The 43326-nt window shown below is 40.9% G+C and carries 48 protein-coding genes (1 of these 48 running past the window's edge); 29 read left to right on the top strand and 19 right to left on the bottom strand.

Annotated features, from left to right (window positions below; all coding sequences use genetic code 11):
* Window positions 1-938 (top strand): cellulose-binding domain-containing protein (locus HR060_RS19340; protein ID WP_281362586.1); only part of this gene is annotated, 938 nt, incomplete at its 5' end.
* A gap of 57 nt (window positions 939-995) precedes the next feature.
* Here the strand turns inward: HR060_RS19340 and HR060_RS06485 are convergent.
* Window positions 996-1289, bottom strand: coding sequence for a DUF6419 family natural product biosynthesis protein (locus HR060_RS06485; RefSeq protein WP_246283096.1), 294 nt, complete (start codon window positions 1287-1289; stop codon window positions 996-998).
* A 146-nt stretch (window positions 1290-1435) separates the two neighbouring features.
* On the opposite strand from HR060_RS06485, the gene HR060_RS06480 reads away from it, so the two are divergent.
* Window positions 1436-1990, top strand: coding sequence for a hypothetical protein (locus tag HR060_RS06480; RefSeq protein ID WP_174199471.1), 555 nt, complete (start codon window positions 1436-1438; stop codon window positions 1988-1990).
* A gap of 97 nt (window positions 1991-2087) precedes the next feature.
* Here the strand turns inward: HR060_RS06480 and dbpA are convergent, their stop codons facing one another.
* Both dbpA and HR060_RS06470 read right to left on the bottom strand, forming a co-directional pair.
* Complete coding sequence (gene dbpA, locus HR060_RS06475) at window positions 2088-3473, bottom strand: ATP-dependent RNA helicase DbpA (RefSeq protein WP_174199470.1); 1386 nt, start codon at window positions 3471-3473, stop codon at window positions 2088-2090.
* 147 nt (window positions 3474-3620) lie between these two features.
* Complete coding sequence (locus HR060_RS06470; RefSeq protein WP_343044182.1) at window positions 3621-4043, bottom strand: substrate binding domain-containing protein; 423 nt, start codon at window positions 4041-4043, stop codon at window positions 3621-3623.
* A gap of 182 nt (window positions 4044-4225) precedes the next feature.
* Between HR060_RS06470 and HR060_RS06465 the strand changes: the two genes are divergently transcribed.
* From HR060_RS06465 to HR060_RS06450, 4 genes are all read left to right on the top strand, one after another.
* Window positions 4226-5017 (top strand): SDR family NAD(P)-dependent oxidoreductase, encoded by a 792-nt coding sequence (locus tag HR060_RS06465; protein WP_174199469.1) that lies wholly within the window; start codon window positions 4226-4228, stop codon window positions 5015-5017.
* A gap of 488 nt (window positions 5018-5505) precedes the next feature.
* Window positions 5506-5856 (top strand): hypothetical protein, encoded by a 351-nt coding sequence (locus HR060_RS06460; RefSeq protein ID WP_174199468.1) that lies wholly within the window; start codon window positions 5506-5508, stop codon window positions 5854-5856.
* A gap of 10 nt (window positions 5857-5866) precedes the next feature.
* Window positions 5867-7174 (top strand): AAA family ATPase, encoded by a 1308-nt coding sequence (locus HR060_RS06455; RefSeq protein WP_174199467.1) that lies wholly within the window; start codon window positions 5867-5869, stop codon window positions 7172-7174.
* Between the two features lies 1 nt (window position 7175).
* The gene (locus tag HR060_RS06450; protein WP_174199466.1) at window positions 7176-8039 is read left to right on the top strand and encodes a tetratricopeptide repeat protein; all 864 of its coding nucleotides are present in this window, start codon (window positions 7176-7178) and stop codon (window positions 8037-8039) included.
* Between the two features lie 109 nt (window positions 8040-8148).
* Here the strand turns inward: HR060_RS06450 and HR060_RS06445 are convergent, their stop codons facing one another.
* Window positions 8149-8571 (bottom strand): hypothetical protein, encoded by a 423-nt coding sequence (locus tag HR060_RS06445; RefSeq protein WP_174199465.1) that lies wholly within the window; start codon window positions 8569-8571, stop codon window positions 8149-8151.
* Window positions 8572-8760: 189 nt separating this feature from the next.
* On the opposite strand from HR060_RS06445, the gene HR060_RS06440 reads away from it, so the two are divergent.
* Complete coding sequence (locus HR060_RS06440; RefSeq protein ID WP_174199464.1) at window positions 8761-9144, top strand: hypothetical protein; 384 nt, start codon at window positions 8761-8763, stop codon at window positions 9142-9144.
* On the opposite strand, the gene HR060_RS06435 is transcribed toward HR060_RS06440, so the two are convergent.
* Window positions 9141-10562, bottom strand: a complete 1422-nt coding sequence (locus tag HR060_RS06435) for an aminotransferase-like domain-containing protein (protein ID WP_343044181.1) — start codon at window positions 10560-10562, stop codon at window positions 9141-9143. The two genes, HR060_RS06440 and HR060_RS06435, sit on opposite strands and share 4 nt — an antisense overlap.
* A 142-nt stretch (window positions 10563-10704) precedes the next feature.
* On the opposite strand from HR060_RS06435, the gene ccoG reads away from it, so the two are divergent.
* Window positions 10705-12105, top strand: a complete 1401-nt coding sequence (ccoG, locus tag HR060_RS06430) for a cytochrome c oxidase accessory protein CcoG (protein WP_174199463.1) — start codon at window positions 10705-10707, stop codon at window positions 12103-12105.
* Window positions 12106-12172: 67 nt separating this feature from the next.
* Here ccoG and HR060_RS06425 read toward each other — a convergent pair whose 3' ends face one another.
* Window positions 12173-12661 carry a phosphatase domain-containing putative toxin gene (locus HR060_RS06425; RefSeq protein ID WP_174199462.1) on the bottom strand — a complete coding sequence of 163 codons (489 nt, stop codon included), beginning with the start codon at window positions 12659-12661 and terminating at the stop codon, window positions 12173-12175.
* Window positions 12662-12679: 18 nt separating this feature from the next.
* Window positions 12680-13705: an ACR3 family arsenite efflux transporter gene (arsB, locus tag HR060_RS06420; RefSeq protein WP_174199461.1), complete on the bottom strand. Its 1026-nt coding sequence runs from the start codon at window positions 13703-13705 to the stop codon at window positions 12680-12682.
* 157 nt (window positions 13706-13862) lie between these two features.
* On the opposite strand from arsB, the gene HR060_RS06415 reads away from it, so the two are divergent.
* On the top strand, window positions 13863-14159 hold the full coding sequence (locus HR060_RS06415) for a hypothetical protein (RefSeq protein ID WP_174199460.1): 297 nt from the start codon (window positions 13863-13865) through the stop codon (window positions 14157-14159).
* A 57-nt stretch (window positions 14160-14216) separates the two neighbouring features.
* On the opposite strand, the gene prmA is transcribed toward HR060_RS06415, so the two are convergent.
* Both prmA and tcdA read right to left on the bottom strand, forming a co-directional pair.
* Window positions 14217-15095, bottom strand: coding sequence for a 50S ribosomal protein L11 methyltransferase (gene prmA / locus HR060_RS06410; RefSeq protein ID WP_174199459.1), 879 nt, complete (start codon window positions 15093-15095; stop codon window positions 14217-14219).
* A 22-nt stretch (window positions 15096-15117) separates the two neighbouring features.
* Window positions 15118-15906, bottom strand: a complete 789-nt coding sequence (gene tcdA, locus HR060_RS06405; protein ID WP_174199479.1) for a tRNA cyclic N6-threonylcarbamoyladenosine(37) synthase TcdA — start codon at window positions 15904-15906, stop codon at window positions 15118-15120.
* A 173-nt stretch (window positions 15907-16079) separates the two neighbouring features.
* Here tcdA and HR060_RS06400 point away from each other — a divergent pair, with 173 nt between their 5' ends.
* The 3 genes from HR060_RS06400 (at window position 16080) to HR060_RS06390 (ending at window position 19401) form a co-directional block, all read left to right on the top strand.
* Window positions 16080-17834: an Lcl C-terminal domain-containing protein gene (locus tag HR060_RS06400; RefSeq protein WP_174199458.1), complete on the top strand. Its 1755-nt coding sequence runs from the start codon at window positions 16080-16082 to the stop codon at window positions 17832-17834.
* 1 nt (window position 17835) lies between these two features.
* Window positions 17836-18378, top strand: coding sequence for an Lcl C-terminal domain-containing protein (locus tag HR060_RS06395; RefSeq protein WP_174199457.1), 543 nt, complete (start codon window positions 17836-17838; stop codon window positions 18376-18378).
* A gap of 234 nt (window positions 18379-18612) precedes the next feature.
* Window positions 18613-19401, top strand: a complete 789-nt coding sequence (locus tag HR060_RS06390) for a DUF2884 family protein (RefSeq protein ID WP_174199456.1) — start codon at window positions 18613-18615, stop codon at window positions 19399-19401.
* A 47-nt stretch (window positions 19402-19448) separates the two neighbouring features.
* Here HR060_RS06390 and HR060_RS06385 read toward each other — a convergent pair whose 3' ends face one another.
* From HR060_RS06385 to HR060_RS06370, 4 genes are read right to left on the bottom strand one after another with little or no spacing between them, the layout of a single operon-like run.
* A complete protein-coding gene (locus tag HR060_RS06385) occupies window positions 19449-19997 on the bottom strand; it encodes a protein tyrosine phosphatase family protein (protein WP_174199455.1) in 549 nt (182 codons plus the stop codon).
* The gene (locus HR060_RS06380; RefSeq protein ID WP_174199454.1) at window positions 19984-20415 is read right to left on the bottom strand and encodes a YeeE/YedE family protein; all 432 of its coding nucleotides are present in this window, start codon (window positions 20413-20415) and stop codon (window positions 19984-19986) included. Before HR060_RS06380 ends, HR060_RS06385 begins: the two co-directional genes overlap by 14 nt.
* 11 nt (window positions 20416-20426) lie before the next feature.
* Window positions 20427-20846: a YeeE/YedE family protein gene (locus HR060_RS06375; RefSeq protein ID WP_174199453.1), complete on the bottom strand. Its 420-nt coding sequence runs from the start codon at window positions 20844-20846 to the stop codon at window positions 20427-20429.
* Window positions 20847-20868: 22 nt separating this feature from the next.
* Window positions 20869-21180, bottom strand: coding sequence for an ArsR/SmtB family transcription factor (locus HR060_RS06370; protein WP_174199452.1), 312 nt, complete (start codon window positions 21178-21180; stop codon window positions 20869-20871).
* Between the two features lie 157 nt (window positions 21181-21337).
* Between HR060_RS06370 and bluB the strand changes: the two genes are divergently transcribed.
* Window positions 21338-22021, top strand: a complete 684-nt coding sequence (gene bluB, locus HR060_RS06365) for a 5,6-dimethylbenzimidazole synthase (RefSeq protein ID WP_174199451.1) — start codon at window positions 21338-21340, stop codon at window positions 22019-22021.
* Window positions 22022-22027: 6 nt separating this feature from the next.
* Window positions 22028-22684 carry a hypothetical protein gene (locus HR060_RS06360; RefSeq protein ID WP_174199450.1) on the top strand — a complete coding sequence of 219 codons (657 nt, stop codon included), beginning with the start codon at window positions 22028-22030 and terminating at the stop codon, window positions 22682-22684.
* Window positions 22685-22705: 21 nt separating this feature from the next.
* On the opposite strand, the gene HR060_RS06355 is transcribed toward HR060_RS06360, so the two are convergent.
* Complete coding sequence (locus HR060_RS06355) at window positions 22706-23959, bottom strand: GGDEF domain-containing protein (RefSeq protein ID WP_174199449.1); 1254 nt, start codon at window positions 23957-23959, stop codon at window positions 22706-22708.
* Window positions 23960-24147: 188 nt separating this feature from the next.
* Complete coding sequence (locus HR060_RS06350; protein WP_174199448.1) at window positions 24148-25323, bottom strand: MFS transporter; 1176 nt, start codon at window positions 25321-25323, stop codon at window positions 24148-24150.
* A 77-nt stretch (window positions 25324-25400) separates the two neighbouring features.
* Here HR060_RS06350 and HR060_RS06345 point away from each other — a divergent pair, with 77 nt between their 5' ends.
* Complete coding sequence (locus HR060_RS06345; RefSeq protein WP_174199447.1) at window positions 25401-26069, top strand: flavin reductase family protein; 669 nt, start codon at window positions 25401-25403, stop codon at window positions 26067-26069.
* A gap of 34 nt (window positions 26070-26103) precedes the next feature.
* On the opposite strand, the gene HR060_RS06340 is transcribed toward HR060_RS06345, so the two are convergent.
* Window positions 26104-26340, bottom strand: a complete 237-nt coding sequence (locus HR060_RS06340) for a hypothetical protein (RefSeq protein WP_174199446.1) — start codon at window positions 26338-26340, stop codon at window positions 26104-26106.
* The gene (locus HR060_RS06335; protein ID WP_174199445.1) at window positions 26333-26794 is read right to left on the bottom strand and encodes a Fur family transcriptional regulator; all 462 of its coding nucleotides are present in this window, start codon (window positions 26792-26794) and stop codon (window positions 26333-26335) included. Before HR060_RS06335 ends, HR060_RS06340 begins: the two co-directional genes overlap by 8 nt.
* A gap of 111 nt (window positions 26795-26905) precedes the next feature.
* On the opposite strand from HR060_RS06335, the gene HR060_RS06330 reads away from it, so the two are divergent.
* The 6 genes from HR060_RS06330 to HR060_RS06305 all read left to right on the top strand — a co-directional run bounded on the left by HR060_RS06330 (window position 26906) and on the right by HR060_RS06305 (window position 35031).
* A complete protein-coding gene (locus tag HR060_RS06330) occupies window positions 26906-28294 on the top strand; it encodes a DUF4397 domain-containing protein (protein WP_174199444.1) in 1389 nt (462 codons plus the stop codon).
* A 204-nt stretch (window positions 28295-28498) separates the two neighbouring features.
* Entirely contained in the window at window positions 28499-29056 is a 558-nt protein-coding gene (locus tag HR060_RS06325; protein WP_174199443.1) for an LON peptidase substrate-binding domain-containing protein, read from the top strand.
* 82 nt (window positions 29057-29138) lie between these two features.
* The gene (locus tag HR060_RS06320) at window positions 29139-29777 is read left to right on the top strand and encodes a sigma-70 family RNA polymerase sigma factor (protein WP_246283095.1); all 639 of its coding nucleotides are present in this window, start codon (window positions 29139-29141) and stop codon (window positions 29775-29777) included.
* Between the two features lie 10 nt (window positions 29778-29787).
* A complete protein-coding gene (locus HR060_RS06315; protein WP_174199442.1) occupies window positions 29788-30474 on the top strand; it encodes a ChrR family anti-sigma-E factor in 687 nt (228 codons plus the stop codon).
* A gap of 251 nt (window positions 30475-30725) precedes the next feature.
* On the top strand, window positions 30726-31889 hold the full coding sequence (locus HR060_RS06310) for an efflux RND transporter periplasmic adaptor subunit (protein WP_174199441.1): 1164 nt from the start codon (window positions 30726-30728) through the stop codon (window positions 31887-31889).
* Between the two features lie 10 nt (window positions 31890-31899).
* Window positions 31900-35031 (top strand): efflux RND transporter permease subunit, encoded by a 3132-nt coding sequence (locus HR060_RS06305; protein WP_174199440.1) that lies wholly within the window; start codon window positions 31900-31902, stop codon window positions 35029-35031.
* 233 nt (window positions 35032-35264) lie between these two features.
* Here HR060_RS06305 and HR060_RS06300 read toward each other — a convergent pair whose 3' ends face one another.
* On the bottom strand, window positions 35265-35525 hold the full coding sequence (locus tag HR060_RS06300; protein WP_174199439.1) for a DUF5062 family protein: 261 nt from the start codon (window positions 35523-35525) through the stop codon (window positions 35265-35267).
* A 120-nt stretch (window positions 35526-35645) separates the two neighbouring features.
* On the opposite strand from HR060_RS06300, the gene HR060_RS06295 reads away from it, so the two are divergent.
* The 8 genes from HR060_RS06295 to HR060_RS06260 all read left to right on the top strand — a co-directional run bounded on the left by HR060_RS06295 (window position 35646) and on the right by HR060_RS06260 (window position 42942).
* A complete protein-coding gene (locus HR060_RS06295) occupies window positions 35646-35873 on the top strand; it encodes a hypothetical protein (RefSeq protein WP_174199438.1) in 228 nt (75 codons plus the stop codon).
* 231 nt (window positions 35874-36104) lie between these two features.
* A complete protein-coding gene (locus HR060_RS06290) occupies window positions 36105-37049 on the top strand; it encodes a YbgA family protein (protein ID WP_174199437.1) in 945 nt (314 codons plus the stop codon).
* A gap of 23 nt (window positions 37050-37072) precedes the next feature.
* Window positions 37073-38458: a deoxyribodipyrimidine photo-lyase gene (gene phrB / locus HR060_RS06285; protein WP_174199436.1), complete on the top strand. Its 1386-nt coding sequence runs from the start codon at window positions 37073-37075 to the stop codon at window positions 38456-38458.
* A gap of 14 nt (window positions 38459-38472) precedes the next feature.
* On the top strand, window positions 38473-38904 hold the full coding sequence (locus HR060_RS06280; protein WP_174199435.1) for a nuclear transport factor 2 family protein: 432 nt from the start codon (window positions 38473-38475) through the stop codon (window positions 38902-38904).
* Between the two features lie 5 nt (window positions 38905-38909).
* Window positions 38910-39653, top strand: coding sequence for an SDR family NAD(P)-dependent oxidoreductase (locus HR060_RS06275; protein ID WP_174199434.1), 744 nt, complete (start codon window positions 38910-38912; stop codon window positions 39651-39653).
* On the top strand, window positions 39650-40903 hold the full coding sequence (locus HR060_RS06270) for an NAD(P)/FAD-dependent oxidoreductase (RefSeq protein WP_174199433.1): 1254 nt from the start codon (window positions 39650-39652) through the stop codon (window positions 40901-40903). The genes HR060_RS06275 and HR060_RS06270 overlap by 4 nt, the downstream gene beginning before the upstream one ends.
* Window positions 40900-41679 carry a DUF1365 domain-containing protein gene (locus HR060_RS06265; RefSeq protein WP_174199432.1) on the top strand — a complete coding sequence of 260 codons (780 nt, stop codon included), beginning with the start codon at window positions 40900-40902 and terminating at the stop codon, window positions 41677-41679. The genes HR060_RS06270 and HR060_RS06265 overlap by 4 nt, the downstream gene beginning before the upstream one ends.
* Before the next feature lie 15 nt (window positions 41680-41694).
* On the top strand, window positions 41695-42942 hold the full coding sequence (locus tag HR060_RS06260; protein WP_174199431.1) for an SAM-dependent methyltransferase: 1248 nt from the start codon (window positions 41695-41697) through the stop codon (window positions 42940-42942).
* A gap of 5 nt (window positions 42943-42947) precedes the next feature.
* On the opposite strand, the gene HR060_RS06255 is transcribed toward HR060_RS06260, so the two are convergent.
* Window positions 42948-43326, bottom strand: partial view of a substrate-binding periplasmic protein gene (locus tag HR060_RS06255; protein ID WP_174199430.1) — the end only. Its footprint extends 392 nt past the window's final position; only the last 379 of its 771 coding nucleotides appear in the window; its start codon lies off the right edge, out of view; the stop codon is at window positions 42948-42950.

The raw sequence follows: 43326 nt of genomic DNA, 5'->3' as shown, positions 1-43326 counted from the left end.
CTGAGACTGAGACTGAGACTGAGACTGAGACTGAGACTGAGACTGAGACTGAGACTGAGACTGAGACTGAGACTGAGGCTGAGACTGAAACAGAGACCGAGACCGAGACAGAAACAGAGACAGTAACCGAAACAGTAACCGAAACAACTACTGAAACAGAAACAACCACAGATACTGATATGAGTTGTATGCCATATCAAGTTGGTGCAACTTATTTCACGGGGGATGTGGTTAGCCATAACGGTAATAGCTACACCTGTAAAATTTCAGGCTGGTGTTCATCAAATAGTGCGTGGGCGTATGCACCTGGCACGGGCAATTATTGGCAGCAAGCATGGCAATTAGGTGGTCAGTGTGATGTCGATTTAATAGAGACAGAAACCAGCACTGAAACGATTACAGAAACTGACTCTGATGCTGATTCACAGTGCGCTGAATATGTCGCAGGTTCTGATTACCAGCAAGGTTCTGTTGTTGTGCAACAAGGGCAAACCTATACCTGTAATGTTGCTGGTTGGTGTTCATCAGACAGTGCTTGGGCGTATGCACCTGCCACGGGTTTATATTGGGCAGACGCTTGGTCTGTTGGTGGTCAATGTGATTCTGGCTTAACAGAAACAGAAACAGAAACAGAAACAGAAACAGAAACAGAGACAGAAACAAGCACGGAGACTAACACTGAAACAGAGACCGAAACTAATACCGAGACTGATACTGGTACGGAAACTGACATCAATGCTTGTTCAGAGCAGGGCATTAACCCAGCACTTTATCCCAGCTACCCAGATTTCCCGCGTACTGACTGGCAAGGTAACCCAAGTCATGCTTCTGGCGGTGATTACTTAAGCCATGAAAATCGACTGTATAAAGCAAGGTGGTGGACGCAACAAATGCCAACGGATAATGCCTCTGAATGGCAATTTGTTTGTGCATTTTAAGACAAGCTAATCTCATAAAGCTAAGCTAGGGAGCAACTTTACCTTGCTTAGCTTTAACTAGATTATCTTCCTCAGCCCCAAAATTATACCGGTAAAAGGAATAACCATAATTGATACGACAAACAAAAGGGTATCGGTTTTGCCGATGTTAATACCTGGGCTTATTATCAATGAGAGTGAGTTGATTAACGTCAATACTAAAGCTGCTTGAATAGCACCGCAGTAGCCGACAATACCTGCCACTGGTAACATGATAAAGGCACACAATACCGCAGGCGTAAAAGGCGCTGCTGCTAATATTAGGCTGATAGCAGATATCATTATTGCCAAGGCTAATGCAAAACGTTTCAATACTTTTCTCCTTTTCTCCTTTTCAAATCCATTTTAATCATCTAACAGCGCTGCTTTTAGGTTTTTTCTATTTCTGCATATTTGTTGCACATTTCCCTTTTATATTGAAACCATCGTCATTTGAAAGGACTTTTAGGGAAACAACAATGATAAAGAGATACTTAACTTCGAGTTTATTTGTTTTAGCGATGGTTTTAACTTCTAGCGCTCAGGCCAGTTTCATTAATGACAGTATAAGTGTCCGTTATGATGATGTTTCTCGCACCTTGATTAACGATACGGCGACAGTCGGAAACGGTGTTGATTTTGTGGGTACAGATATGTTTTTTAGAACGTTTGAACTCGATTTTACCGATAATGCGTTTACATTAACTATTTCAAAGCGAGAGACCTCGGGCAATTTTACCGCTATTTTCAGCGCATTAGAAATTACCGGTATTGACAATAAAGTACTAGATGTCAGTTTTGATGCTGCCAATAGTAGTGAATTTACCAACAACAAACAGCCAGACATTGAGTTTTCAGACGATGGGCGTATTGAGTTATCAACTTTCTTATTTTTAAGTGCTAATGAGCCCGCTTCTGCGCTTTCACATTCATTTACTTGGAATGTGGAATTTGAGCCGATTAAGGTTTCTGAGCCATCTGCTTTGTTTATTTTGTTATTGGGTTATTTAGGTTTAGCGATTAGAAAAGACTAAATAACCACGTTTTAACGTGAACCTCAAGCAATGATCTGCTTGCTCACCCTTGGCCGACTTAATATAAGTCGGCTTTTTTTGTACTGCTTAAAATGTTTTAGCGGTTCAATTTACGAACGCGGAAGTTGCGCCCTTTCATTTTTCCTTCACTGATGGTTTTTAAAGCTTGCTTTGCAATTGATTTTTCAACTGCAACAAATGACGAAATTGCTTGAACTTTGATTTTACCAATTTGATCGCCTTTGATAGCTGGGTTTGCGGTTAAACCACCTAAAATATCGCCAGGGCGAAGTTTGTTCTTTTTGCCGCCATCAATTTGCAACGTGACCATCGCCGCTTGTACTAATGGATTGTTGAAAACATCGTTGTTAGGCAGTGCAATTGGCTCTATATCTTTTTTAAGATATTCCTCAAGGCGAATGACTTTATGCGCTTCTTTATGACTAATAAGCGAACACGCTACCCCCGTTTTACCGGCTCGCCCCGTGCGACCAATGCGGTGAACGTGAACTTCTGGGTCATGCGCAATATGGTAGTTAATCACCATATCGACATCGTTTACGTCGATACCACGAGCGGCTACATCTGTGGCAATTAAAATGGTTAAGCTATTGTTAGCAAAGCGAATCAGAGTTCTGTCTCTGTCTCTTTGTTCTAAATCGCCGTGCAGCGCTCCACAATCAAAACCTTGTTGGTTCAAATCATCGGCTAATTGCTGACACTCCACTTTGGTATTACAGAAAATAACCGCCGATTTAGGCTGAAATTTATAAAGTAGTCGCTCGATGGCATCGATTCGCGCATCGTTATTATCGACCTCGTAAAAATACTGGTTAATAGACGTTTGATCGTGCGTGCTTTTAACCTCGACTTTTACTGGGTTGGTCATGATATGACTAACCAATTGTTCAATTTTGCTTGGGTAGGTTGCACTGAAAAGTAAGTTTTGTCTGTCGCTAGGGCAATCAGCCACTATGTATTCAAGTGGCTCTTCAAAGCCCATATCTAACATACGATCTGCTTCATCGAGGACTAATGTATTGAGCTCTGCCAGTGATAATCGACCTTTGCGTATATGCTCTTCAACCCGTCCAGGTGTACCGACAATGATATGTGCCCCGTGTTCAAGTGAACCTATTTGCGGTCCCATTGGAGAACCACCACACAAAGTTAATACTTTAATATTGTGAATGGCACGTGCTAGTTTTCTAATTTCTACGGCAACTTGGTCGGCTAACTCTCTTGTCGGGCAAAGTACCAAGGCTTGAACGCGGAAGCGTTTTACATTGAGGTTATGTAATAAACCTAAGCCAAAAGCCGCTGTTTTACCTGAACCCGTTTTACCTTGACCGATGACATCTTTTCCTTGCAGCATCAGTGGTAATGACTGAGCTTGTATCTCAGTCATACTGTGATAACCCAAGCTAGAAAGGTTATCAATTAAAGGTTTAGATAGTTGCGTTGTCGAAAATGCGTCAGACATGAAAAGGTCTCTTGGTCAGATAAAGTGCTTGGGCGAACTGGCTTAGTACAATATAGCTTGCCACCGTAAAGCTGCAGTATAACAAAATCGAACGGAGCAAGCGTTAGTTATAGTTATCCCAGTAAGGCTGCTCGGTAAAATACTGTTTTAAATAATCGATAAAGTGGGGGCGAGCAATCGAGAGCTTGGATAAACGGCCCAAATGGCTGTATTGGATATCAGCGGATAATCATCTAGTAAGCTGACTAACTCGCCTGACTTTAATTGTTGATAGCAACACCAAGTTGAGCTGACGGTGATCCCCAAACCATCGATGGCAGCATCTCTGATCACTTCGCTATTGCCTGCACGGAATTGACCTTGCTGCTTTATATTGATTTGCCCATCTGGTGTTTGAAAACTCCAGTTATCTAAACCAATTAAACTGATGCATTGGTGTTGATGCAATTCTTGCGGTGTTTTAGGTATGCCGTGTACTTTTAGGTAGTCCGGCGAGGCGACAATATGGCGTTTATCTTCAGCGAGCTTTCTTGCATTAAAGCTTGAATCTTTTAGTTCGGTGTTGCGAATTGCGATTTCAAGCTATCATTAACCATATGAGTTGTCTAGGTTTAACTCTAGTTGGTCGAGCTCATACTCAATTAAATAGTAGTCAAGTTATGGGTAAAGTCGTTTTGATGTTGTATAACTAATTGATGCTATGGCACTCGTGATGCTTTGTGGTCACTAGTGCTAATGAATAAGGATAGATTATGGCTAAAACAATTTTTTTAACGGGTGCTACCGACGGTATCGGCTTAGCAACGGCGCACATGTTGGCTGATTTAGGTCATAACCTCATTATTCATGGTCGAAATGCACAAAAATTAGCTGACTTAAAAGCGGATTTAGCGGACAAGTACAATATTGAGGTAGAGAGTTATCAAGCAGACTTATCTGACCTGCAAGATGTCAAAGATATGGTTAATATGATCAAGACAGCACAAAATCAGCTTGATGTCATTATTAACAATGCCGGTGTCTTTAAAACTGATTCGCCTGTTAATGAAGCTGGTCTAGATGTGCGTTTTGTCGTTAATACCATAGCGCCTTATATGCTTAGCCAAGGATTATTGAGCGTGCTAAAGCCGGGTAGTCGCATTATTAATTTATCCTCAGCTGCTCAAGCGAGTGTCGATTATCAAGCTTTTAACGGTAATAAAAAATTATCCGCTGGTGAAGCTTATGCGCAAAGCAAACTCGCGATAACGCAGTGGTCGATATTCATGGCCGATGAATTTCGAAGTAAAAACATTATTGTAATACCAGTTAATCCCGGCTCATTACTCGCCTCTAAAATGGTAAAAGAAGGTTATGGTATTGCTGGCGGCGATATTCAAATTGGTGCGAAAATACTGACTCATTTATCACTTGATGCCGAGTATGAAGCGCATTCTGGTCAATATTTTGATAACGATGCAGGTCAATTTGCTAACCCGCATCCAGATGCCCTAGATGCGAATAAAAACTTAGCACTGATTAATGCGATAGAGTCACTTATTTAAATTTATTTTATTAGCACAACAAAATGAGAGTGTAGATGGGTGGGGAGCAAAAACGCTACTCCAACTCAATGCGCTTGACCATCCACATCCATTTACTGAATGCGGTGGGGTCTTGTTGGTAGTTCATTTCATTGGCTGGGTAAACTGTTCTCAGTGGGCCTTTAGTTGCGTTCCCTGAGGCTTTGCACATTACCCCAAGTTTTCTACCGTTGAAAACGTACTTACCGGAATCGTTTTACGCAATGTGCTTAACTATAGCGTTTGCACTTATTCGCTATCGGCTGTGATGACTTGGATTTGATTGAGTGCTTAACCATACACAGATGTTGCGAAGCAAAATAGCCCCCTTATGATTGCGCAAAGTAACTTAGACGTAACTTATTTAAAAAGATTTCAACCACTAAATAGCAAGTATAAGCTGACACTGCTCGATTATTTATGGTTTACTTAGCCCTCAATCTGAATAATAACATCAAATAAGGATTGCCATGAGCTCTCAAGCCAAGTGCCAACGATGTGGTGCCCCTGTTTCTGTGTCAGCTATTTTTGCTGCGGGTTTACCGACAATGATTAAGTGTAATTCGTGCAAAGCCACACACACTTTTAATTATAATTCTTACATTTTATACCCAATTGCAATTATGGTTTTAATTGCAATTGTGGTTGCTGCCATTGCCACTGGTAATACAGTTTTTGGCCATGAAGCTTTTTCGTTTGAGCGTAAGGTCAGACATTTTTACCTTGGTTTTGGTATTGCTTATGCTGTTATTGCTGAACTGCTTTTTGCACTTTACTTAATTAAGTGTACCCAAGTGACTAAATCTGAATTTAAGGTTTAGGAGGAGCATTATGAGCAATCCACTAATCGAAGCGCTGCAGCAAGGTTTAAAGTCTTCACCTGATAACGACCAATTACAACAAGCTTTAGTTGAAGCATACATTAACGATAATCAATTTGAGCCAGCGCTTGAATTATTACAACAGATGTTAGCTAAAGCCCCGACTAATATTGAACTACTAGAGCGTACTATTGCACTTGGTAAGCAATTAGAAAGAGCTGATTTGCTGTTGGCTTATCAAGCATTACTTGATATTGCTCAGCCCAAGCAAACCGATAATGAAATTACTCCAGAAGAGCAGGCAACTGAAGTTAAAGCTGTTGAGCAGAGCGCTGCTACCATTTTTGATACTGAATCAGATAAGGTGACGCCGATTAACACTAAACGAGTAAGAGGCTCTGAGCTCAAATTAGTTTCAAGTGATCAGCAAGACTATTCAGTCGATGATTTATGTGAGGATACGCACGTCTATCTTGATGATGTCGGTGGTATGGAAGATGTTAAAAAGCGCTTACGCATTTCTTTTTTAGCGCCGTTACAAAATCCTGAATTGGTTAAGCAATATGGCAAGTCGGTTGGTGGAGGTTTGATTCTATATGGCCCACCAGGTTGTGGAAAAACGTTTATTGCTCGGGCTCTCGCTGGGGAACTTGGGGCTAAATTTGTTTCGGTTGGGTTGTCGGATATTCTCGATATGTATGTAGGTGAGAGTGAGCGCAAATTACACGAAATATTTGAATCGGCAAGGCGCAACAGTCCATGCGTTTTATTTATTGATGAGTTAGATGCATTGGGGCAAAAACGTAGCAACTTGAAAAATTCAGGTATGCGCACCTTGGTCAATCAATTACTTAATGAAATGGACAGCGTTAATAACAACAATGAAAATCTATTTGTTTTAGGTGCGACCAATCACCCATGGGAAATAGATGAAGCATTGAAAAGACCCGGTCGCTTTGATCGAATGATCCCCGTTTTTCCGCCTGATGAAGCAGCCAGACAAGCTATTTTGAACTACCACTTAAAAAATGCCCCCACAGATACGATTGATATTGAGTCTTTGGTTAGACAAACGCGACTATTCTCAGGTGCAGATTTAGCACACTTATGTCAGTCGGCTATCGATCAAGTATTTGAACGCTCATTAGCATCACAGCAAACAGAAAAAATTACCGAGCGTGATTTTTCTATCCCGCTCAAAGAAGTCAACCCGAGTGCGTTATCTTGGTTTGAGACTGCAAAAAATTACGCCATGTTTTCCAACAAAAATGGTCAATATGATGACATCATGCAATTTATAAAAGTGAATAAGCTTTAGTATGAATAATGACGTTGAAAAACAGCAGGCAGGAGCAGAACACGCCCGCGCTGATCATTTATTGGAACTTGCTCGATACGAAGAGGCTATTCCTGTCATTGGAATACAACTTGCCAAAGCGCCTGATAATGCGATGTTGCACTATCAGATGGCAAGAGCCTTTCTTGGTTTAAATGACTTTAATGCAGCTGACAAACACGCTGATACTATGATAAGCGTTGACCCAAACAATCCAATGGGTTTTTATTTAAAAAGCTTAACGAGTCATGCATTAAAGAATTTTGTCGGTGAACTAAGCTATGCCGAGCAAGCCGTAATTTTGTGCCCCGATGATGCTGATTTTCTCAAACGCTTATCACAAGCGCGATTGCAAAATGGTTTAATTGCCAAAGCGAGAGAATCGGCAGAGCAAATGATGTTGCTGGCGCCTGATGAGCCTGAAAGTCATGAGGTGATGGCGGATATTTGTTTAGCTTTGAAAGACTATTATCAAGCTAAAGTGCACGTTGTTAAAGCATTGGAGTATTCACCCAATAGTTATGTTTTACTGAACGATTTAGCACGTTGCCATATTGGTTTAAAAGACAGAAAGTTGGCCATTGATACTATGTTTAATGCATTGCAACAGCTACCAGACTCAGAAACTTTGCGCTCAAACATGTTTAGAACGATTCAATCTTTTCTGGATTTGGAGCGTTTAAAAGGTCGAGCTGCACTTAAATCACTGCCTGAAGAATTACAGTTTTTCTATCGTGATTACCAACAACGCACCAATGCGTTTGAGAAACATGGCACCTTGATGTGGGGCGTGTTTTGGCTGATCTTAATGGGAGGATTAATCGCCTTTTTCTCAACTGTGACCTAAAAGTTGATGCTGGTTAATTTGTTAACCAGCATTTGAATACCACGGATAAAACTAAAATCGATACACTCGTTGGGGCAATTTAAGCGATTATCGGTCGCTAATTGCGAACTTAATTTAGCTCAATGCGTTTGACCACCCACATCCATTTACTAAATGCGGTGGGGTCTTGTTGGTAGTTCATTTCATTGGCAGGGTAAACTGTTCTCAGTTGGCCTTTAGTACCAATTGGAATGGCTTTACCTTCTTCTTTACTGGCCAGTAAGATGATTTCTTGTTGCCACTCACTAGCACGATACGTTACTTGGTAGTTGTCGATGGCCGTTAATGTGATTTGACTGACTTTATTCGTGCCAAGTTCTGCGGCAATGTCTGATAGTAAAAAACCACTAAAACGACTGACCTGGTTATTCCAGGGCTCGAGCACATCATAATGCTGTATTGGCAGTTTTTGCTCGAGCATTTTGATTGTCATCGATTTAGGTAGGTCCGCTTTGATTGCTTTACCTGCAAGTGCAATGGTGCGATTTGCCATTTTATCGGCAGTAGCGCTACAAGAGAAAAAACAAAACACAAAACGAGAATGAAATAAGTCGTACTTTTTTGCAAGATAATGCTCCGAAAGTGAGAAATGAAATAGTAGTACTCGCTGTTAAAGACTTGCTAATTATAGACTTTATCAAGTAATCTCAATTGAAAATAACCATTTTATACCGTCTTTGTTATGAAAAAATTTGCCCGAGAAATGTTATTTGGAAAATGGTACCGCACCGACACGGATGAACAATCACAACAGCAGACTGAATATGCTGAATTGAGCGAAGATGGTAGTTTTGAGTTTAGTTTTACTACCCACACTGCAGATGGAGAAGTGGCCAGTCAGGTTATTGAGTTTGGTGACTGGGGATTAGTCGGCGATATTCACTTTACCATTACTAAAAGTGAGTTGGTGGGGGATGAGCATTACGTTGCCGATCTAACCCACGAAGACAACTATCAAGCTTATCAAGTGTTACAACTTACCCCGCTTATTTTCGAATACCAGCACATTATCAGCAAAGAAGTATTCACGCTTCGTCGTATCAACAATGTTGTTGGTAATGCTTAAATAGCTCGCTTTTTCATCTCAAATACTAACCGATTGACCATAGTTAAAGCCTGCTTTCTTGCCCCTTCTATAGGATGTACAAAGCTGAGCCTTAAACAGTTTTGATAAGATTGGCTCGTACTGAATAACGCTCCTGGTGTGAGTACTATGTCTTGTTTTAAGGCGCGCTTGTATAGTTCAACAGTGTCGATAGGCTCATCCAATTTTATCCAAATAGCTAAGCCTCCATCCGGTACGGTATAACTAAATGAAAACTGCCAATATTGGTTAATGGCTGCTATTAGGGCATCTCTTTGTTTTTTTAATTGTTGCCTGTATTGCAATAAATGCCGCCTAAAATCGCCGTTAGCAATAAAGCTGGCTAACCCTTGCTGTAAAGCTTGGTTACTGGATAAATGATGTACCAACTTGTGGTGTATGATTTGCTGGTGATACTTGGCCCCAATCACCCAACCAATGCGCAAGTCTCTGGACAGAGATTTAGAAAAAGAGCTGCACAATATCGTGTGTTCATCTCGGTCAATTGCTTTAACGGGCTCGGGTAATACATGAAAACCTAAATCGCCGTAGATATCGTCTTCAATAATGGTGAAGTCATGTTCTTTTGCTAAATCAACCAAGCTTTGTTTTGCCTTTGCAGGCATACATGCACCCGTTGGTGTGGCAAAGTTACTCGTCACAATACAGGCTTTGATAGGCCAAATTTCTAATGCCGATTGAAGGATATCTGTATCCATACCTTGAGTGGCAGAAGCACTTATCTCAATAACCCTTAATCCCAAACTTTGGGCTAATTGTAAAACGCCATAAAATGCAGGGCTTTCAATTGCAATGGTATCGCCTGTTTGGCAAACGCTCGATAAAGCTAAAAACAAACTGTTTTGACAGCCTGCTGTGATGCATATATCCTCCGGCTCGATAATGACATTCCTTGCTCGATAGTGCTGAGCTATTTGCTTTTTTAATGCCGGGTCACCCGTTGGATCGCCATAATACAGAGCATTTTTACTGGCATGCTGGCGCATCGCACGGTTGATATGTCGGTGTAACAATTGAATGGATTGATTGTCGATTTCAATACCCGCTTTAGGGTAAATATCAAAAGCAGCACTTAAGCGCATAATATCTAAGAAAATATCCGGTACTTGGATAAGACTAGGTGCTGCTATTTGCGGTTGGGTAAATTCGCTGACTTTTGCAGTGGCTTGCTTTGCTACGTAATAGCCTGATCTTGGCTTAGCATGAATGAGCCCCATCGCTTCTAACTCTTGCAGTGCTTTTTGCACTGAGATTTTAGAAATCTTATGCCTGTCACTTAAAACACGAATGGATGGCAGTTTTTCATCCGCTTGCCAGATGTGATCCTGAATTTGACTCTTCAGCTGATTGGCTAATTGTTGATAGAGAAATTGTTTGATAGCTAACCCCAGATACGAATGAACTGTACCTATAATAATTTATATTTTTGTATATATAAATGACAGATTCTTGGTTTTACACTTCATGCCATCGGAGAATTGTTAGCCTGACAAGCTAACCAAAATTAGGTAGTGGTAACTGATGAGTAAAACCAAAGATAGCAATCAAGCGGTTATTTTCCAAACGTCCCATATCGATAAACCTCGTGAAGGTAAGATCTACTTTCGCGAACAAAAAGGTTTGTTTCAACGAATTAGGCGGTACTTATCAAGCTTATTAATGTTGGTGTTCATCTTACTACCATGGATCGAGTTTAATGGTCAGCAAGCCATTTTATTTGACGTGGGCCAGCAGCAATTTCGATTTTTCTCACTGGTGTTATTCCCACAAGATTTCACGCTGTTTATGTGGTTATTTATTTTCTCTGCGTTCTTGTTGTTTTATATCACGCGTTTATACGGTCGTATTTGGTGTGGTTATACTTGCCCGCAAACGATTTGGATGTTGATGTTCAATTGGATAGAAAGACGGGTAGAAGGGACACACAATCAAAGTAAAGCGTTAGATAAAGCGCCGGATTCAATCAATAAATGGGCAAAAAAAAGCATCAAACATGTGTTGTGGCTTAACTTATCACTGTTAACTGCACTGGTTTTTATGTCTTATTTTATACCGGCAAAAAGCCTGTATATCGATTTTATCAACATGCAGTCTAGCTTTTTAGTACAGGCCTGGGTCTATTTTTTTGCAGTGTGTACCTACATCAATGCCGGTTGGATAAAAGATAAAATGTGTTTGCACATGTGTCCCTATGCGCGTTTTCAATCTGCATTTTTTGTTAAAACGACAACCTTGATGACTTATGACACTGCGCGAGGTGAAGGGCGTGGTCCAAGGAAAATGAACCAAGCCAAACCCGAAGGTAAGGGCGATTGTGTCGATTGTAATTTATGTGTTCAAGTTTGCCCGGTTGGTATTGATATCCGTAATGGGTTGCAATACGAGTGTATTAACTGTGGCTTGTGCGCAGATGCGTGTGACGGCGTGATGGCTAAATTTAATTATGCAAAGGGGCTGATTAGCTACAAAGCAGAACAAAAACAGGCCTTGGGTTTTAGTTTTAATCACGTTTATGGTTCGCTCGCTTGTTTGTCTTTTGTCTTTATGCTGACTTGGTTTGAGTTTAGAGATAGCTCAGAGGTGAATGTACTCAGAGACAGACAAGCTTTATATCGCATCAATACTCAAGGCGATGTCGAAAATACTTATATCATTAAAACCTTGAATAAAACTCAACAAGTTAAGGAATATCAAATCACTACAGATAAGATGTTGGGTATTGAAATTGCGGGGGATAAGGTGTTTACCGTTGAACCTGGTCAATTGCAAACGCACGTCATTGCTGTGGTCGATAAAAATAAAAATCGACTTGGTAATTTAGACAGTCCATTTAAAGACATCGAATTGGTGATAACCGATATTGCGACCGATGAAAGGTTTAACAAAGCAGTGAGCTTTTATCAGAGTAATGATGCTTGGTAGTCGTTAAATTTGCACTGGTTCAAAACAGTCAGGTGTGGTGCACAGCTGACTGTTTTGATTTTTGCTTTTAGAACGACTCAAAATAAATTCGTTGGCTTAGGTTTTTCATTGAGTTCGGTCTGATAGCTTGTACTTTGCTAATACACTCATCTTTTTCTATGCCCAATGCATTCATGATGATAGCAATCACTAAGCCTGTTCTGCCTGAGCCGCCTTTACAATGCAACGCTAAACCGCCACGGTTTTTGACGATAGCAAGAATGGCGTCTTTGTGTTCACTCCACGCTTGTTCAAAATTGTGATCGGGCGCGGCATCATCACTGATTGGTAATTGGAACCAAGCAAGTGACTGCTCTTGACATGCTTGTTTAATCGAACCCGCACCATTTTTTTCAAGTTCATTTTGAAACATCAAACTCAATACCGCATCGGCGCCAGCTTGTTTTAATTGTTCTAGTGAGTCCACTAGCTCTACCGTTTTGGTGCCTGGACAAGGCGTGAAAATTAACTTAGCTCCCATATCTAAGCTGAGCGTGTCGTAGGGATGTTGTAACATGGCGCGTCCTTTTTTTATCTACGGATTAACTTGTTTATCGAAATAAGGTTTGGTTTTATTGACTAGATATACCAAAGAGAGCATGACAGGTACTTCAACTAACACACCTACAACCGTGGCAAGGGCTGCACCTGAATGCAGGCCAAATAGTGAAATAGCCACAGCTACCGCCAATTCAAAGAAGTTCGAGGTGCCAATAAGACAAGCAGGGCCTGCCACATTGTGCTTTAGCTTGAGCTTAAGTGCGGCGTAGTAGGCAATGGCAAAAATACCATAGGTTTGAATCAACAATGGAATGGCAATCAGTAATATATCTTGTGGTTTAGCGATAATCGTTTCTGCTTGAAAGCCGAATAGTAAAACGACGGTAGCTAATAAACCTATCACCGAAAACGGTTTGAGTTTGGCTAACAGACTATCGATATTTTTCGCTTGATTGTTGAGCTTTTGTCGGGTGATGACACCTGCAATTAATGGCAGTAGTACGTATAAAACGACAGAAATGAGTAGTGTTTGCCAAGGAATTTGAATATCAGAAACACCTAATAGAAAAGCGGTAATAGGCGCAAAAGCGAAGATCATGATCACATCGTTGACGGATACCTGAATCAGTGTGTAGTTAGCATCGCCTTTGGTTAAATGTGACCAGACAAAGACCATGGCAGTACAAGGCGCGACACCGAGTAAAATCATCCCTGCTATGTATTGCTCTGCCGTTTCGGGGCTGACTAAGTCAGCAAATAGGGTATTAAAGAACAGCCAGCCCAACGCGGCCATTGAAAAAGGTTTGACCAGCCAATTGACTATGACGGTCAGTATTAGGCCTTTTGGGTTTTTCCCTACATCTTTAATGGCTGAAAAATCTATTTGTACCATCATGGGGTAAATCATCACCCAAATAAGCAAGGCAACGACTAAGTTAACATGGGCGTACTCAACATTTGCGATAAGGGCAAAAGCATTAGGAATGGCTAAACCCAGTCCGACACCTAAAGCGATTGCAAGCGCAACCCAAACAGATAAATAGCGTTCAAATAATCCCATAACGTTTACCAATTCTTAAGCTTGGCGACATTATAGTTATGGATATAATGATTTCCATATGTATTTAACACAACTTAACCTATTTCTTGTTTAACAAAGGGAACTGCTGAGTAAAGTGACTCTCTAACGGATTATCTCTGCTAAATGGGTAAATCTGATGACTGAATTAACAAAGGGTAAAAAAGGGCAAAAGCCTGATATTGTCTCTGCCATGCAATCATTGATTTTAGCAGTGCGGGCTGATTTTCCGTTCAATGAACCACAAGCTAATATTTGTGGTATTTCCTGTGTTGGCTGCCCTAAAAAATTACTCGAGCTGGTTGATACTGAATTAACTGATTGGGAATTAAAGCTACAAGCAGGAGAAACCCCCTTATTAGGTGAACTTAGCCGACTCGGCAAGTTATGCAAAAATGTCAGAAGGGGTTTAAAACGAAACGGTTTAGTGCATTAATTCGCTTGGCTTATTTTGACAATAAAAAACGGAGTAAATACTCCGTTTTATACCATGCTATTGTTTACGTGTACCTGAGACACGACACCATTCTTCTTCGTTTGCCACAGGGTCCATGTCAAACCACTGACTGTATATCTCTACTATTTCTTCGGCTTGAGTATCTAAAATACCCGATAGTGCCAGCTTTCCACCTGGCTTAACAAAGGCGGTGATCACTTCTGATAACTCGCGCAGTGGAGCCGCTAATATGTTTGCCACTACCACATCTGCTTCTATTTCAGGTTGGTCTTTTGGTAAGAACAGCTCAATTTGCTTCTCGACATTATTGCGTTTAGCGTTTTCTTCTGTCGCCACAATCGCTTGTGGATCGATATCAATACCAATAGTGCGCTTGGCTCCAAGCTTTAAAGCTGCAATCGCTAAAATACCTGAGCCACAACCAAAGTCGACCACGGTTTGATCTGAGGAGATATTTTCATCTAGCCAACGAAGACATAAGCTTGTTGTTGGGTGTGTGCCAGTACCAAAAGCTAACCCCGGGTCGAGCATTACATTAACGGCTGTTGAATCGGGAACATCTCGCCAGCTCGGGCATATCCACAAGCGCTTACCAAATTGCATAGGTTGGAAGCTATCCATCCACTCGCGTACCCAGTCTTTGTCTTCTAATTGTTCTACTTTGTAAAAGCCTTTATTGCCCGCTTTGGCATTTTTTAGGCGTTTTAATACCTTGTCAGTATCAATGTCAGCTGGGTATAAACCCATTACGGTTGTCGCTTCCCAGAGAAAAAAGTCTCCTGGTAAGGGTTCGTAAATAGGTGTGTCTGCTGCATCTAAAAAGGTCACAGCTGCAGCGCCTGTTCCTGTCATATGATCAGAAATTGCTTCTGCTGATTCTTTGTCAGTGGTATAACGAATTTGAATCCAAGACATGGTATTTTCTCTATTGAAGTACTCAGGCTAAGCCTGAAATTTTGTTAATAACGCGACTGGCAGCAAAAAAACCAAAAGTGGCGGTGACAACCGTCGAAGCGCCAAAGCCAGTGGCACAATCGAGCTTGGCAGGCCCTTCACCTTGCGCAGGTTTTTGCAAACAAACCTGCCCATCACTTGCTGGATATTTTAATTGCTCTGTTGAGAAGATGGCTTCGACCCCAAATTTGCGTTTGGGGTTTTTACTAAAATTATAATCGCGACGTAATTGATTGCGCACTTTGGCCAGTAGGGGATCTTGAATGGTTTTTGCTAAATCACCAATTTGGATCTGGCTTGGGTCGATTTGACCACCGGCACCACCAATTGTGATGACTTTAACTTTATTGCGCTTACACCAGGCAATCATTCCCGCTTTTGCTTGCACACTGTCTGTTGCATCAATTAAATAATCAAAGTTAGTTGATAATACCTCGCGGACATTAGAAGTAGTTACAAAGTCTTCAACGGCGTTGACCTTGCATTCAGGGTTAATGAGTTTAACCCTTTCAACCATAGCTTCTACTTTGTCTTTGCCAAAGTTACCCGTATGAGCATGAATTTGACGATTGGTATTTGATACACAAATATCATCTAAATCGAAAAGTGTGAGTTCACCAATAGCCGTTCTTGCTAGGGCTTCTACTATCCAAGAGCCGACGCCACCCATACCTACAACGGCGACATGGGCTTGTTTTAATTGCTCAATACCTTGGCTGCCATAAAGGCGCTGGGTACCACCAAAACGATTATCGAAAGTATCTGTTCGCATCATCTGATTGTGTTGTTAAAAGTGGCGCGGAGTATAGCAAAAAGCGGCTTTAACGCCCAGAGTTAAAGCGTAAACACCGTGCTTTAATTTATTGGTCTGAAATTTGCTTTGATTCACACTAACAAGTTTATTCTTGATGAAAAGACATAATTTTGACTAGGTGAATAAAGTATATGAAATCACTGAAGCTAAGCTTTATACCCACAATTTTAATCATAGCGCTACTTGGAAGCCTCGTCGGTTGTGGCGGTTCTCTTGGTGGCTCTGGTTCGAGCTCAGGCGGAAATAATCCGCCGCCAACGGCATTTTCTGTCTCGCTTGGCCCCGATCTAACCGTTGCTGAAGGCAGTACTGTAACCATTAAGGCCTTTGGTGAAGGTGCTAACACGCCGTTTAATTACAACTGGACCATTCAGCCGAGCACTTATGCCAGTGCGTTATCGTCGAACGAAGGTGAAGAAGTAGAGCTCACCGCACCTGAGCTGAGTACCAATGTTGAACTGTTAATTACCGTTTCAGCCACTGATAGTGCGGGTAATTCAGCCACCGACCAAATGAATATTATTGTTTCAACCATTTCGACCCCACCAATTTCAGAGCTCAATCCAAATGGTACAGAAGAGCAACAAATTACGGTCGACTCTGGTGAGTCTTTTTCATTATCTGCAAATTGGACCGATGGTGAAGATGGCACACAAGTGCAGTCAAGTATCCTAACGGTTGAACAAATTTCGGGTAGTGACATATCGGGTTTACCCGAAGATGGTATTTACCGCACATTTGATACGAGTCAAACAACACTTCCTGCATTAGCAGTTATCGCTAAAAATGAATTGTTAAACTTGAGTTCTTCGCCAGCGAGCATTCGTTTTACGCTTACAGTGACCGATACCACTGGGTTAATTGATCAATCTTTGGTTCTAGTTGATATCAATCCTGCTAGTGAATCAAAGCCAACGGTTGATGCGGGCATTGACCAAGTCGTTTATGAAGGGCAGGTGGTGACGCTTTCTGGTGGAACCAATGCGACCACTCATCTATGGCAACAAACATCGGGTAATGTGGTTGTGAACATTGAAAATGCCCAACAAAAAGTTGCTCGCTTTAACGCACCAAGAGTGGATGAAACGACAGATTTAACTTTCCAACTGACAGGCTGGAATGACAATGGGAGTACCCAAGATTCCGTTAAAATCAGTGTCCTTTCTATCTCAGCTTTTGATGGTATGAATGATACTGGCATAACTAATTGTGCTACATCGAGTAGTAATCAGGCCGCTTGTTCATTGGCGAGCTTCCCTAATCAAGATGCCGAAAACGGCCGTGATGTTGCTGCAACATCAGGCAGCCTATCGAAAACAGGAACGGGTGAACTAGGCTTTGATTTTACCCGTCTAGATCAAAATGGCGACGAGATTGCTTCAGGTACGGCAAGTTGTTTCAGAGATAATGTCACAGGACTGATTTGGGAAGTTAAAGCCGTCTCGGGATACCGCGCTTATAACAGTAGTTTTTCATGGTTTAGTGCTGTGACTGAAACTAATGGCGGTATTGAAGGGACACAAAATGGCGGTGTGTGCACAATGGAAGCAAATATTTTAACAAGCTGTGATACCGCTGCTTATCTCAATGCTGTTAACGGCCAGGGGTTATGTGGTGCGAATGACTGGCGTTTACCGACAGTTTCAGAATTAGCATCCATTCTTAATTATGGTCGTTTGAGCGATAAATTTGCCAGAGATAGCAATGATGAAGAGCTTTGGGCACAGCACGCTTCATCATCTTTTTTGTATTGGAGTGCGCAACCGAGTGTATTTGGTATTTCAAGTGCAGCCAATAATGTCTGGGCCATTGATACCACAACAGGTAATGAAGCCGCTATTGCCAAATCGAGCCAAGCTCGCGTTCTGCTAGTGAGAGGAAATTAAAATGAAAACTGTAAAATCACTTATTTTGGGGTGTGCTTTTTTAAGTGCGCCTGTTTTCTCTGCACCAGTGTGTTATAGCAGCATTGTTAGCGCAAGTACCCCAACAAGCCAATACACAATAGACAGTGAAAATGGTATTGCTACTGATGAAAAAACCGGGCTAAGTTGGCATATGTGTACTTTAGGTATGGCTTGGGATAAGGCCAATAATACCTGCACGGGAACAGCGCAAGCTTATACTTGGTCAGAAGCATTAATTGCTGCCCAAGACTCTGAATATGCCAACTTTAGCAATTGGCGTTTACCCAATATTAAAGAGTTGATGTCGATTATTGAAAGACAATGTGAAGCGCCTGCATTAAATGCAGAAGTGTTTGTTGATTCATTGAGTGAAAAGTACTGGTCGAGTACTCCTGTTATCAACAGTGACGGTAATGGTGGCTTAATTGGCGATCAAGTTTGGGCCGTCAATTTTACTGAAGGTAGCAATAACTTTACGGTAAAAACAACCTATTCGTTTGTTCGTCTTGTCAGAAAGTTATAGAACTGGATCACATTATCGAACGTCAAAGGTTTACACTCAGTAAACAGATTTGCTACATTACGCGAACGTTCAAAAGGCACTTATATACTAAGTGCCTTTTTTGTAATTGAAGCGGTAGAAAGTGTTAGATATCTGCCACTTAACCGATAAATGCTTTGTATTGAACGCAAACTCATTGCCGAAAAATAAAAACAGCGACTAAGATCGCCATGTGTTAGCTTGAAGTTTAATTCAATGAAAAATTCTACTTTTGTAATGGGCTGTTTGGCTCTGTTAAATCTGTTGTTCTCGGGGTCTGCGTTAGCGGTGCTCAGTGACAAAAGCTGTCAGACAGACATCCAACTTGGCATCATTATTACTGATAAACATATCCGCTATTTGGATAATCACAGAACTAAAGTCCAGTTCAATAAACCTGATCAAGTCATTATTAAAGGCGAAGTACTGCCATTAGACGAACGTCAGCGCCAGTTGGTAAAACTTTATATCAAAAGTATGCAGCAGGATATGCCGCAATATATTGATTTGGTGATGGATGGCACCATGTTAGTGACAGAACACGTTGAGCAACTGGCAATTGGTTTACACGGTAGAGGTTCTGAAAATCATGAACGCATCCGCGGTCAGCTAAAGCATGTTGTCATGCGCATGGCAGAAAAGTTTAATCACAGAGAAAACCACTTTTATCTTGGCCCGCAGCGCATCGATGATTTAAGAGAGATTATTCATCGCCAAGTGTCTAACGAAATTCAAAAAGCATTATTAGATAGTTTTAATCGATTTGTTAGTGCTGTTATCGATGACACCAACACCAAAGACTTTAAAGCTAAAATGCGCGACTTTTCATCTCGAATGGAAAAATTATCTGAAGATGTATTTGTTGAATTAGAAAAAGAGTCAGGTAGTTTAGACCAGCAATCTAAAGCATTTTGTGAGAAGTTAATTGAGCTGGACCAACTTGAGCTAAGACTGCAGCAGAATATTCCTGAATTAGAGTCCTTCAATGCTATCAAGCATATTTAACTTGTAATCATATCCATTAAAAAAGGCGCTTATAGCGCCTTTTTTGCCTATTTATTTGAATCTTGCAGTACCTGTTTTACAACGGGTTCAAGGCGGGTTAGTCCAGCTGTTTTACCAAAAGCAACGGACTGTTCTATTGTTTTACCTTGCTTGAATGCATTGAGAGCAAATAGCGCGCCTACGCGATTACCACTGGCACAGTGAACAACCACATCACCTTTAGCTTGCTCCAGCGCTTGCTGTAATTTATCGGCATTAGCAAAGTTAATATCTGCTGCACTGGCTATGGGAATATTGAGGTATTCAATACCTATGGCGTTTGAAAAACTACTTTCATCATAAGTATTCGCTTCACTCGTTGGACGCAGGTTAATGATCAGTTTAACGTCTGAATGCTTTAACTTAGTTAAGTCACTTTGAGTGAGCTGCCCTGCGGAATAAACACCGGGAATAGGTTGATGCAGGTTAACTGCCTCTAATTGTAGTGGTCTTGACGGAGTTTTTGAATGATTGTCAGCAAAGCTCATAGTAGGAAGACCTGATAAAGTACTTAGCATTAGGCCTGTAATGGCTAATTTTGAATTAATTTTCATCATTAAACGCTACTTTCTGTAACTGGTGTGAAACCATCATGCCAAAAAACATCGCAAATACAAAGAGTAAAGTTTGAACATCTAGGTTACCCAGCGAAGCGATGGCAGGACCAGGGCAATAGCCCACTAATCCCCAGCCGACACCAAAACAGCTAGCTCCAATTACAAGTGGTGCATCAATTTGTTTTTTCTTCGGTAAATGATAGTGCTCACTATATAGTGGTTTAGACTTTTTAAAGATAAATTGATAGCCGATTGCAGTTGTTACTAATGCCCCTGCCATAACCAATATTAAATTCGGTTGCCAATTGCCAAAGATATCTAAAAAGCCAATAACATTATCAACATCTGCCATGCCTGAAACTATTAAGCCACAACCAAATAACAGGCCTGAAAAAAGCACTAAAATATTTTTAAGCATATGAATTTTAATTAAACAATATATTGAGTGATGTAGACGGTGATCATAGCAACTAGCATAAAAATACCCGTGGCGGTGATTGAACGAATAGATAATCTGCTGATGCCGCAAATGCCGTGACCACTGGTACAGCCTGAACCCAGGTGCGTTCCAAAGCCTACTAACAAGCCTGCGACTATAATCACCGGGCTAGTGCGATCGATAGTTGGGATAGGCAGTTCAAATACAAATTGCGTTATTAGCGTTGCCAGTATTAAGCCTGCTAAAAAGTACCATCGCCAGTGACTTGTTTTTGGTCGACGAGTAAGTGACTGGATAGCGGTAAAACTTATCCCGCTGATACCTGCAATACGACCTATGCTAAACATCAGCAGTAATGCAGATAAGCCAATTAAAATGCCTCCAAATAGAGCAGGGTAATAGGTTTGCATAATTCAACCTTTTATATGTTTATCAAATATCAGGACAAAAGCATTGCTTTAATACGGCAATGATTTTTTGCGGCTTATCATCTGCCAAACGGTAATAAATTGTTTGCGCTTGTCTTCTGGTTTTCACTAACTCTGCCTTTCTCAGCGCAGCTAGGTGCTGTGACAGAGCTGATTGGCTCAAAGGGATATCTTTATTGAGTGCCGAAACACTCATCTCGTTATCTAATAAACGGCACAAAATCATTAACCTACTTTGATTACTCATCGCTTTTAACATACTGGTCGCTTGTTCAGCGCTTTGTACTAATTTTTCTAGGTCACTGGTTTTATCCATCGGAATTGACTCTATTTTTGGTTCTGACGTTCTTTGTATTAGGTTTTACTAAATTAGTAAATGTTAAATTAGTTTTTTCTAATGTTGTGGTTGCGATTGATAGCTCGAGTGGTTAACTGCATAATGCCGACAAAATTGGATTTGGATACCACCAAAAGTGAAGATAGACAAAGCGACACGCGATGCTTTTTATCAAGTGTTATATGCCAGACGAGATGTGCGTAGTGAATTTTTAGCTACGCCTATTGAAGATGACGTTATTCAACGCATTTTAAATGCTGCGCATCATGCTCCAAGTGTCGGTTTTATGCAGCCTTGGGATTTTATCGTCATTAAAAATGAGCAAACGCGCGCCAAAATCAAAGCAGGGTTTGAACAGGCTAATGCAGAGTCAGCAGAGATGTTTGATGAGCAGAGAAAAAGCCAATATCAAAAGCTAAAACTTGAAGGCATTTTAGATGCACCTTTGGGAATTTGTGTGACATGTGATCGAAGTCGCACAGGTGATGTTGTGCTGGGCAAAACCATTAAGCCAGAAATGGATTTATACAGCACAGTATGTGCGGTACAAAATATGTGGTTAGCAGCAAGAGCTGAAAATTTAGGTTTAGGTTGGGTCAGTATTTTGCACGATGAGGTATTGCACGATGTGTTAGCTATTCCTAATGATATCCAAATCATTGGTTATATGTGCATTGGCTATGTATCTGAATTTCATGATAAACCTGAACTTGAACGCAAAGCTTGGCAGTCTAGACGTGATGTTAAGCAGGCGATTCATACTGAAACTTGGTCGGGTAAGAATGAGCAAGCACAAAGTTCAGTAAAGAGTGGAGAATAACGAGCTATGGCCCATCGTTATCCTTTGATAGATATTCCGTTTGAGCACCGACATCAATGTTGGTTCTGTGGTGAACCCAGATATACAGATATAGATTTTCCTCGTCATGCTCAAGAGATCCGCTACATTAATCATCCTGCACTTTCGATACCCGTTTGCCACGAATGCAGACAGTTGATCACGCGCAGTGGTTTTTATTCAATATTGAGTTACCGCAAAGCTATCAAACAAAAATTGGCAAAAAAGCATAAAAAGATCCTCGATATTGGTATTAACTGGACTGAACAAGAATTAGCTGAAGTAGAGCTTGAAGGTCGGGACTTTGAAAACTTTAAACGCAGTGCTTGGCCTATGTATACACTGATGCAAGGTCGAATTGATTTTAAGGGTTGGCCTTTGGCCATTGATGGTCAAAGTTTAGATATTGAAGATGAGCCTAGTTTTGAGTTTGATGGTAAAAGCTTTAATTCAATTGAAAATGCGATTGAATATGCCGTCAAAACCTTCTTTCTCGATGAAAAGCTGTTTGTTCGAATTTTGGCGTTTTTAGGTCGGGATAAATTCGCGCAAGCGATTCGTTTGTGTCGTTTATATCCGCGAGTTGAAGATGGTGAAAGGGACGCTGTTTACCAACAAATTATTGCTGAATATCAAAGCTGGTAACTCACGTTCACGCCCCAGCCTTTAAGACGCTATGCTTTGATCATAACCCGCTAGACTCACTTTGTTACGCCCTGTTCTTTTTGAGTGGTATAAAGCTAAATCCGCTCTGTGCATCAACGCTTTTTGATGTTCTTGGCTTTCTTTTTCAGCGACACCAAAGCTTGCCGTTAATTGTATTTGTTCTGGCCATGTAGCTTGTTGAACTGCAGTTCGAATACTCTGAGCCAGTATTACAGCATTATCAGCTTTGGTGTTAGGGCATAAAATAATAAACTCTTCGCCTCCCCAACGGATTAGCTTTTGGCTTGGTGTCAGGTATCTGGATACTAATTTTACGAGTTCTGTTAAGACTTGATCGCCAACGAGGTGGCCGTATTGATCATTGATTTGTTTAAAGTGGTCGATATCACAAATAATCAGTGAGTATTCAGTATTGATACTCTGCTCAGATGTGCTCGATAAAAACTGATCCAAGGCGTTTCGGTTGTAACACCCGGTTAGTTGATCTCTTATTACGATTTCATTGAGGTTCTGTTTTTCTTTATGTGTTTCCATTAATGCAAATTTAAAGACATTTAATCTTTTCACTAGCAGTAAAAAACCACAGCAGACCCAAAGTAAGGAGATTAATAAATAGAGATCGATATCGGCTAGGTATCGGCCTTTAAGTGTTAACGACGTTAACCTAAGTTGATAGTGCCCTGGTGTGATGGTTGAATCGGTTGATACCTCTAATAAAATAACATCACCGTATTCAGGTCGAGACTGGCTCAGAGTGACTTTATTGGCACCAAGCCACCACGAAGGAACGTTCATATCTTGCAGGTTAAATTTAATGACTTGTTCTTCTTTGGCCGGGAAGAATTCTAGCGTGCCAAATTTCAGACTATCGAAATTCCCTATTTGGCTATAAGCAGGGTTGAAATTTCTACTTTGAAACCGGGCTCCCAAATTACGATGGTCTGGCGTAAGGTAGCTGACTTCTATTTCAACTTCACTGTAGCCGGATAAATCATAACCAAAAGGTTGAGAGCTCGTCTCAGGAATGGAAAAATCAAAAACAATAGAGCAATAAGGCCAAGCATAATTTGATTGAACGATATGGCAATCTAATAAGAAGCCATTCTCATCATATTTCAATGTAGATCGTGACGCTCCGGTCACTCGGCTGTCGTCAGAGTTATAGATAGCCACATTGGAACTGTCAGGCGTGAGCTTTAGCGAGCGCTTTAATAATAATTCCTCGGCAAGAATAGCGAGAAAACTGATAATCAATAATCCAGCTAAAAACAGGTTTTCCGTTTTTTTATAAGCGACGCTGTCCAATTTTAGTCACGAGTCCGTTTGATATTTGTGCTTTTATAGCATCGATTTTAATTACACTCTAGTGGCTCGTTTGTATCTATACAATTTAAAGCTTGTATTTGCATTCCACATGGCGGCCATTACAGGGCTATTTGAAGTTATTCCTGACTTTTTGAGCTGTGTTTAACCCAAACCATTAATGCCGGTAAAATCAGCATAAAAGGTACACATGAATAGAGTAGGGTGTGCCAACTCCAAAGGTTTAAAACCCATCCTGCTGATATCGATGCAATGGCTTGGCAGCTAAAAACACTAGCGTCATTAAAAGCCTGAACTTTATAGCTTTCATTTGCTTTGTAGTGGTTGGGAAGCAAACTGGTACCGCCGATAAACATGAAGTTCCAGCCGATACCCAATAGCAGTAATGCCCACCAGTAATGCATCAGTGCAACACCATTTAAGGCAATGCTAATACACAACGCATAAAGCACTAATCCGGTTAGAATGAGTCGGTTCAGGCTAATGTATTTGACCAAGATAGGGACAAATAAAGACGGTAAAAACATAGCTGCGATATGCGTTTGTATTACCCATTTGGTATCAACGAGATTATGTTGATTGTGATGGTGCATACTAATTGGTGTAGCTGTCATGATGTATGACATTAATGCAAAGCCAATACTCGCACTGCCAATAGCTAACCATAAACCTGGCTGTCGGCAAATATCAGTTAGTTTTCTTGCTTGTCCGCTCTGTTTTGATTGTTCGACAGTTTTTGGTTTGTAGAAGAATAAAAGTAAAGCGACAGTCAAAAGGCAAAGTGCTGCGAGTCTAAATGACCCTTCAAATTCTATATCTGTTGAGTCTTTGCCCAATATGGCCAGCTCCGGACCTAAAAAAGCTGCGATAACTCCACCAATTAAAATAATGGAAGTAGCGGTTGCCGCTTTTTCCACTCCCATTGCTTCAATCGCAGCAAAGCGAATTTGTTGTAAGCCAGCAAGTGAAAAGCCGATAAGGCCTGTGAAAATACAAAACAAAACAAAATGTTCTAATTTTAACGCTATGGTTAACAGGTAGGTCATTAAACTGCAGACCGATACAGCGCCAATGAAAACGACTTTCCTGCCGAGTTGCCTCATCAATAGCGCCATTGGCACCGTTCCCAATGCTGTCCCTACAACCATGGTCGCAACAGGTAGGGTTGCCAATGAGCTGTTGTTGGCCAATTTAACGCCGATTAAACTGGCAATTAAGATAATTATCGGTGAGATCGTCATCGCTAATGCTTGGCACAGTGCCAATAAAAAGACGGTTTTTTTCGCTTCGGTCATGATTTTAAAAGCCTGAGTGTTAGATCCATTAACTTACTCATTACGTAATGAGAGGCAATTGAATTTGAGGTTTATATATGCATTTTACACGAGAGTCTCTCGGGCAGTTAGACAAAAGGTATCGCACTCAGCTGATTAATTCTCTATCAGGTTTCAAAAGTGCGAATTTAATCGGTACTAGTGATAAAACTGGACAAACTAACTTAGCTATTGTTTCAAGTGTTTTTCATTTGGGGGCTAATCCCCCCTTAATGGGGCTTATCTTCAGGCCCCACTCAGTTCCAAGACATAGCCTGCAAAATATTTTGGAAACCGGCATTTTTACCATCAATCAAGTTTCTGAAAAAATTTATCGGCAAGCCCATCAAAGCTCTGCTAAGTACACACAAGAGCAGAGTGAGTTTAATGAAGTCGGATTAGAGGCCGCTTACCTAGCTGATTTTAAGGCGCCGTTTGTTGCAGAAAGTTCGGTCAAAATTGGCTTGAGTTTAGTTGAAAACCAAACGTTAGCGGTTAACAACACTGAATTGGTAATTGGTGAGATCAAACATATATTTGTGCCTGAGAATGCTATTAAAGCTGACGGATACTTAGACATAGAAGGTTTAGAAACCGTCGCATTATCAGGCTTAGACAGCTATCACGTTACTCATCGTATGGAGCGCTTAAGTTACGCAAAGCCCAACCAAACCTTGAGTCAGCTGACCATAAATGGCGAGTTCAGCCGTATTCACAAAGTTGGATAGATAATAAACCTCTGCTTAGGTGCCTTAACTCTGCTTAGTTGCTACTTTTGAGCAACAAGTCTTGATTATCTAAAGCAGTTTTTGAGAGCTGGATAAAAATTTTATCTGCTTTTTTATCAACTTGATGAAAAAACACTACAGAATATTGACCGCTATCGGTTTGAATTTGTGTATTAATCAGCTCTCTTACTGCTCTATCTAGCTGCTTGTCGTAGGCCGATTCAAACCTACCCTGATTGGCAAGCGCCTGTTGTAAAATTGTATTAATCATCGAGACACTTATCACAGATGCCGTGCAGCTCTAGTTGTTGGCTATGCAGCTGAAAACCTGAACTTTCAACATTTTCTTTTAGCTGGCCAATGATTTCTTTGGCTATGCCAACTTCTGAGACTTTATTGCATTTATCGCAAATTAAAAACTGAGGGATTTGGTGGGTATGACAGCACGTGATATGAGCACAACCTACGTATTTATTGGTTGAGCTTAGTTTGTGCACTAGGTTTTCTTTTTCTAAGAAATCTAACATGCGGTAAACGGACATCGCGGCAATCACTTCAGCGTGATCTTCTCGGTACTTTTCAACAAGCTCGTAAGCAGATAAGGGCGTTTCTGACGTCACTAGAGACACCAAAACATTCTTGCGTTTCTCGGTTAGTTTGGTGCCTGATTTTTGGCATTGAGCAACCGCTTTTTCAATAATATTTGATAAATCTTTTTCTGCCATGCTGAGCAACTCGTCGAAAATTTATACAAGAAAAGTTAAAAAAATGTGATCCCTCATAAAAGACTCCCGTAGTGAGAAATGCTACTTAACCACAAAACAGAGGCAACAATTATGAAAAGAATCACACTTCCTATTGTATCGGTAATGATGGGCTTTGTCATCGCTGGTTGTGATGATGATAACAATGCTAACACCATTACTCCTGGTGAAATAGAAGCAAGAACAGCTTACCTGAGGGTTGTGCATGGCTCATCTAATGCACCTAAAGTTAATGTCAATGCTGCGGGTGACACTATCGCAGGTTTGGCTGGTGTCGATTACGAGATGGGCTCGGCATTCATCAGCTTACGAGAAGGTTCATACCCAGTAACGGTAGATGCGATTTTACCGGATATGTCTACGGTACAAGTACTGAATTTAGGCAATGTCGAATTAATGGGGCAAATGGAATACACGGTATTTGCACATGGTTTAGTGGGAGACGCTGATGCGCCTTTAGCAACCGCAATAATCGCAAACCCTGAAACGGACCCTGCTGACGGTAATATCCGAGTACAAGTGTTACACGCATCACCAACAGCACCAACGGTCGATTTACACATTACAGGCGCAATGGATGAGTTAAGCGCGCCACTTGCTACACTTGGCTACGGCGAAAACACTAGCCAAGTTGAAGTTCCTGCAGGTGTATACCGCGTTCGTTTAACACTACCGGGTGATAGCAGCGCGGTAGCTTTTGATGTCACATTGCCTGATTTACCAGCTGGCGCAGATTTATTTGTTGCCGCCGTACCTAACACTGGCGTACCAACATCTCCGGTTAAGTTGCTCGTAAACGATGCAAGTAATACCGTTAATGCAGGTGCGACATTCTCTATCATTGATGATAGAACGCAATCTTGGGTTCGCGTTGTGCATGCAGCCGCTGATGCACCAGCCGTTGATAATTATGTAAATGGAGCAAAAGTTGATGCGTTGAGTAACTTGTCATTTCGCGGTATCACACAAAATGTACCTGTCGATGCTGGCATGTATACCGTTGAAACTAAACCTGCTGGCGCTGACGTGACTGTCATTAGCACGGACTTTGATTTGATGGCAGACACTAAATACACAGTACATGCAGTAGGTAGTCTAGCGGCAGGTTCACTTGAGCATTACGCCATTGTTGATGATGCACGCGCGATAGCGACAGAGTCACAAGTGCGTATCACACACGGTCATCCTTCAGTCGGATTAGTCGACATCTATGTTACGGCTGATGGCAACATTGAAGAGGCAATGCCTTTATGGGAAGACGTGCCATTTAAAGCATCGACCGGGTTCGTCGGAGTAGCTCCGGGTGAATACAATGTCACTGTTACTTTGGCTGACACCAAAACAGCTGCAATTGATACAGGCATCATTATGCTTGAAGCAAGCGGCATATATTCAGCATTAGCAGTTGATGACCCTGCTAATGGCAATTTAGTGCTGATGGACGATTTTGTCTCTGAGTAATGTTGGGTAGCTTATCCAGGTCTATGATCTGGTGTGAGGTGTCTGTCGGCACTTTTTATTGATACCCTTAAGCCCAACATAGAGTCAAAATACTAAGCCTCGAACTTGAAAAAGTTTGAGGCTTTTCTTGTTATTTTCTTTTAACTTAATGAACCTCGATTGTGCCTACCCCGTATATATCACTAACAAATAACAAACGAGTTTATGATGCAGTTAGCTATTTTTCCTCTACCCATTTTTTTATTGCCAAACGGCGTTACACGCTTGCGTATCTTCGAGCAGCGCTACATCAGAATGGTTAAAGAGGCGGTTCAGGGCGATGGTTTTGCACTTAGTTTATATCAAGAAGACAATGAGTTTGGCACAAGTGGTTGGGCAACATGGGTCAAAATTATTGATTTTGAAACCTTACCTGATGGATTGCTTTCGATTGATATACAAGGCCAATCTATGATGAAGATAGATGAGGTTTGGTATGAAGAAGACAAGTTAAGACGAGGTAATTTAAGTCTGATACCGCATTGGTCTCCTGAAGTTCACAGCGAAGATACTCTGGATATTTGTGATGAATTGAAACGAGTTTTTGAACATAACCCTCAATATAGTGAGTTGTACCGCGAACCGCATTTTGAATCAGCGACTTGGGTATGCCAGCGTTGGTTAGAAATATTGCCTATTGAGAATCAAGAAAAAGCTCAATTTATACAGCCAAATAGCTTTAACCAAGCTAAACACTTCTTAAACAATATTATTTTAGGTTAGTGCCTAATTTTGCAATACTATTGATCTAATTATTTTGTGATTGCGTAATGGATACTAGATTTGTTTAGCAAAGAGACTAGCAATGCAAGTAACTAATTCAGTAATGGCAAAAAGAGACAAGACTCCACCAAAAGGACGATACCAGTCTTCTATGTCAAAAGATGATTCTAAGCAGTTAACCGAGTGGTTGGTTGCCGTTGCAGAGAAACGCGACAAAAAAGCATTTTCAGCCTTGTTTTCATGGTTTGCACCTAAGATAAAAAATGTTGCTTACAGACAATTTAACAACGAGGCACAAGCACTCGAAATTGTTCAAGACACCATGACGAACGTCTGGCGTAAAGCTCACCTTTATCATCCTGAAAAAGGTGCGGCAACAACTTGGATTTACACAGTGATGAGAAATGTTGCTTTTGACGCACTTCGAAAAATCCAAGCTAAGAAAGAAGATTTACTCAGTGATGATATCTGGCCACTCGTTGAAGGTGAGGTAACAGAAACGGAAAGCTTCAGTGATTATCTGATGGATAAACGCCTACTCAACTTGGTTGATACCTTGCCTGATAATCAACAGCAGATTGTTCGCGCTGTCTATTTCCAAGACATGACACAAGAACAGCTTGCCAAATTACTGAACATTCCACTTGGTACCGTCAAATCTAGGCTTAGATTAGCACTTGCCAAACTAAGACAGCAACTTGACGACCAATCGCAAGACTAGGAGCAGTATTATGATAAAACATCACCCAAAACTTGATTTAATTCAAGCCTACACACAGGGCAAGTTACCTGCGTCATTATCTGCTGCTATTAGTATTCACGCGAGTATGTGTCCTGATTGCCAACAACTTATTGATGAGCAAACAGAGCTACACGCATCAAGTGTTTTTGAAAATGGCGGCGTTAATGAGGTGATTTACGAAACAGAAACGCTATCAAAAATTTTTGCCGAAGCTGATTTAGATGCCATGATAAGTGCTATTACCAGTGATGACAGTGTGAGTCAAAGTCAACCTGTTGCTGATAAGCAAGTTGAAATAAACGGTCAAACTTATCAATTACCCAGAGCGCTTGCCAACATCAATCACTCAAACTTTAGCGGAATAGGTAAGATATCTCGCGCCAGTCTTGATCTAGGTGAGGGAGATTTACACAGCCACTTACTCCACATTGATGCAGGTGGAAGTGTACCAAGTCATACTCACAAAGGTTTCGAGCTTACCTTGTTACTCGATGGTACTTTTAGCGACGAAAGTGGTGAATACGTCAAAGGTGATTTCATCATGTTAGACAGCAGCCATGAACATACCCCTATCAGTGAAAAAGGTTGTCTTTGTATGACAATTGCAGATGATGCACTTCATTTCACGCAAGGTTTGAGTAAATTGCTCAACCCAATTGGTAAGATGATTTACTGATAAGAATCAAATTAATAAAAAAGCTGGGGGTTCCCAGCTTTTTTATTTGTAATAACTCATGCTCACTTCTTCGCTTTGCTTATCAACTCTTAACAATTCAATCTGCAAAAAAGCTTTAATATGGTATTTATTGTTAATGTTAGCTATAAATAATGTTGTTCTTTTTTAAAAGAAAAAACGTTTACAACATATAAGTTTAGACATATCGACTAAGCTTTAAACGGAACTTCAAATAAGATCAGGAATCCCCCATGTTATCGTTTAAAAACGTATTAATACCCCTGTTTACCTTCACATCTATCATGCTCTTATCCGCCTGTGGCGATAATTCACAAACTCAAAATAAAATGCCGCCACCTGCGGTATCGGTTTATGCCATCAAAACAGAACCTGTAGGCGGATATCGGGAGTTTGTTGCCCGAACAGTTGCTGCGCAAGAAGTTGATTTGCGAGCACGTGTTGAAGGGGAATTAATTGAGCAAAAATTCGAAGAAGGTTCCTTTGTTGAGCAGGGGCAAACACTTTTAAAAATCGATCCTGCTGCATTTATATCGAGTTTAGAGTCGGCTAAAGCAGATTTAGCGAGCAGTAAAGCGGTTGCCGAAGGCGCGGCAAGAGATTTAAAACGTGGTAGAAAAATAGCGAAAGACGGTTATATCTCTCAATCGGATCTCGATAAATTAGTCACTCATGACTCCAAAGCTAAGGCTGCCGTTGATGTAGCGTTAGCTAAATTAGAGCAAGCAGAATTAAATTTAAGTTATACCGAGATTAAAGCGCCGATGGCAGGTCGTATTGGTAAAGTGAATTTTGACAAAGGCACAGTTGTTGGACCGACAAATGGCACTATTGCAACATTAACTTCACTTGATCCTATTTATGCTAGCTTTCAAATTGAAGAAGCTGACTATGTCACTCATCTACAAAAACACCGTCGGATTATCGACCCAAAACAAGTGCCAATTGATATCTCATTGCGATTACCGAATAACACCTTATATCCAGAGCCGGGCTACCTGACCTTTGCTGACACCAAAATAGAAGAGGGGATGGGGACTATTGAATTAAGAGCCGAGTTTGCTAACCCTGAAAAAGTTATTCTACCTGGGCTTTATGTTACGGTTCTGATGGAAAGCAAAAAGAAAAATGAAATGGCGCTGGTACCTCAAGCCGCAGTACAAGAAAACTTACAAGGTAATTTTGTTTTAGTCGTTACAGAAGATAATAAAGTTGCGCAGCGTGTGGTCAAACTGGGTCGAAGAATGAATGCAATGTGGGTGGTTGAATCTGGGCTGCAAGATGGCGAACGTATTATCATTGAAGGCTTACAAAAAGTTCGCTCCGGTGTTGAAGTTAAGGCGATTGAAAAACACGTCGACCCAACAACGGGTGTCATTAAAGATTTGGTTAACTAGGAGCTAGAGGATGATTAGCAAAACCTTTATCCATAGGCCCAAGTTCGCCTTTGTTATCTCTATAGTGATCACTATAGCGGGTCTTATCAGTATGGGGTTACTACCCGTTAATATGTACCCGCAAATTACCCCACCACAAGTGGAAATTACGGCTACATACCCAGGCGCGAGTGCGCAGGTGGTTGAAGAGTCGGTTATTCGCCCCATCGAAGAGCAAGTCAATGGGGTTGAAGACATGATGTATGTCGAATCAACCGCATCGAATAATGGTCAAGCCACGATTACGGTCTTTTTTAAAGTCGGCACTGATGGTGATTTAGCGCAGGTTAATGTACAAAACAGAGTGGCGTTAGCAACTAGCTCATTACCGGCTGAGGTAACCCGACAAGGTGTCAGTGTTAAGAAAAAATCCAGCTCTATGTTGATGGCCATTAACTTGTATTCGAAGCAAGATGGTATTGATCAGCTGTTCTTGAGCAATTACGCAACAAACTCTTTGGTAGAGCCTTTGGGGCGTATTCCTGGTGTTGCTTCAGCTGAAGTGATGGGGGAGATGACCTACAGTATGCGCGCTTGGTTAAAGCCAGACCGCATGTCCTCATTGGCTATTACCGTCATGGATATTAAAAACGCGTTACAAGAGCAGAACTTGATTGTCGCTGCTGGTAAACTCGGGGGCAGTCCTTCTTTACCTCAGCAGCAATTTGAATACTCAATTCAAGCGAAAGGCCGCTTAAAGACCGCAGAAGAGTTTGGTCGAACAGTTATTAAAGCGCGTTCTGATGGTAACTTTGTTCGGTTAAAAGACGTTGCTCGATTAGAGCTCGGTTCCAAAGATTACGGTATTCAAGCTAAGCTAAATGGCAACGACACCGCCTTTTTGGTTATTTATCAATTACCAGATGCCAATGCGACACAAGTTGCGACTCAGGTTAAAGCTGAAATGGAAAAGCTTGCACAGCGTTTTCCTGATGGCCTAGATTATGTAATTCCGTTTGATACTACTAAATTCATTATCCGCTCAATCGAGGAAGTGAAAGTGACACTTTATCAAGCCGTTGGTTTGGTTATTTTAGTGGTCTTCTTATTTTTACAAAACTGGCGGGCGACGATTATCCCATCGCTAGCCATCCCCGTTTCTTTGGTCGGTACTTTTGCTTTTATGATGGTCATGGGTTACTCCATCAATACCATCACCTTATTTGGCTTAGTTCTGGCAATTGGGATTGTTGTTGATGATGCCATTATTGTTATAGAAAATGTTGAACGTATTTTAAGGGAAGAAAAGTTACCGATAAAAGAAGCGGTTACTAAGGCGATGTCACAAGTATCAGGGCCCATAATCGCCACCACCTCAGTATTATTGGCGGTATTTGTGCCTGTTGGCTTTATGCCTGGTATAACAGGTGAGTTGTATAAACAGTTCTCGGTGACCATATCTTTTGCCGTCATTATTTCATCTATTAATGCTTTAACCTTAAGTCCTGCTCTTTGTACCGTTTTACTTAGCGCCGATAAAATGAAACCAATTTCTTGGTTATCAGGTTTTGAGCGCGGTATTAATAACATGACTGGCAAGTATGCAACTGGCGTAAGCTACTTGTTAAAACGCGTCACCCGAATTGGTGTATTAGTTATCATCGTATTTGTTGCAACAGGTTATCTCACTAAATCTGTACCAACCGGTTTCGTACCTGGAGAAGACCAAGGTTACGTTTTTGTTGATATTCAGTTACCGGATGCTGCATCAAGTAATAGAACACAAGTTCTGCTCGATAAAATCACCCCTATGATTAAAGATGACCCTGCGGTGACTGACTTTATTACCGTTGCAGGTTACTCAATGCTGGGCGGTGCAGGTTCTAACAATGGCTTTGGTATTGTTATCTTAAAAGATTGGGAAGAGCGCACAGAACCTGGTCAAGATTTACGCTCCACTATCAAGCGTTTAATGGGGCCATTATGGGCAATGCCTGATGCGCAAATCATGATCTTTAACCCGCCGCCAATACCAGGGTTAGGCAACAGTTCAGGTTTCGAATATAAGCTGCAAGATAGTAGTGGTCAGACTCCTGCCGAATTAGCTTCAGCGATGAATGCGCTCATTTATGAAGCTAACCAAAGGCCTGAACTGAATCGCGTATTTAGTACTTATCGTGCCAATGTGCCTCAGTACATGTTAGAGGTCGATCGCAACAAAGCTAAAGCGCAAGGTGTTGTATTATCTGACATCTACACTACGTTGCAGGCGCAACTGGGTTCTATGTATATCAATGACTTCAGTCAGTTTGGTCGTACTTATCAAGTGACAATTCAAGCAGAAACTGAGTTTAGGAAAGACCCCTCTGATTTGCGTCATTACTTTGTACGTAACCAAGATGGCGATATGGTGCCGCTTACTACATTAGCTAAGTTGAGACCTATTTTGGGGCCAACCAGTATTAATCACTTTAACTTATATCGCAGTGCGAGTATTACCGGACAAGCGGCTGAAGGTTACTCATCTGGACAGGCAATTCAGGTCATGGAAGAGTTATCAGAAAAACTACCACAAGGCTTTATTTTTGAATGGTCTGGGCAGTCTAAGCAAGAGATTGAGGCAGGCAATTTAGCACCTATCTTATTCTCGCTTGCTATCTTATTTGTTTATTTATTCTTGGTTGCACAATATGAAAGTTGGAGTATTCCATTTTCTGTTATAGCCGCAGTGCCATTGGCAGTATTTGGTGCCATGTTAACGCTTTATACCTTAGGAATGGAAAACAACATTTATGCGCAAGTGGGTTTAGTACTGTTAATTGGCTTATCAACCAAAACCGCAATATTAATTGTTGAGTTTGCGATGGAAGAGCGCGCAGCAGGTAAGAGTATATTTGATGCAGCACTGAGTGCTGCTAGTTTGCGCTTTAGAGCTGTATTAATGACTGCCTTATCTTTTGTACTTGGGGTATTACCGCTCGTGTTTGCTAGTGGTGCAGGTGCTAGTAGCCGTATTTTCCTCGGTATTACTGTGTTATCAGGTATGTTAGCTGCAACCATCTTTGGTACTTTACTGGTACCATACTTCTACTTGGTTATTCAGCGTATCAGAGAAAAGCTAAAGGCTTCACCTGATACCGTTGAAAAAGCGATTACAGAATAACTCATTCTATTGAGCTTAAAGGCGAGCTTTGCTCGCCTTTTTGTATCTGTTCATTGAGCTACCCTACTTTTTTAAATGGCAAGATTACACACATCTGTAATACTTAAAAGTCTTTAAAAATCAGTGTTAGCTATGAGCTCCCGATGTTTAACTCTAACTGCATTATCCGCATTTACCGCCCTTATCAGTTTTGCTCACGATTCCGAATACAAACATCAAAACGTCGATGGTGGTTATTTTGCCAATGGATGATCAGCAGGTAGTTTTTTAGCGATCCACAATGCTAATTTGTGCTTCATGCTTAGTAAGTCTTCTTTGTCTTCTGGCAATGGTTGGACCATTTTATCTTGGACTAACAAGCGATAGAGACATTCAATTTTTTGTTTTTGAGCATCAGTAGCTGAAAATGCTTTATAGCCTCGGTTTTGAGCATAACCCTCACCGATTTTGAGTGCGAGTTTGAGTAATTCAGCTTCGTTTTTAATTTTTTTCATTTCCACCTGCTCCTTTTTATACCATCATAGTGGTTATTGAACTCCTTTAGCAATCAAAAAAGTGAACAGTTTTTCCACCCAGATACTCGTTTTTTAACTTTTGATTGCTAGGTTTAATAAATGAATAAAAAACAAAATGCTAACATAAATAAAGGGGTTACATTTAAGGGAAGGGCTGTTGTGAATCAATACGGCGCATCAACTATCTGTACATTGTTGAGTTTATCCACTTGGGCTCATACTGCGATTGAAGCTCGCTTGGTTAAACACATGGAATTACTTGCTGACCCTTATAAAAATATCAGTATCTTTATGAAAGATAGTGTGCTGTATAAAAATCAGCTTTAACGTTCTTAAAAGTCTGTCGTTGATAAAAAACTTGTGTTTTAGACACAGGTTTTTTATCTCACTCAATACTCAGGTAGGGGGAACTTCTCGTTTAGTATTTATGTTAATGTAATGTTTTTATTGGCTATTTTTTGATTAGCGTTAGTTAAAAAATAAAAATACCTGATCGTTTTATTTTCTATGGCGTATATTTAAATGAATCACTTTTACAGTCGGTGGTGGAGTAAAAATATGTCACAAGCTATTAAATTAGGTATTAGCGCATGCGTCAAAGGGGAAAAAGTCCGCTTTGATTCTGGCCACAAGCGCTCTCATTTTTGTGTAGAAGAATTGGGTAAGCATGTTGAATACAAAACATTTTGCCCAGAAGTTGCAGTCGGTTTGCCCGTCCCTCGGCCGACTATCCGCCAAGTGCGATATGGAGACGTTATCAAAGTTTGTCGACCTGACGGCAGTGGTGATGTCACCGACCCAATGGTCGAGTACGGCCGCTCCGTTGCAAGTAAAATATCAGATCTTAGCGGTTTTATTTTCTGCGCTAAAAGCCCATCTTGCGGCATGGAACGAGTTAAAGTTTATCACGACCACGGCAAAGGCTCTGAATCAATTGGCATTGGTGTTTTTGCCGAACAAATCATGAAAGCGAATCCAAATTTACCATGTGAAGAAAACGGCCGCTTAAACGATGCAATCTTAAGAGAAAATTTTGTTATGCGTGTTTTTGCATACAAAAATTGGCAAAGTTTGGTAGCAGACGGTCTAACCAAGCACAAAATGATCGAGTTCCACAGTCAATACAAATATTTGATTATGGCGCACGACTACGAAGGCTATCGAGAGCTCGGCCAACTGCTTGCCAGAGCAGATATTGAATTAGCCGAACAAGCTGATCGTTATATTACTCGCCTCATGCAAGCACTTAAAAACAAGGCAAGCCGTAAGTCACACACAAATACTCTGATGCATTTGCAAGGTTATTTCAAAAAACAACTCAGCAAAGAGCAAAAAGCTGAACTCTCTGAACACATAAAAGCGTTTAGAGATGGGGTGATGCCTTTAATGGGGCCTATCACTTTACTCAAGCATTACTTGAGGGAGCATCCTAAAGAGTATTTGGCTCAACAGGTTTATTTTGAACCGTATCCGGTTGAACTTAAGCTTAGATATGGCTACTAAATCTGCTGAATGAAGGAATTCAATTGAAAACGGTAATTTGGTTTAGAAAAGATTTACGAATCTTTGATAATCCTGCATTAACAGCAGGTATTGAAAAAGGCGCGGATACCGCGCTTTTTTTTGTTACGCCCAAGCAGTGGCAACAGCATGACATGGCGCCTATTCAGGCCGACTTCATCATACGTCATCTCAAACTGCTCAAAGTACAGTTAGCTGCATATGACATTGAGCTCAAGGTAGTTCAAGTTGATGATTTTAATGCGCAAGTTGAGTATATAGTGAGTCATCATAAAAATGATTCGCTGCTCGCGAACATTGAGCTTTTACTCAATGAAAAATTAAGAGATCAGCAAATAATTAATCGCGGATTAAACTTAACTTTATTTGCTGATGATTGCATTGTCCCTGCAGGCAGTGTGTTAAATGGTCAAGGGCAGATGTTTAAAGTCTTTTCACCGTTTAAGCGCGCTTGGCTTAAGCACGTTTTACATCAGGGTTTGCAAGTAACGTCTGTACCAGAAGGCAAAGTGCTTCCAACTACGGATGAAAATGAGCTGTTCGATGAATTTGAGATTCAAAGACGCGACTCCTCCCGTTGGCCTTTAGCTGATCAGGTTTTACAAGATGTGTTACCTAACTTTTTTCAGTTCAAATTACGCGGTTATCACGAGAATCGGGATTTTCCAGGTATCAAAGGCACATCAGGTTTATCGCCTTATTTTGCAATTGGTACCTTGAGTGCTCGGGCTATTGCGTCGCAGCTGATTCAATCTAAGCCTGAATTATTGGAAAACCCCAATTACCCTGAATTTGCTTGGTTAAACGAATTAATTTGGCGTGATTTTTACCTGCATTTAATTTATCACTACCCCAACTTATGTAAGCATCAAAATTTCAATGACAAATACGACAAATTAGCTTGGCCTAACAACGATAAATGGTTTAAAGCTTGGTGCGAAGGTAAAACTGGGTACCCAATTGTTGATGCTGCAATGAAGCAGTTACTCGATACGGGTTGGATGCACAATCGTCTGCGAATGATTGTCGCCAGTTTTTTAACTAAACACTTAAGATGTGATTGGCGTTTAGGTGAGAAGTTTTTTATGCAGCACCTGATTGATGGTGAGTTTGCGGCAAATAATGGAGGCTGGCAGTGGTCTGCGAGTACGGGGTGCGATGCACAACCTTACTTTAGGGTCTTTAACCCCATTTTACAGAGCCAGAAGTTTGATCCTCAAGGTACCTTTATTCGTAAATATTGTCAGGAACTAAAGCAAGTGCCTGATAAACATATTCACTTCCCACATGAATATTTGGCCAAGCAAGGCAGACAAAAAGATTATTGTCCTGCTATTGTTGAGCATAAATCTGCGAGATTGGCGGCACTTGAGTTTTATAAACAAGCTTAATAACAGGATTTTATATGGCTCAGCCCAAATGGTTGCAACATTTTTTATCGACCTACCAAGCGCTTAATAAGGACAACTTAGCGCGCTTGACCGATATCTATCACGATGAGATCGAGTTTGAAGACCCGCTGCATAAAGTTGTTGGGTTAACTGATCTCAATCAATATTTTGCCAATCTTTACGAAAACGTCACTGATATTCATTTTGATATTCATCATTATATCGCGCAGGATAATCAAGCGGCTATTTACTGGACCATGGTTTACAGCCACCCCAAATTAAATTCAGGCCAAGATATTCAGGTCGAAGGTCATTCTTTATTGACGATTGTTGGCGATAGGGTGATTCGCCATAGAGATTATGTCGATATGGGAGCCATGTTATACGAGCATATCCCTTTACTGGGCTGGGGTGTTAAAGCCATTAAAAATAGAGCCAGTCGTTAGGAGGTATGGTGAGTAGTATTGCTAACAAGCAAGTTTTAATTACTGGGGCTTCATCTGGTATCGGCAAAGCACTGTGCCTACAGTATGCTGAGTTAGGATGTCATGTATTCGCTTGTGGGCGTAATGAGCAACGCTTAGCGTCTTTAGTTGACCAAAACTCGTTGATTGAACCGCTTATCTTTGACATCACCAATAAAGCTGAGGTCGATACCGTTTTTGCTAGCCTAGATAAGCTTGATTTGGTTATTTTAAATGCAGGCGATTGCGAATACATCGATGATGCGCTGCAGTTTGATTCGCCATTGTTCGAACGCATCATTAAAACTAATTTAATCAGTGTGGGTTATATGCTTGAAGCGGCAATTCCGCTTTTGGAAAAAAACAGCCAACTTGCCTTAGTCAGCTCGAGTGTGACGTATTTACCTTTGCAACGCGCTGAAGCTTACGGCGCCTCTAAGGCTGGTATGAGCTACTTAGCTAAAAGCCTGAGTTTAGATCTAAAGCCTCATGGTATTCATGTTTCTTTGGTTGAGCCTGGTTTTGTTAAAACTCCACTGACTGATAAAAACAATTTTAAAATGCCCTTTTTGATAAGCGCAGAGCAAGCCGCAGTTAGAATTGTGCAAGGCCTTGCTCAAAAACACGCGGTCATTCACTTTCCCAAACGATTTACACTAATTTTAAAAATGCTGGGTTGCTTACCTTTTGGGTTATGGCAAAAGCTAGCGGTAAGGACAATAAAAAAATGAAAAATATCGCTATCATCGGCTCAGGTATTTCAGGACTGACATCGGCTTATTTACTGTCTCAAAAACATCAAGTCACCGTCTTTGAACAAAATGATTATATCGGTGGACATACCGCCACGGTTGATGTCAATGTTGGTGGCCAAAACTATGCCGTCGATACCGGCTTTATTGTGTTTAACAATAAAACCTACCCAAATTTTCTCAAACTATTAAGTCAAATTGGCATCGATAGGCAAGAAACAGAAATGAGTTTCAGTGTACAAAACTTAAACTCAGGACTTGAATACAACGGCAATAACCTGAACACCTTATTTGCTCAGCGCAGTAACATATTTAAGCCTTCTTTTTGGAATTTAATTTCAGAAATACTGCGCTTTAATAAAATGTGTAAAGAACGCCATGCCGCCGATGATATGTCGACAAAAGAAACCTTGGGCGACTTTCTCGATCTAAATCGTTTTTCTGCCCATTTTGCAGAGCACTACATCCTGCCAATGGGAGCAGCTATTTGGTCAACAAGTTTGACTCAAATGCGAGACTTCCAGTTAAAGTTTTTTATTCAGTTTTTCCACAATCACGGTTTATTAAATATCAACGACCGACCTCAGTGGTATGTGATCCCAGGTGGTTCTCGTAATTACATCAAACCACTGACAAAAAACTTTGCTGACAAGATTCAGTTAAACAGCAAAATTAAGCACGTCAATCGATTACCTACAGGTGTTGAAATTCACTTTGAAGATGCACCTGTGCAGCATTTTGACGAAGTTATTTTCGCTTGCCACTCTGATCAAGCGCTAGCGTTATTAAATGATGCAACTGCATTAGAGCAGCAAATTCTCGGGCAGTTAGAATACGCCAACAACGAAGTGGTTTTACACACTGACGAAGCTATGCTGCCAAAAGCAAAGCTGGCATGGGCGAGTTGGAATTATCGTTTATCTGATGATCACAAGCGTCCTGCTTCGGTCACTTATGATATGAATATCTTGCAGGGTATTGAATCTGAACACACTTTTTGTGTGACCCTGAATCAGACCAAGGATATTGCAGAGGATAAAATTCTTCGTAAGTTCAATTATATGCACCCTGTTTTTAATCAAAATAGTATGCAAGCCCAGCAAAAACGAGAGATGATTTGTGGTCATAACTTCACTCACTTTACAGGTGCTTATTGGTATAACGGCTTTCACGAAGACGGTGTAAGAAGTGCTGTAGATGTGGCTAAGCGTTTTGGATGTCATTTATGAGCCTAATTGACGCTAACACGCTTCATTCTGGTATTTATCAAGGCTCAGTTCGGCATAGACGCCTGAGCCCGAAAAAGCATGCTTTTGATTATCAGCTTTACATGTTGGGTATAGATGTTGACGAATTAGCAAATATAGCTCAGCAAACTAAGCTCTTTGGTAGCCGTTGGTATAACCCTATTCGGTTTGTTGAAAAAGATTATATAAAAAGTGAACCCGGCCACTTAAAAGCCCGTATTGGTAACAAAGTCAGGCAGTTAGGTGGCGAATGGCCAGTACAAGCCGACGATAGCAGCGACTGGCGAGTAACCATGTTAGCGCAAGCTAGATGTCTCGGTTTGTACTTTAGCCCGGTTAATTTTTATTTTTGCTATGACACAGAACAAGAGTGCCGTTACATGCTTGCAGAAGTCAGTAACACACCTTGGAATGAACGTCATTACTATTTGGTCGATATGAACGTGCAAGCCGATACTGAAAAAGTTTTTCATGTATCGCCTTTTATGCCGATTGATATGCAATATCAGTGGCGAATTAAAGCACCTGAAAAGCGTTGTTTAGTTCATATTGAAAACCATCAAGCTGAAAAAAAAGTATTCGATGCCACATTAGTACTGAGTAAACAGCCTTTTAGTGCAAAAGCTGTGATGGCCACTTGGTTATCGTTACCTGCTATGACTTTTAAGATAGTAACTGCCATTTATTGGCAAGCCGCGAAGTTGTTTTTTAAACGCGTGCCTTTTGTGCCTTACCCCAAATCGGCGCAAAAGAGCTAGCAAAGAGAGGTTAAGATGGAAAACTTGCAACTAGAATCAAATCAAAGCCAAGCTTCATCATCGGTCAAATCAGCCTTAGATGGTTTTAATGCTCACAAAAAAATTGTGTTTGCTGTTTTAAACACCATTAATGATGCTGGCATTACCTTCATTGAAGGACAAGACAGATTCACTGTCGGTAATCAGCAAGCGAAGCTGCAATGCCAAATTCAAATTTTGGACAGTAACGTCTATAAAACCTTTGTTCAAGAGGGCAGTATTGGAGCAGCGGAAGCTTACATGGATGGCCGCTGGCAAAGCCCAGATTTGACGAACGTTATTCAAGTATTTGCCAGAAGCCAAAAACAGCTTGATGAGATCGAAAGTAAAATTGCTTGGTTGGCTAAAATCAAAAACTTCTTCTTTCACCGCAATAACGCCAACAGCGAGAAAGGTTCAAAGCGCAATATTCTAGCGCACTACGATTTGGGTAATGATTTGTACAGCGGTTTCCTAGACCCTGAAATGATGTACTCATCAGCTATCTACTCAGATACTGCTGATACGTTAGATAAAGCACAGCTCAACAAACTTGAGACGATTTGCCAAAGGTTAGAACTGTCTTCAGATGATCATCTGATTGAGATCGGTACCGGTTGGGGCGGTATGGCTATTTATGCAGCCCAGCACTACGGTTGCAAAGTGACGACGACAACTATTTCTGAAGCCCAGCACGATTATGCTAAAGCGCGTATCGCACAACTGGGTTTGGAAGATAAAATTACCTTGTTAAAACAAGATTATCGCAAATTAACAGGCACTTACGATAAGTTGGTTTCGGTTGAAATGATTGAAGCTGTGGGAGATAAATTCTTATCTGGCTTTTTTGCCAAATGCGATAGCCTATTAAAACCGGGCGGAAAGATGTTGATCCAAGCAATTACTATTGCTGATCAACGCTATGACTACTACCTCAACCACGTGGATTTCATTCAGCGTTACATCTTCCCTGGAGGGTGTTTGCCTTCAATCAGTGTCATGTCCAACCACATCGCGAAAAGCACGGATATGGTCATTCAAGGCATCAACGATATAGGGTTAGATTACGCGCGTACATTAAACGACTGGCGTGACAAATTTAATTTAATTTACCCAAGTCTAAATCAGCAAAAATACAATACTGAGTTTAAACGCCTTTGGGAGTACTATCTTTGTTACTGTGAAGGCGCTTTTTTAGAAAAAGTGATCAGTACCGTTCATTTAACTGCCAGAAAGGCAAACTAACTGATTTAATCGACTTCACCGAAGTTGGGTTTGTTTAGTGCGTATTTTTTATAAATAGGCGCTAACAAACCTGACTTATTTGCTTTAACAATTAGCTCATTAATTGTTTTTGCAGATATTTTTGCTCCCTCTGGAATAAGAAAATATCGGTTGAAGCGGGTATCGAACTGCTTTGATACATTAATGACAAGCTTAACTTCAGGGTGTTGTTTTAGGTAAAAGTTAAGTGTTGTATCACTTAATACCCCAATTTGAGCTCGATTTTGAATAATCAAATCAATAACGGCTTCTTCATCTCTGACCAGCATTACGTTAAATCTCTTATTGAGCTTTGTGCTGTCTGTTTCAAAATCAGTAAAGCGATAATGATAGCCGTGTACCAAA

Source organism: Marinifaba aquimaris (assembly GCF_013328345.1).
In the GTDB taxonomy this organism is placed as follows: Bacteria; Pseudomonadota; Gammaproteobacteria; order Enterobacterales; family Alteromonadaceae; genus Marinifaba; species Marinifaba aquimaris.
Note: the sequence above shows the minus strand (reverse complement) of the source record. Positions and strands in the feature narration are given on the sequence as shown.

What these genes read in the sequence shown, in the direction of transcription:
- HR060_RS06480 (WP_174199471.1), top strand. Translation starts at nt 1,436, where the DNA reads ATGATAAAGAGATACTTAACTTCGAGTTTATTTGTTTTAGCGATGGTT.
- dbpA (WP_174199470.1), bottom strand. Translation starts at nt 3,473, where the DNA reads ATGTCTGACGCATTTTCGACAACGCAACTATCTAAACCTTTAATTGAT.
- HR060_RS06465 (WP_174199469.1), top strand. Translation starts at nt 4,226, where the DNA reads ATGGCTAAAACAATTTTTTTAACGGGTGCTACCGACGGTATCGGCTTA.
- HR060_RS06460 (WP_174199468.1), top strand. Translation starts at nt 5,506, where the DNA reads ATGAGCTCTCAAGCCAAGTGCCAACGATGTGGTGCCCCTGTTTCTGTG.
- HR060_RS06455 (WP_174199467.1), top strand. Translation starts at nt 5,867, where the DNA reads ATGAGCAATCCACTAATCGAAGCGCTGCAGCAAGGTTTAAAGTCTTCA.
- HR060_RS06450 (WP_174199466.1), top strand. Translation starts at nt 7,176, where the DNA reads ATGAATAATGACGTTGAAAAACAGCAGGCAGGAGCAGAACACGCCCGC.
- HR060_RS06445 (WP_174199465.1), bottom strand. Translation starts at nt 8,571, where the DNA reads ATGGCAAATCGCACCATTGCACTTGCAGGTAAAGCAATCAAAGCGGAC.
- HR060_RS06440 (WP_174199464.1), top strand. Translation starts at nt 8,761, where the DNA reads ATGAAAAAATTTGCCCGAGAAATGTTATTTGGAAAATGGTACCGCACC.
- ccoG (WP_174199463.1), top strand. Translation starts at nt 10,705, where the DNA reads ATGAGTAAAACCAAAGATAGCAATCAAGCGGTTATTTTCCAAACGTCC.
- HR060_RS06425 (WP_174199462.1), bottom strand. Translation starts at nt 12,661, where the DNA reads ATGTTACAACATCCCTACGACACGCTCAGCTTAGATATGGGAGCTAAG.
- arsB (WP_174199461.1), bottom strand. Translation starts at nt 13,705, where the DNA reads ATGGGATTATTTGAACGCTATTTATCTGTTTGGGTTGCGCTTGCAATC.
- HR060_RS06415 (WP_174199460.1), top strand. Translation starts at nt 13,863, where the DNA reads ATGACTGAATTAACAAAGGGTAAAAAAGGGCAAAAGCCTGATATTGTC.
- prmA (WP_174199459.1), bottom strand. Translation starts at nt 15,095, where the DNA reads ATGTCTTGGATTCAAATTCGTTATACCACTGACAAAGAATCAGCAGAA.
- tcdA (WP_174199479.1), bottom strand. Translation starts at nt 15,906, where the DNA reads ATGCGAACAGATACTTTCGATAATCGTTTTGGTGGTACCCAGCGCCTT.
- HR060_RS06400 (WP_174199458.1), top strand. Translation starts at nt 16,080, where the DNA reads ATGAAATCACTGAAGCTAAGCTTTATACCCACAATTTTAATCATAGCG.
- HR060_RS06395 (WP_174199457.1), top strand. Translation starts at nt 17,836, where the DNA reads ATGAAAACTGTAAAATCACTTATTTTGGGGTGTGCTTTTTTAAGTGCG.
- HR060_RS06390 (WP_174199456.1), top strand. Translation starts at nt 18,613, where the DNA reads ATGAAAAATTCTACTTTTGTAATGGGCTGTTTGGCTCTGTTAAATCTG.
- HR060_RS06385 (WP_174199455.1), bottom strand. Translation starts at nt 19,997, where the DNA reads ATGATGAAAATTAATTCAAAATTAGCCATTACAGGCCTAATGCTAAGT.
- HR060_RS06380 (WP_174199454.1), bottom strand. Translation starts at nt 20,415, where the DNA reads ATGCTTAAAAATATTTTAGTGCTTTTTTCAGGCCTGTTATTTGGTTGT.
- HR060_RS06375 (WP_174199453.1), bottom strand. Translation starts at nt 20,846, where the DNA reads ATGCAAACCTATTACCCTGCTCTATTTGGAGGCATTTTAATTGGCTTA.
- HR060_RS06370 (WP_174199452.1), bottom strand. Translation starts at nt 21,180, where the DNA reads ATGGATAAAACCAGTGACCTAGAAAAATTAGTACAAAGCGCTGAACAA.
- HR060_RS06360 (WP_174199450.1), top strand. Translation starts at nt 22,028, where the DNA reads ATGGCCCATCGTTATCCTTTGATAGATATTCCGTTTGAGCACCGACAT.
- HR060_RS06350 (WP_174199448.1), bottom strand. Translation starts at nt 25,323, where the DNA reads ATGACCGAAGCGAAAAAAACCGTCTTTTTATTGGCACTGTGCCAAGCA.
- HR060_RS06345 (WP_174199447.1), top strand. Translation starts at nt 25,401, where the DNA reads ATGCATTTTACACGAGAGTCTCTCGGGCAGTTAGACAAAAGGTATCGC.
- HR060_RS06340 (WP_174199446.1), bottom strand. Translation starts at nt 26,340, where the DNA reads ATGATTAATACAATTTTACAACAGGCGCTTGCCAATCAGGGTAGGTTT.
- HR060_RS06335 (WP_174199445.1), bottom strand. Translation starts at nt 26,794, where the DNA reads ATGGCAGAAAAAGATTTATCAAATATTATTGAAAAAGCGGTTGCTCAA.
- HR060_RS06330 (WP_174199444.1), top strand. Translation starts at nt 26,906, where the DNA reads ATGAAAAGAATCACACTTCCTATTGTATCGGTAATGATGGGCTTTGTC.
- HR060_RS06325 (WP_174199443.1), top strand. Translation starts at nt 28,499, where the DNA reads ATGATGCAGTTAGCTATTTTTCCTCTACCCATTTTTTTATTGCCAAAC.
- HR060_RS06320 (WP_246283095.1), top strand. Translation starts at nt 29,139, where the DNA reads ATGCAAGTAACTAATTCAGTAATGGCAAAAAGAGACAAGACTCCACCA.
- HR060_RS06315 (WP_174199442.1), top strand. Translation starts at nt 29,788, where the DNA reads ATGATAAAACATCACCCAAAACTTGATTTAATTCAAGCCTACACACAG.
- HR060_RS06310 (WP_174199441.1), top strand. Translation starts at nt 30,726, where the DNA reads ATGTTATCGTTTAAAAACGTATTAATACCCCTGTTTACCTTCACATCT.
- HR060_RS06305 (WP_174199440.1), top strand. Translation starts at nt 31,900, where the DNA reads ATGATTAGCAAAACCTTTATCCATAGGCCCAAGTTCGCCTTTGTTATC.
- HR060_RS06300 (WP_174199439.1), bottom strand. Translation starts at nt 35,525, where the DNA reads ATGAAAAAAATTAAAAACGAAGCTGAATTACTCAAACTCGCACTCAAA.
- HR060_RS06295 (WP_174199438.1), top strand. Translation starts at nt 35,646, where the DNA reads ATGAATAAAAAACAAAATGCTAACATAAATAAAGGGGTTACATTTAAG.
- HR060_RS06290 (WP_174199437.1), top strand. Translation starts at nt 36,105, where the DNA reads ATGTCACAAGCTATTAAATTAGGTATTAGCGCATGCGTCAAAGGGGAA.
- HR060_RS06280 (WP_174199435.1), top strand. Translation starts at nt 38,473, where the DNA reads ATGGCTCAGCCCAAATGGTTGCAACATTTTTTATCGACCTACCAAGCG.
- HR060_RS06275 (WP_174199434.1), top strand. Translation starts at nt 38,910, where the DNA reads ATGGTGAGTAGTATTGCTAACAAGCAAGTTTTAATTACTGGGGCTTCA.
- HR060_RS06270 (WP_174199433.1), top strand. Translation starts at nt 39,650, where the DNA reads ATGAAAAATATCGCTATCATCGGCTCAGGTATTTCAGGACTGACATCG.
- HR060_RS06265 (WP_174199432.1), top strand. Translation starts at nt 40,900, where the DNA reads ATGAGCCTAATTGACGCTAACACGCTTCATTCTGGTATTTATCAAGGC.
- HR060_RS06260 (WP_174199431.1), top strand. Translation starts at nt 41,695, where the DNA reads ATGGAAAACTTGCAACTAGAATCAAATCAAAGCCAAGCTTCATCATCG.